The organism is Amycolatopsis sp. WQ 127309, assembly GCF_023023025.1.
In the GTDB taxonomy this organism is placed as follows: domain Bacteria; phylum Actinomycetota; class Actinomycetes; order Mycobacteriales; family Pseudonocardiaceae; genus Amycolatopsis.
The window spans coordinates 4,682,706-4,738,465 of sequence record NZ_CP095481.1 but is presented as its reverse complement, the minus strand read 5'-3'; the positions used below and the strand labels follow the sequence as shown (position 1 = coordinate 4,738,465).

Genomic DNA, 55,760 nt, shown 5'->3' with positions numbered 1-55,760 from the left:
CCGGACAAGTTCAAGGGCAGTCTCACCGCGGTCGAAGCCGCGGAAGCCATCGCGCTCGGCGTGCGGGACGCGCTGCCGGACGCCGAGATCGTCACCTGCCCGGTCGCCGACGGCGGCGAAGGCACCCTCGACGTGCTGGAAGCCGCGGGCGCCCGGATCGTCCGGCTGACCGTCCGCGGCCCGCTCGACGAACCGGTCAAGGCGCGCTACGCCGTGCTCGACGGCACCGCCTACGTCGAGTCGGCGCGCGCGTGCGGCATCGAGTTCGTCGAGCCCGGGCCGGAAACGGCGCTGGCCGCGCACACCTGGGGCGTCGGCGAACTGCTCGGCGACGCGCTCGTGCACGGCGCGACGCGGCTGGTCCTGACGGTCGGCGGCACGGCCAGCACCGACGGCGGCGCCGGCATGCTGAGCGCGCTCGGCGCCGGCGTGCTCGACGCGTTCGGCGCCCCGGTCGGCCTCGGCGGCGGCACGCTGTCGCGGGTCGCGTCGACCGAGCTGACGCCGGTGCGGGAGCGGCTCGAAGGCGTGCGTGTCGCGGTCGCGACGGACGTGACGAACCCGCTGCTCGGCCCGGACGGCGCGGCGGCGGTGTTCGGGCCGCAGAAGGGCGCGGGCCCGGAAGAGGTGGCGGCGCTCGACGCGGCGCTGGGCCGCTGGGCCCACGCGCTGCAGGTGGGCGGCGCCCCGGACGTGTCACGGGTGCCGGGTGCGGGAGCGGGTGGCGGCGTCGCGGCGGGCGCGATCGCGGGCCTCGGCGCGACGGTGGAGTCCGGGTTCGACCTGATCGCCGGGCTGACCGGGGTGGACGCCGCCCTCGACGGCGCGGACCTGGTCATCACGGGCGAGGGATCACTCGACGAGCAGAGTCTCAACGGCAAGGCCCCGGCGGGAATCGCGGCACGCGCCCGGCCGCTCGGGGTGCCGCTGATGGCGCTGGCGGGGCGGATCCAGCTCGACGAGGCCGGGCTGGCGAGCCTGGGCGTCATCGCGAGCAGCGCGTTGATCGACCACGCGGAATCACTGGACCACGCGCGGGCCAACGCGGCCGAGCTGCTGCGCGTGCGGGCCGCGATCCTGGTCAGCGCCTGGCGAAGGCGGTAGAGCGGGCGAACGGGCCTTCCACACCCAAGGAGAAAGGCCCGTCCGCCGCGGTCAGCTCGTGTGCTGCGGCAGCACGGCGAAGGCCACTCCGCCGGCATCGTCCTCTTGGACGTCGAGCACCTTGTCGTCCAGGAGCGCCGCCGCCTGGGGTTCGAGGAACACCTTCGGTCCCTCGTCGGCGCCGAGCACGCTGTCACCCTCCGCGGGTTCCGGCGCCACGGACAAAGCCAGCTGGGCGCTTTCGCCCTCGGCGTTCTGAACCGCCAGGCGGAGCCCGGCGTCCCCGTCGCCCTGGCTGGTCAGTGCGGTGATCGCCTCGGCGGCGGCTTCGGTCACGGTCAGCATCTTCGGCCTTCCCTTCGTCGCGGTCCGGTGCACTGGGGTCCCACGCTAAATGCGCCCGAACGGACGCGCAGCGTGAGCGGATCAGCCCTGTCTCGCCTCGCGGATGGCGTCCGCCACGGAGCCGCCCGCGTAGTCCGCCCGCTCGCCCGGATCCGGGTTCGCGTGCCGGTGGGGCACCTCGTCGTCGGGAACGACCTGCTCGTAGTCCGCCGGCGCGTCCTCGACGGTTTCGTCGAGCTCGGCCGCCGGGGTGGCCGCGAGCGGGCGGTCCGGGATCGGGTCCGGTTCGGTGTCCGGCTCCTCTTCCGCGAGCCGCAGGTCGATCGGCTCGCCCTCGCGGACCTCTTCGGGCGTGGTGCCGTACCGGTCGGCGGCGCTCCAGTGCTCGGGCGGTTCGACGCCCTCTTCGAGCGGGTCGACGCGCAGCTCGTCCTCGTCCAGCGCCTCGCTGGGGCTCAGGCTGTCCGATTCGGCCGAGTCGCGGTCACTCACTGGTTTCTCCCGGCGCGTAGGTAATAGTCATTGCCGGGGACCTACCCGAGGTGCCGGGGCCCGAAACGCCCGCGATGTCACCGGGATCACATTTCTTCAACGGGTTTAACATATTCACAAGTTTGTGAAGGCGGAGTAGCTTCGGATCATGGCCACCACCAGGTGCGCACCCGGACACCGGCTCATCGCCACCGACCCGGACCGCCACCACGAACTCGGGACGCACGCGGCGTGGTACGTCGTGGCCGGTGTCGTGACGACCGGCGTCCAGGCCGCTCTGTTCCTCCTGCTGCGCGACCGGCTCGGCTCCCAGGTGGCGAACCTGGTCGCGATCGCGCTGACGACGGTCGGGAACACCGAGTTCCACCGCCGCGTCACCTTCGCCGGGCGGCAGAGCAACGCCGGGAAGCGGCACCTGCAGGACCTCCTCACCTTCGCCTTCTACGCCGGGTACGGCTCGGCGGTGCTGGCGATCCTCGACGCGGTCGTCGACCGGCCGACGTCGTGGGAGGAGACGGGCACGCTGCTGCTGTCCAGCCTGGTCGGCGGGTTCGTGCGGTTCGCGGTGCTGCGCTGGTGGGTCTTCGCGCACCGCGACGAAGAGGCCGAGGCCGCGCACACCGGCTAGCGTGCGGGCGTGGCCCCGCGCGAAGACATCAAGCCCCACGAGGGCGGCACCGAACCGGACTACCGCTTCACGCTGGCCAACGAGCGCACCTTCCTCGCCTGGCTGCGCACCGCGCTCGGCCTGCTCGCCGGAGGGGTCGCCGTGCACCAGCTCGTGCCCGCCCCGGCCGGGGCCAGCGCCGTGCTCGCCGGGCTGTGCGTGGCCCTGGCGGCCGTGCTCGCCGCGGCGGCGTACCCGCGCTGGCGGCGCGTGCAGATCGCGATGCGGGCCGGTGAGCCGCTACCGCGCAGCCTGATGATCGTGGTGCTGACGGCGGGCCTGTTCCTCCTCATCCTCACCGCGGCCGTCCTGCTGGCGCTGTCGTGACGGCCGCCACACCGTTCGGTCACCGTCCGTGGTGCCCCGAAACCGGCGTCCCGGGCCGGCCCGGCGCCCCCGGACCCGTCCCGGCCGCCGGCTTATTGGCAGTCGGATTATCGGCCGTTCGCGACTACTCCGGTCTCACCGCACCGGTGGCACCGTGACCACCCCCGCCGGTGCGCAGGCGGAGCGGACCGGGCTGGCCTGGCGGCGAACCGCCCTGGCCTCCGCCGCCTGCACCCTTCTGCTGCTCCACTCGGCCGCACTGCGCCACTGGGGCCTCGCACTCCTGCCCGTTCTGCTCTCCGCGGCGACGTCCGCCCTGCTCGCGGGGGTCGGCGCGGCCCGCGAACGGGCGTTGCGTGCCGCCGAACCGGTGGCCATGCCCCGGCTGCTGCCCGCCGTGACGTCGCTCGCCGTGACCTTGACTGCCACGTCCGTGATCGCGCTCCACTGACGGGTGAAGTCGGCACATCCTGAAAGCGATTAATCGCAATGTGAGGCGTCTGGTCGCGGTTGCATCACGGTCGCTCCTGCGAACGGGGTATTGGTGGTTGAAATCTGGACTGATGGGCCAGGAGGTGCTTACGATTACCCAGCGTCGCACGGAGCGCAGGTGGGACCGGATCTCCGGGAGTACCTGCGATCACACCGTTACGGAGAGTTGAACCCCCGGCAGCGACGGTCGAGGGTCGGCCGGGGAGACGACCATGACTGCACCGTCCAGGACCACCGGGGAATCCGCCACGGAGGTTCGCGATTATCGCACTCCGGAATCATTGCCCCGACCTGGTGGGCGACTGACCAAGGAGGACCTCGACCCGCTCGTCAAAGACGCGGGCGAGGGCAATCCCGCCGCCATCCACACCCTGCTCAAGATGATCGAGCCGGTGGTCGTGCGGTACTGCCGCGCCCGGATGGGCGGCCGTGACCTCTCGTACCTCTCGGCGGACGACGTCGCCCAGGAAGTGTGCCTCGCGGTGCTGAAGGCGCTGCCGGACTACCAGGACCGCGGCGGTTCCTTCCTCTACCTCGTGCACGCCATCGCGGCGAACAAGGTCGCCGACGCCTACCGCGCCGTGGCCCGCGACCGCTCCGAGCCCGTTCCCGAGCTCCCGGAGCGGCCGCTGATCGGCAACGAGCCGGAGAACCGCGCCCTGTCGCTCGACCTCGGCGCCCGGCTCGGCCGGCTGCTCGCCACGCTGCCCCGGGTGCAGCAGGAGATCCTCGCGCTGCGCATCGCCGTCGGCCTTTCGGCGCAGGAGACCGCCGAAGCGCTCGGCATCTCGGCGGGCAACGTGCGCGTGACGCAGCACCGCGCGCTCGCCCGGCTGCGCGGCATGATCAGCGACGACGAGTTCTAGGACCAGACCTTCACGCCGCGGGCGTGGGACCTCCTGTACCCCCTGGGGGAGGTCCCGCGCCCGCATCCATGTGTCAGAGGCCGTAGACGTCTCGCGCATTGTGCTCGAAGACGCCAAGGCGTTCCGCGTCCGACAGGGACCCGGTCAGCGAGACCGCCGCGTCCAGGACGACTTCGTAGGACGCCGCCAGTTCGCAGACCGGCCAGTCCGAGCCGAACAGCAGCCGTTCCGGACCGAACGCGTCCAGCACGTGGTCGACGTAGCGGCGCAGGTGCGCCACCTCCCAGCCCGACCAGTCCGCCGCCGTGACCAGGCCGGAGAGCTTGCACACGACGTTCTCGCGCTCGGCGAGCGCGGCGATCGCGCCGGCCCACGGCTCCCACTCCCCCGCCGCGATCGGCGGCTTCGCCGCGTGGTCCAGGACCAGCCGCAACCCCGGCAGCCGCAGCGCGACCTCGCTCGCCGCCGCGAGCTGCGCGGGCCGCACCAGCAGGTCGTAGACCAGGCCGGCGTCCCCGACCGCGCTCAGCCCCGCCACGATCTCCGGGCGCAGCAGCCAGTCGTCGTCCGGCTCGTCCTCCACCTGGTGCCGGATCCCCACCAGCGGCCCCCGCGACCGCAACGCGGCCAGCCGGTCCGTGACGTCCGGGGCGCGCAGGTCGACCCAGCCGACGACGCCCGCGACCACCGGTTCCGCCACGGCCGTCGCGAGGAACTCCTCAGTCTCTTCTTCCGCTGACACCGTCTGGACCAGCACGGTCGCGTGCACCCCGGCCGCCTTGGTCACCGCGCGCAGGTCGTCTGCCGTGTAGGGCCGGCGGATCGGGTCCATCGCGCCCCCCGCCAGCCACGGGTACGCCCGCCGCGACGGGTCCCAGAGGTGGTGGTGCGCGTCGATCATGAGACCCCTTCGGCGATGACGGCGTCGGCGCGCAGCAGTCCCGCGTCGACCAGTTCGGCCCACAGCTCCGGCGGCACGACGGCCCGGGCGCGCCGCGCGTTCACGCTCACCTGCTCCGGATCATGCGCGCCGACGACGACCGACGCCACCGCGGGATGGGCGATCGGCAGGGCCAGCGCGGCCTCCGGCAGCTCGACGCCGTGCCGCGCGCAGATCTTCGCGATCAGCTGCGCTCGCTCGACGAGCTCGGCGGGCGCCTCGGCGTAGTCGTAGACCCGGCCGGGTTCCGCGGTGGCCAGGATGCCGGCGTTGAACACCCCGCCGGCCACCACCGTGACGCCGCGCTCGGCGCACAGCGGCAGCAGCTCGTCCAGCGCGGCCTGGTCGAGCAGCGTGTAGCGCCCGGCCACCAGCACGACGTCCAGGTCGGTCCGGCGGACGAACTCCCCGAGCATCGGCGCCTGGTTCATCCCGGCGCCGAACGCGCCGATCACGCCCTGGTCCCGCAGCTCGCGCAACGCCGGGAAGGCACCGCGCAGGGCCTCCTCGAAGTGGTCGTCCGGGTCATGGACGTAGACGACGTCGACGCGGTCGAGGCCCAGCCGGGTGAGACTGTCCTCGAACGACCGCAGGACGCCGTCGCGGCTGAAGTCCCACCGGCGCTTGTAGGCGGCCGGGACGGCGAAGCCCTCGTCGTCCTTCTCTCCCGCGCCGCCCGGGTTCGGCTCCAGCACGCGGCCGACCTTCGTGGACAGCACGTACTCCTCGCGCGGGAACTCGCGCAGGGCCGCGCCGAGGCGGGCTTCGGACAACCCGAGGCCGTAGTGGGGCGCGGTGTCGAAGTAGCGGACGCCCTCGTCCCACGCGCGCCGCACGGTCGCGGCCGCCGTCTCGTCGGTGATCGCGTGGTACAGGTTGCCCAGCTGCGCGCAGCCGAGCCCGAGCGGGGACAGGGAGAGGTTCACGCGGTCACTCCTTCACCGGCAGTTCCCAGACCAGCCCGATGCCGGTGTCGTCGCCGGAGTAGTCGTCCTCCACGGCCAGCAGCTCGGCCATCCTGGCCTGCCACGGGACGTTCGCGGGGTGCTCCCGCAACGCCGCGCGCATCGCCGCGTAGTCGTCGACTTCGAGGACGTGGAAAAGGTCGAGGCCGTTACGCCAGATCCGCCAGGTGCGGACGCCGGCCGCCCGCAGCGCGACGTCCAGCTCGGGCGGGATCACGGCGTGGACGGACTCGTACTCGGCCTCCTTGCCGGGTTTCAGCTTCGTGTGGAGAGCCACTCTTTGTGGTGCGGGACCGTGGGTCATGACCACTCCTTCGCCGGGACATGGCACGCTGGGGAGTAACACCCAAACATCCGAGGTCTGTTGCAGGGAAGGGCGGACACGATGCCCGTCACCGATGTCGCGATCGACAAGATCAAGGACATGATCATCTCCGGCGAGCTGGCGCCCGGCGACCGGCTGCCGAAGGAGGCCGAGCTGGCCCAGCGGCTCGGGCTTTCGCGCAGCTCCCTGCGGGAGGCCGTGAAGGCGTTGTGCCTGATCCGGGTGCTCGACGTGCGCCAGGGCGACGGCACGTACGTCACCAGCCTCGAGCCGAACCTGCTGCTCGACGCGATGACGTTCGTGGTCGACTTCCACCGCGACGACACCGTGCTCGACTTCCTCGCCGTGCGGCGGATCCTCGAGCCGGCCGCGACCGCGCTGGCCGCGCTGCACATGAGCGACGACGACATCGCGGAGCTGGGCACCCTGCTCGGTGAGCTGGCCGACTCGCCGACCGTCGAGGCGCTCGTCGCCAACGACCTCCAGTTCCACCGCAAGATCGCCGACGGCTCCGGCAACCCCGTGCTCTGCTCGCTGCTCGACAGCCTCTCCGGACCGACCGCGCGGGCCCGGATCTGGCGCGGCCTCACCCAGGAGGGCGCGGTCGCGAAGACCCGGGAACAGCACTCGGCGATCTACGAGGCGATCGCGGCCCGCGAGCCGGAACTGGCGCGCTCGTGGGCGACCGTGCACGTCGCGGGCGTGGAGCAGTGGCTGCGCAACGCACTGGGCACGGCCGACGACCCGACGGTGCCCGACCTGCCCGCCGCGGAAGCTTCCTAGCCGCACACGCACCTCCGGTGAGCCGTGAAGGCCTCCTTCACGGCCTTTAAGGCCGGTAAGGAGGCCTTCACGGCTTTGAACGTCGGATGATCACACAGGGCGGCTCAGGTTTGGGGTTTGCCGCCGGCGTACCGGGCGATGATCAGCGCGACCAGGATGATGGCGCCGTAGATGGCGCCCTGCCACTCCGCCGTGACGTGCGCGTAGTTGAGCAGGCTCGACACCGACGACAGCAGCAGGACGCCGGTCAGCGCGCCGACGAGCGTGCCCTTGCCGCCGTCGAGGGAGACGCCGCCGATCACCGCGGCCGCGAAGACCTGCAGGATCAGCCCCGAGCCCTGGTTCGCGCCCAGCGCGCCGACGTACCCCGTGTACGCGAGCCCGCCGATCGCCGCGAGGATGCCGGCGACGACGAACACCGCCCACGCGATCCGGTCGACGCGCACCCCGGCCGCCCGCGCGGCTTCGCGGTTGCCGCCGATCGCGTACAGCGCGCGGCCGACGCGGTGGTAGCGCAGCACCCAGCCGGCGACCGCGAACAGCACCGCCGCCAGCCACACCGACATCGGCAGCCCGGCGAACGTCGTGGTCGCCAGGTTCGTGAACGAGTCCGGCAGGTTGAACAGCGTCTTGCCCTTGGTCGAGCCGACCTGCACACCCCGCAGCACGGTGAGCATGGCGAGGGTGACGATGAAGGCGTTCAGTTTCAGCTTCACGATCAGGAAGCCGTTGACGAACCCGACGAGCGCGCCGCACAGCGGGATCACCAGCAGGCCGATCGCGGTGGGCAGTTCGACGCCGAAGCCGGCCGACGCCGCCGGGATCACCACCATCGCGCCGAGCGCGGGCGCCAGGCCCATGGTGGATTCCAGCGACAGGTCGAACTTCCCGGTGATCAGCACCAGCGACTCGCCCAGCACGACCAGCGACAGCGCGGCCGACGCGGTCAGGATGCTGACGATGTTGCTCCAGCCGACGAACGTGTCGTCGACCAGGCCACCGATGACGAACACCACGACGAGCGCGGGCAGCAGCGCGAGTTCCCGCAGCCAGAGGGCCTTGCGACGCCGGGGCGGCGCGGGCAGCTCCGGCTGGGGATCGGTCATCACGTCGGTCACGAAAGCTCGACTCCTTCGATGTCGGCCACGAGGTCGCCGTCGGACCACCCGGCCTGGTGCTCGGCGACCACGGCCCCGGCGCGCAGCACCAGGACCCGGTCGCTCAGGCGCAGGTCGTCCAGCTCGTCGCTGACGATCAGCACCGCCTTGCCTTCGGCGCGCACCCGGTCGACGACCGCGAGCAGCGCCTCCTTCGACTTCACGTCCACCCCGGCCGTCGGGTTGATCAGCACGACGACCCGCGGGTCACTGGCCAGCGCCCGGGCGAGGACGACTTTCTGCTGGTTGCCGCCGGACAGGTCCGACACCGGCTGCTCGGCGCTCGCGGCGACGATGCCGTAGTCCGCCAGCGCCTGGGACGCCTTCGTGAACCGCGTCTTCGGCGACGCGATCCCGCCGCGGCCCATCTTGTCCAAAATGGACAGTGTGGCGTTGTCCATGATCGGGTGCTCCAGCACCAGGCCTTCGTGGTGCCGGTCGCGCGGCACGCAGCCGATCCCGGCCTTGAGCGCCGCCGGGATGTCCCCCGGCCGCAACGGCTTGCCCTCGACTCGGACCGTGCCCGCGGCCGGGCGCCGCAGGCCGTAGATCGTCTCGGCGACCTGGTGCTTCCCGCTGGCGTTGCTGCCCGCGAGCCCGACGACCTCGCCCTGGCGGAGCCGGAACGAGACGTCCGAGAAGCCGTCGCCGGACAGGCCGTCGACCTGCAGGATCTCCGGCGCGTCCGCCTCCAGGGCGTCCCGCGTGGCGGCGTCGCGGACGGACAGGCCGCCCGGTTCGCCGGTCATCGCGTCGACCAGCTCGGCCCGGCCGACCTCGGCGACCGGCGCGGTCAGCACGTGCTTCGCGTCGCGCAGCACCGTGACCGCCTGGCACACCTCGTAGACCTCGTGCAGGTGGTGCGAGATGAACAGGAACGTCACGCCGTTCGCCTGCATCTGGCGCATCCGCTCGAAGAGCCGCTCGATGGCCTGTTTGTCCAGCTGCGCGGTCGGTTCGTCGAGCACGATGAACCGGGCGCCGTACGACAGCGCGCGGGCGATCTCGACGAACTGCCGGTCCTCGACCGACAGCTCGCCGGCCGGGGTGTCGACGTCGACGTGCACGTCCCACGACCCGAGCAGCTCGGTGGCCTGCCGCCGCAGCTTCTTCCAGCCGATGGCGAACCCGCCGCCCGCCTGCCGGTTCAGGAACAGGTTCTCGGCCACCGTGAGCTGCGGGACGACCATCGCGTGCTGGTAGACGCACGCCACGCGCGCCTTCCAGTCGTCCTGCTTGGTCAGGGGCGGGGCCGGCTCGCCGCCGAACTCGACGTGCCCGGTGTCCGTGGCGGACAGGCCGGTCAGGATGGAGACGAGCGTCGACTTGCCGGCCCCGTTGCGCCCGACGAGCGCGTGCGACTCGCCCGGGTGCACGTCGAGGCTGACGTCGTGCAGCGCCACGGTCGGGCCGTAGCGCTTCCCGACGCCGCGGGCGCTGACCACCGCGGTGGCGGGCGGCGCGATCACAGGTTGTTCCCCCACAGGGCCTTGTCGTCCACGTTGGCCTTGGTGATGACGGGCGCGGGCAGCTGGTCCTCGAGGATGCCGGGGCTGATCTCGACGATGGTGCTGTCGTGGTCGGTCGGGCCCGGCTTGAACGTCTCGCCGGCCATGGCCTTCTTCAGCCAGTACAGGCCGTACTTCGCGTACGCGTCGGCGGGCTGGGACACCGTGGCGTCCAGCTCGCCGGCCCGGATCGCGGCCAGCTCCTGCGGGATGCCGTCGTTGGACACGAGCACGATGTGCTTCGGGTCGCCGACCGGGAAGAACAGGTTCTTGCGCTTGAGCGCCTGCTCGGTCGGGGCCAGGTAGACACCGCCGGCCTGCATGTAGACGCCCTTGATGTCCGGGTTCGCCGTCAGCATGCTGTCGAGGCCGGAGGACGCCTTGTCGGCCTTCCACTCGGCCGGGATGTCCAGCACCTGGATGCCCGGGTACTTCTGCGCCATGCAGGCCTTGAAGGCCTCCGAGCGGTCGCGGCCGTTGACCGAGGCGAGGTCACCCTGGATCTGCACGACCTTGCCGGACTTGACCTTCTCGCCGATCGCGTCGCACGCCTTGGTGCCGTAGGCCTTGTTGTCGGCCCGCACCACCATCGCGACCTTGCCGCTCTCGGGGGCGACGTCGACCGCGACCACCGGCACGCCCTTGTTCTCCGCCTGCTTGAGCCCGGCGACGATCGCCGCGGAGTCCAGCGGCGTCACGACCAGGCCCTTGACGCCCTGGTTGAGGAACGTGCCGATGTCGGTGATCAGCTTCGCCGGGTCGCTGTCGGCGTTGACCGTCGGGAGGACGTCGACGCCCTCGGTCTTCGCCATCTGCGGCACGTAGTTGTTGTAGGCCTGCCAGAACGGCGAGGTCAGCAGCGGCAGGGTCGCGCCGACCTTGCCGCCGGTGTCGCCCCCGCCCGCGCTCGGCGCGGCCGCATTGTCCTTAGTGGACCCGCAGGCGGCCAGCACCAGGCCGCAGACGGCGGCCGTGGCGGCCACCTGGATCACCCTGTTGTGCACCGCATCCTCCTTGATGACAGCGAAAAAGTCTGTTACTGCTGAACGGGGCCGCGCGGGCGCAGGCCGTACATGCCACCGTCGACCGCGAGCGCGGTGCCGGTGGTCGAAGCGGACAGCGGGCTGGCGAGGTAGACGATCGCGTTCGCGACCTCGTCGGCGGTGACCAGCCGGCCCATCGGCTGGCGCGCGGCGAGCGCCGCGCGTTCGGCCGCCGGGTCGCCGGCGGAGTCGAGCAGCCGGCCCACCCAGGGGGTGTCCGCCGTGCCCGGGCACACGCAGTTGACGCGGATCCGGTCGGGCAGGTGGTCGGTCGCCATGGCCAGGGTCAGCGAGAGCACCGCACCCTTGCTGGCCGAGTAGAGCGCGCGGCTGGGCAGGCCGGCCCAGGCCGCGATGGAGCAGGTGTTGACGATCGCCGCGGACGGCGAGTTCCTGAGGTGCGGCAACGCGGCCCGGGCGAGCCGGACCATGCCGACGACGTTGACGTCGAACACGCGGTGCCACTCGTCGTCGCCGTTGGCGGTGACGTCGCCCTGCGCGCCGATGCCGGCGTTGTTGACGAGGATGTCGAGCCGCCCGAAGCGTTCCACGACGGCGTCGATCGCGGTGCGCACCTCGTCGTCCGAGGAGACGTCACAGCGGAAGCCGTCGTCGCCCGGTTTGAGGTCGAGCACCGCCACCTGGGCGCCGCGTTCGGCCAGCAGGGTCGCCGTCGCCAGGCCGATCCCCGAGGCGCCTCCGGTGACGGCGGCCACCAGGCCCTCGAATTCACTCACTTGCGGTCTCCGTCCACTCGGGACCGTCCGGGAAGCGGAACCGGCGCAGCGTGGCGTCGTGCATGCGCGCGGAGAACCCGGGGGCGGTCGGGGCGAGGTACCGGCCGCGCTGCACGACGGCCGGGTCGGTGAAGTGCTCGTGCAGGTGGTCGACCCACTCGATGGTGCGGTCGGTGTCCGACGCCGACACCGCGACGAAGTCGAACAGCGACAGGTGCCGCACGAGCTCGCAGAGCCCGACGCCGCCGGCGTGCGGGCACACCGGGACACCGAACTTGGCGGCCAGCAACAGGATCGCCAGGTTCTCGTTGAACCCGCCGACGCGGGCGGCGTCCAGTTGGAGCACGGAGATCGCGTTCGCCTGCAGGAGCTGCTTGAACATCACGCGGTTCTGGACGTGCTCGCCGGTGGCGACGCGGATCGGCGCAAGCGCTTTCGCGATGGCGGCGTGGCCGAGGATGTCGTCCGGGGACGTCGGTTCTTCGATCCAGTACGGGTCGTACGGCGCCAGCGCGGTCATCCAGGTGATCGCGGCGGAGACGTCCCAGCGCTGGTTGGCGTCGACGGCGATGCGGATGTCGTCGCCGACCGTCTCGCGGGCGAGTTTCATCCGCCGGACGTCGTCGTCGAGGTTGCCGCCGACCTTGAGCTTGATCATGTCGAAGCCGTCCGCGACGGCCTGTTCGGACAGCCGGACCAGCTTCGCGTCGGCGTACCCGAGCCAGCCGGGAGACGTGCTGTAGGCGCGGTAGCCGGTGGCTTCCAGCTGCGCGACCCGCTCGGCCCGGCCGGGCTCGGCGGCACGCAGGATGTCGAGGGCTTCGGCCTCGGTGAGCGCGTCACTCAGGTACCGGAAGTCGACGAGCGACACCAGCTCTTCGGGCGTCATCCGGGCCGCGAACTTCCAGACCGGGAGGCCGGCGCGGCGCGCGGCGAGGTCCCACGCGGCGTTGACGACCGCGCCGACCGCCATGTGCGCGACGCCCTTTTCCGGGCCCAGCCAGCGGAACTGCGAGTCGCCGACGAGCGTGCGCGACAGGTCGCCGAGCGCGGCCGCGTCCGCCGGGACGTCGCGGCCGACGACGTGCGGCGCGAGCGCGCGGATCGCGGCGGCCTGGACGTCGTTGCCGCGGCCGATGGTGAACGCGAGGCCGTAGCCGTCCGGGCCGCCGTCGGTGTGCAGCACGACGTAGGCCGCGGAGTAGTCCGGGTCGGGGTTCATCGCGTCGGAGCCGTCGAGCTCCCGCGACGTCGGGAACCGGACGTCGAGGACCTCCATGCCGATGATCTTCGCCATGGTCAGGCCTGCCTCGCGGTCTGGCGCTGCCGGCCGAGGCCGTCGATCTCCAGCTCGATCACGTCGCCGTCGCGCAGGTACGGCTTCGGGTCGGGCTGGCCGAGCGCGACGCCTTCGGGCGTGCCGGTGTTGATCAGGTCGCCGGGGCGCAGCACCATCACCTGGCTCAGGTGGTGGATGATCTCGGCCACGGAGAAGATCATGTCCTTGGTCGACGAGTCCTGCTTCTTCTCGCCGTTGACCCACAGCCGCAGGCCGAGGTCCTGCGGATCGGGCACCTGCGCCGCGGGCACGAGTGCCGGGCCGAGCGGGTTGAAGTTCTCGCAGGACTTGCCCTTGTCCCACTGGGCGGTGCTGAACTGCAGCGCACGCTCGGAAACGTCGTTCGAGACGACGTACCCGGCGACGTGGTCCAGGGCCTCCTCGACGCTGTCGAGGTAGCGGGCGGTCGTGCCGATGACGACGCCGAGCTCGACCTCCCAGTCGGTGCTGACCGACCTGCGCGGGATGAGGACGTCGTCGCCGGGGCCGACCACGACGTCCGGCGCCTTCATGAACACGACGGGCTCGGTCGGCGGCGTCGCGCCGGTCTCCTCGGCGTGGCGGCGGTAGTTCATCCCGATGCAGACGACCTTGCCCGGCTGGGCGATCGGCGAGCCGACGCGCAGGCCCGTGACGTCTTCCGCCGGCAGCTCCCCGGCGGCGAGCGCGGCGGCCACCCGGGCGAGGCCGCCGGTGGCGAGGAACCCGCCGTCGACGTCGGCGGTCAGCCCGCTCAGCCCGTAGGTCGTACCGTCGTCGGCGCGGACGTACGGACGCTCGCTTCCCGGCTCTCCGAGGCGTACCAGCTGCACGGATGTTTCCCTTCACCAGCCCGACCAGACATCCGATGTATATCGCAGACGAGGCCTCCGATCCAGAGCCGTCGCACAATCGGCGCGAAAATGGTCGGATCAGTGGCGGTGGGGGCCCGGACGAGCACGGGGTGTCACCAGTCACAGGCGGAATAGGCCCGATGACCGCGTCGCTGCTCCTTTGGGTAACTCGAGGAGGCGCATGACCGACACGGCGGAACCTGCCGCGCCCACCCGGCGCGCGCAGCTGAAGTTCGTCCTGATCCTGGGCGGGCTCTCGGCGTTCGGGCCCCTGTCCATCGACATGTACCTGCCGGCGCTGCCGCAGATGGCGGGCGACCTGCACGCCGCGGACACCACGGTGCAGCTGACGCTCAGCGCGTTCATCGTCGGCCTCGCGGTCGGCCAGCTGGTGCTCGGGCCGCTGTCGGACGCGCTCGGCCGGCGCGGGCCGCTCCTCGTGGGGCTGGTCCTGTACGTCGTGGGCTCGGTGCTGTGCGCGGTCAGCCCGGACGCGTGGCTGCTCGTCGCCGCCCGGGGCATCCAGTCCCTCGGCGCCGCCGCGGGCATCGTGATCGCCCGCGCCGCCGTGCGCGACCTGTACTCCGGCACCGCGATGACGAAGTTCTTCTCGACGCTGATGCTGGTCAGCGGCCTGGCCCCGATCCTCGCCCCGCTGATCGGCGGCCAGCTGCTGAACTGGACGTCGTGGCGCGGGGTGTTCGTCGTGCTGACGGTGTTCGGCGCCGTGTTGCTGGCCGTGGTGGCTTTCGCGCTCCCCGAGCCGCTGCCGGTTTCCCGGCGCTCACCGGCGCGTCTCGGCCGGGTGATGAAGACGTACGGGCGGCTGGCGGTGGACCGGACGTTCGCGGGCTACGCGCTGGCGTCCGGCCTGCTGTTCGCGTCGATGTTCGCCTACATCTCGGGGTCGTCGTTCGCGCTGCAGGGGGTGTACGGGTTGAGCCCACAGGCCTACAGCGTGGTCTTCGGCGCCAACGGCGTCGGCATCGTGCTGGCGGGCCAGCTCAACGGCCGGCTGGTGGGCCGGGTTCCCGAGCGCACGCTGCTGCTCGCCGGTCTCCTCCTCGGCGCACTCGGCGGCGTCCTGGTGCTGGTGTCGGCGCTGGCGCACCTGCCGCTGGCCGCGCTGCTGGTGTCGTTGTTCCTGCTGGTGTCGAGCATCGGCCTGGTGATGCCGAACGCGAGTTCCCTGGCCCTGGCCGAACACGCCCGCTCGGCGGGCGCGGCGTCGGCGTTGCTGGGCGTGCTGCAGTTCGTGGTCGGCGGAGTGGCCACACCGCTGGTGGGCTTGGGCGGCCCGGGAACGGCCGTCCCGATGGCGGCGACCATCGCCGGGTTCGCGCTGCTGGCGCTGGTGGCGTTCCTGACGCTCACCCGGCCGGTGGTCAGGCCGGATCCGGTGTCTTGAGCCGGTTGCCCACCTCTTTCGAGCTGTCGTCGATCGATCCCAGGTCGACGCGCATGGCGTTCGTGAGCAGCTCGAACGCGTCCACGGCGGGGTCCCACACGTCGTCGAAGTTCCGTCCCCGCAGCTTCATGTCCGGCCGGGCGAGCCAGTCCCGCGTCGCCCGGAGCCGGCCACCGAAGCTGCGAGCGGCCGACGTGACGTCCTCGGAAGCGACGATGGCGCACGAGGTGACCAGGTCCTGCAACCTGCGCAGCGCGCCGGCCAGCTCGAGAGCGGTCTCCGCGTTGCCATCGGACTGACCGGAACGAGAGACGGAAAGCGCGGTCACGGCGTCCGCGAACACCTGGGTGATCTTCAGGTAGAGCTCCGACCTCAACCCGAACAGGAGCTTCCGACGTTCCAGCTCACGCTGATGCTCGAGTTCCTGGGCGAACCGCTCCCGTTGCTGCTCCAGCTCGGTCGCGGATCTCTTGTTCGCGCTTCTCGTCGTCAACCACGTGGTGATCGACGCCGTCAGGAGGGCGACCACCGCTGTCATGCCGGCGACAGCGATGGTCAGCCAAGCGGGAGTGTTGTTCATCTGAGCGGGCTTGACCCTCAGCCGAGGTCCGCCAGATCGCCCGTCTCGAGCTGCTCCGCCGTCACCTTCGTGCGGCCGTCGACCAGCGCGCTCAGGGCGTCGCCGTCGTCCCACATGTTCACGTTCATCGCCGCCGCCACTTCGCCATCGCGGAGCCAGAACGCCGTGAACTCCCGCGACGCGAGGTCGCCCCGCACCACCAGCTCGTCCGCCGCCGGATCCGCCAGGCCGCGGTACTCGCAGCCCAGGTCGTACTGGTCGGTGAAGAAGTACGGCGACGCCAGGTAGGGCTCGTTCTCCCCCAGCAGGTTCTGCGCCACGTGCGTGCCCTGGTCCTTCGCGTTCTGCCAGTGCTCCACGCGGATGCGGCGGCCGTAGCGCGGGTGGAAGTGGGCCGCGATGTCGCCGACCGCGTAGACGTCCGGGGCCGCGGTGCGCAGGCCCGCGTCCACCGCGACGCCGCCGTCGTCGGACAGCTCCAGGCCCGCCGCGTGGGCCAGCTCGACCCGCGGGGCCGCGCCGACCGCCACCAGGACCACGTCCGCCGGCAGCTCGTCGCCGTTGCCCAGCTTGACGCCGCGGACGCCGTCCGGGCCGCCCGTGATCTCCGCGACCTGCTCGCCCAGGCGCCAGTGGACGCCGTTTTCCGTGTGCAGGTCCCGGAACACCCCGCCGATCGTCTCGCCGATGACCGTCGAGAGCGGGACCGCGACCGGGTCCACCACCGTGACGTCCGCGTCGTGCGAGCGGGCGGCCGCGGCGGCTTCCGAGCCGATCCAGCCGGCGCCGATCACGACCACGCGCTCCGCCTCGGCGAACGCGGACCGCAGCTTGAGCGCGTCGTCGAGGCTGCGCAGCGTGTAGAGACCCGGCAGGTCGCCGCCGGGGACCGGGAGGGCCTTCGGGCGCGAGCCGGTGGCCAGCACGAGGCGGTCGTAGCGGTGCTCGCCGCCCGCGTCGTCCAGGACCAGCCGCGCGCCCAGCTCGACGCGAGTCGCGGTGACACCGGGGGTGAACCGGATGTCCTTCTCCGCGTAGTACTTCTCTTCGTGCACCCAATCGGGTTCGTCGGTGGTGCCGAGCAGGACGCCCTTCGACAGCGGCGGCAGCTCGTACGGCCGGTGCGGATCGGACCCCATCAGCAGGACTTCGCCGGGGTAACCGCGTTCGCGCAACGCGGCCGCGGCGGACGCACCGCCCAGGCCCGCTCCGACGACGACGATCTTCCGCGGCTCCGACATCCTGACCTCCACCGGCGACAGCAAATCCTGGCGCGAACCTACTCCGGAACCCGCCGCACCACATCCCGGTACGCCGGAACCCCTCGTTCCGCAAGGGAAAACTCGCGAGTAGGCGGATCGGGTGAACCGGCGTCATGGCGCCGTGGCGCGGGTCTCCCACCCCCGCACGAAGCAGAACGTCGAGGGAATCGGAGGCGGCGACCATGAGTCGGGGCGAGTGGTCGGTCACCTGCCGGGATCTGGCCGGCAGGCGCAGGGACGTGACGGTGTTCGTCAGCAACGACAAGGTGGTGCTCGTCGCGCCACCGGGCGAGGCGGCGGTGCTCGGGCCGCTGGACGTGGGACGGCTGCGGGCCGCCCTGCGTGACGCCATCGTGGCGACGGCGGACGACAAGGTGGAAACCTGACAACTACCGTTCCTACTTTCCAGTAGGTTAGAGTCGGCCCGACGACGTCGAGTGCGAGGGGCCGGCCATGACCACCTACTTCGTGACGGGCGCGACGGGTTTCCTCGGGAAACGCCTGGTCGCCCGGCTGCTGCGGCGACCGGAGACGTCCGCGGTGTACGCGCTCGTGCGGGAGACCTCGCGGGAGCGGCTGTCGGTGCTCGCGGAGGGCTGGGCGAACGCCGGCAAGCTGCATCCCGCGGTCGGCGACCTGACCGAGCCGCGACTGGGCGTCGACGCCGACGGGCTGCCGCACCTGGACCACGTCGTCCACCTCGCGGCGGTCTACGACTTCACCGCGGACGAGGAGACCAACCGGCGCGCCAACGTCGAGGGCACCCGGCACCTGCTCGCCTTCGCCGCGACGGCCGGGGCGGGGCTCGTGCACCACGTGTCCTCGATCGCCGTCGCGGGCGATCACGCCGGGCGCTTCACCGAGGCCGACTTCGACCTCGGCCAGCACTTCGGGTCGCCGTACCACGCGACGAAGTTCCAGGCCGAGAAGCTCGTCCGCGAGCAGCCGCTGCCCTACCGCGTCTACCGGCCCTCGGCCGTCGTCGGCGACTCGCGCACCGGCGAGATGGACAAGATCGACGGCCCGTACTACTTCCTGCCCGCGATCTCGCGGCTGGCGGCGCTGCCCCGGCGTCTCCCGCTGGCCGCGCCCGACCTCGGCGCGACCAACCTGGTGCCGGTCGACTACGTCGTCGAGGCGATGGAACACCTGATGCACCGGGACGCGCCGGCCGGGGCGACCTACCACCTCGCCGCCGCGCGCCCGCAGTCGCTGAACTCCGTCTACAACGCCTTCGCGCGCGTCGCGGGCGGGCCGGCGATCCGGGCCGTGCTGCCCGCGAAGCCGTCGAACGTGCTGCGGCGGGCGGGCACCCGGCTCGCGCACGCGGCCGCCGCCGGGGTCGACCGCGTGCCCGGCGGGCGCGCGACGCGGGCCGCCGTCCTCGACGAGCTGGACGTCCCGCTCGAAGTCCTGCCGCACCTGAGCACCGAGGTCGTCTTCGACACCGCGCGCACGACGACGGCGCTGTTCGGCAGCGGCATCCAGCTCCCGGAGCTGCGCGACTACGCCGCGCCGCTCTACCGCTTCTGGCGGGCGCACCTCGACCCCGACCGCGCCCGCCGCACCCACGGCCTGGCCGGACGGACGGTGCTGATCACCGGCTCGTCGTCCGGCATCGGCCGCGCGTCGGCGCTCGCCGTGGCCCGCAAGGGCGCGAAGGTGCTCCTCGTGGCCCGGCGTGCCGACGAACTGGAGGACGTCCGCAGCGAGATCACGGCCGCGGGCGGCATCGCGGCGGCCTACCCGTGCGACCTCACCGACGGCGACGCGGTCGACGCGCTGGTCAAGGACGTGCTGAGCGACCACGGCGCCGTCGACATGCTGGTCAACAACGCCGGCCGATCGATCCGGCGCTCGGTTTCGCTGTCCACGGAACGGTTCCACGACTACGAGCGCACGATGGCGATCAACTACTTCGGCCCCGTGCGGCTCATCCTCGGGCTGCTGCCGTCGATGGCGCGGCGGCACTTCGGCCACGTCGTCAACGTCACCACCATGGGCCTGCAGACCGACACCCCGCGCTTCTCCGCCTACCTGGCCTCGAAAGCGGCCCTGGAGCAGTTCGGCCTGACCGCCGGGCGCGAGACGCTCTCGGACGGCGTCACCTTCACCTCCGTCCGGATGCCGCTGGTGCGGACGCCGATGATCGCGCCGACCGGCTACCGCGGGATCCCGTCGAGCAGCCCGGAACGCGCGGCCGCGCTCGTCGTCAAGGCCCTCGAAGAGCGGCCCGCGATCCTCAGCCTCCCCGAAGGGCGGGCCGCCGAGCTGGCGACGCTCGTCGCGCCGCGGCTCTCCCGCTTCGCCGCGCACCTCGCCCACCGGGCGACGCGGGAGTCGGCGCCGGAGGCCCGCGGGCTGCCGGGCCGGCCCGCGCCGGCGGCCGTCGCGGCGGCGATCACCCGCGTGATCTGGCGCCGTCGTGCGTGATCGGTGCGAATTCCGGCAAAACCCTGGCACTACGGCGACGGTACTTCTACCCTCGCGCGTGCTCCGTTCATCCGGACGGACGTGAACTGGGGAGTTCGAAATGCCGGAACGCAGTACTGGGGAACGCACCGCCTTCGCGGATCAGACCGCCGCGATCGGCACCGCCCGAACCACGACCGGGTGACGTCTTGTGAGTGTTCAGGGCGGTTCCAACCGCCCTGAACACTCACGAGCAGGTGGGGGCGGGTGGTCCGGCCGGTATCCGCGGACGGCCCGGCCGCTACCATCGCTTCCCGGGTGTGATCGGGAGCGGAAGGCGGGCGGCGTGGACGTGGCGAGTCCGGTGCGCGCCACTGCCTCCCCGGAGCCCGCTCCCGCGGCGCGCTCCCGGCCGCTGCTGCGCTGGGGCGTGCACGCCGCCTGGGTCGTGCTGCTCGCGCTGGCCACCGAACTGCGCGTCGGCCGCTTCGGCTTCCACCCGTCCGACCAGGGCTTCATCCTCGCCCAGGCGTGGCGGGTGCTGCACGGCGAAGTGCCGCACGCCGAGATCATCTCCGCGCGCCCGCTCGGTTCGGCGGTGCTGCACGTCGCCGACTTCGCGCTGCCGATGCCGTTGTTCTTCGGCTCGAGCTTCCTGTCCATGGTCGAGATCATCGTGGCGACCATCGGGTTCGCCGCGCTGGTCACCCGCCGCCGGGTGCTGGCCTGGGGGCCGGGCATGACGGCGATGGTCGCGGCGGCCTCGCTCATCAACCTCAACGCGTTCCCGCTGATGGCCTGGCACACGGTCGACGGCATCGCGCTCACCGCGTGCGGCGCCTGGGCCCTGGACGCGGGCCTGCGCGGCGGCCACGCGTTCGCCCGCCGCGGCGGCTTGGCCCTGCTCGGCTGCGCGGTGTTCGTCAAGCAGAGCTTCGCGCTGGCCGCGGTGATCGGCGTCTGCTGGCTGCTGCTGCACCCGTCGACGCGGGCCGGCGCGCTGCGGACGGCGCGCTGGTGGCGCCGGCTGGTCCTCGACCTGCTGTCCCTCGGCGCGCCCGGGCTCGCGTACGTGGCCTGGGTGAGCCTGGGCGGCGGGTTCGCGGAGATGGTCGAGCAGCTCACCGGCGGCGTGCCCGCGTACGGCCAGCGGCTGCTCGGGCTGTGGCTGGAGGACCCGGAGGTGCTGACCCGGGCGCCGGTGCGGGAGCTGAGCTTCTTCGCCGCGATCGCCGTGGTGCTGCTCGCGGTCCGGCTGCCGGGCGACCGGCTCGGCGCGGCCGGCCGGGTGGCGTCCTGGGTGCTGGTGCTGGCCGGCGCGACGGCCGTGGTCCTGACCGTGGTCGACGGCCGGTTCACCGGCTCGTCGCGCTGGGCGGACGTGCTGTGGTGGATCGTCGCGGTGAGCGTGCTGGTCAACGCGGCCGTGACGCGGAAGGTGCCGTGGGCCGGGCTGCTGGTGCTCGCGACCGGGTTCATGACCAGCCTGTCCTGGGGCAACGACACACCGACCCTGCTCACCGGGACGCTCGCGCTGACGGCGTTGCTGTTGCTGAGCGCGGTGGTTCCGCCGCGGCCGCGGCTGGCGCGGCGCTGGGTGACGGCGACGGCGGGGCTGACGGCGGTGGCGGTGTGCGGCTGGGTCGTCGTCGCGCGCCACGACCAGGCGGCCTACCTCGACCTGAGCCACGACAAGCTGACCGAGGACCTCGGCGCGGTGACCCCGGCGATGAGCGGGATCCGCACCAACCCCTCGACGTTCACCTACGTCCGGCAGATCCGCGACTGCCTGGCGGAGTTCCCGGCGGGCCGCACGGCGATCCTGCCGGACAGCTCGTTCGCCTACCCGGCGTTCGGCCTGCGCAACCCGTTCCCGCTGGAGTGGCCGCTGCCGCTGGAGATCGTCGGCGACGCCCCGCAGCGCATGCTCGCGGAGGCCGACGACCTCAACCGCGAGGGCGACTACCTGGTGCTGTTCCAGACGGACTCGATCCGGCAGCTCGCCACCGGCGGCCCGGTGCCGGCGCAGATCCCGCTCGACACCCCGGTGTTCGACTACCTGGGGCTGGAGAAGGCGATCCAGGCGAAGCTCACCGGGCAAGCGGTCACCTGCGGCAGCTTCGTCGGGAAGTACGCGCGCTGAGTCACCCGCCGGCGATCTGCTCCCGGATCCAGCCGGCGACGACGTCCACCCGCGCGATGACCTCGAGCCCGGGCTGGGGGCACGCCGGGCCGTCGTTGACGATGGCCACGAGGGTGCCGGTGCGGTCGTCGTCGGAGGTGAAGAACGGGCCGCCCGAGTCATCCTTGCACGGGCTGTTCTCGACGGTCCGCGTCACGACCGGCGCGGCTTCCAGGGTGGTCTGCCGGATCTTCGCGACGGTGAACTGACCGCGCTTGAGGTGGTCCGAGGGCGCGACGACGGTGGCCGAGACCGAGCCCCAGCCGATGAACCGCAGCGGCTGCCCCTTCGACGGCGGCTCGGTCGCCAGCTTCAGCGGGGTGATGCCGGTGATGGGCGCGCTGAGCTTCACCACGGCGAGGTCGTTGACCGCGGACTGCCGGACGTCGACGACCTGCGCCGACTCGCCGCCGGTGTCGCTGTCCTTGAGCTTCCCGAGCGTCACGGTCATGTCGTAGCGCGGCTTGCCCCCGACCCGGACGTCGTTGACGTCGTGGAAGCAGTGCCCGGCGGTCACGACCCACCGGGCGTCGACGAGCGAGCCGCTGCAGGCACCGCTGCGGACACCGCCGCCGGGGACCGGGATGTCCGTGGAAGTCAGCTTCGCGTTGAACGGCAGGATGGGATCCGGTACCGGACGACTGAGCACCGGAGTCGTCGGGCTACTCCCGGTAGTTCTGCTTTCGGTGACCGCGGTGTGACGCGGAGCGTCGGCGCTCGCGATCAGCGACGCGCCGAAAGTGGTGTAAGCGCAGGCCAGCCCGGCTCCCACGACAGCCGCGACAGCGGCAGCCCCCAGCCTCGGCCCGCGGCGGCCGCGCGATTTCTTCCTCACTCTTATGAGTACGTACGCCAGGCCGAGATGGTTGCGTGATCTAGTCCACGAGCAAGTCGTCGGGCGTGCCGGACGCCAGCTCGGCGAGGACTTTCAGGGCCGCGTCGAGCGTTTCGGGAGGCGGCGCCGACACCGCGATCCGCACCGCGTTCGGCGCGTGCCCGGGCAGCACCGCGAACGCCGACGCCGGGGACAACGCGATCCCGCGACGCGCCGCCGCCGCGACGAACGTCTCCGCGCGCCACCGCTCCGGCAGCACCCACCAGCGGTGGTACGACGCCGGGTCGCCGTGGACGTCGAACCCGGCCAGCCGCCCCGCCAGCACCGCGGCCCGCGAAGCCGCGTCAGCACGCTTCGCCGTCTCCACCTCCGCCAAGGTGCCCGTCGTGATCCACTGCGTCGCCGCCTCGACCGCGAACCGCGGCGCCGCCCAGCCGCCCGAGCGGACCGCCGACGCCAGCCGGGCCGTCCACGCCGGCGGCGGCACCAGGAACCCCGCCGTCAGCCCCGGGGCGACACGCTTGGACAGGCTGTCCACGAACACCGTCCGCTCCGGCGCGAACGCGGCGAACGGGCGGACGCCGGCGCGCAGGAAGGTGTAGATGCCGTCCTCGATCACCGGCAGGTCCAGCCGCGTCACGACCTCGGCGAGGGCCGCGCGCCGGGACGCGGGCATCGTCGTGCCGAGCGGGTTGTGCAGCGTCGGCTGGACGTACAGCGCCCGCACCGGCCCGGCCGCCAGCAGCGCCGCGGGCACCAGGCCGTCGTCGTCCGTCTCGATCGGCACCAGCTCCACGCCGAGCCGCGCGGCGACGCCCTTCACCACCGGATACGTCAGCGACTCGACCGCGAGCCGCTCCCCCACCGGCACGAACGCGGCGATCGCCGCCGCGATGGCCTGCCGGCCGTTGCCGGTGAACAGCAGCGTCGCCGGGTCCGGGCGCCAGTCGCCGCGGGTGAGCAGCGCGGCCGCGGCGTCACGCGCGACCGGGGTGCCGGCGGCGCCGATCGGGTGCAGGGCCGCGGTCAGGACGTCCTGGCGCAGCAACGGTTCCAGCGCGCGGGCGAGGCTCGCGGACTGCCCCGGCAGCACGGCGAAGTTGAGCTCGAGGTCGACGCGGGCGTCGCCGGGCTCGGCGAGCGCGGGTTCCGGCGGCGGCTTCGCGGCCCGGATGAACGTGCCGCGGCCGACCTCGCCGACGGCCAGGCCGCGCCGGACCAGCTCGCCGTAGACGCGGGCGGCCGTGGAGTTCGCGATGCCGCGCTCCCGCGCGAAGCGGCGCTGCGGCGGGAGCCGGTCGCCGGGGCGCAGGCGGCCGGCTTCGACGTCGGCGGCGAGGGTGTCCGCGACGACGCGGTAGTCGTCCATGTCCACCTTCCTCCCCGGCCGTCCCGGCCATGATCCCACCGGCGTGGATCCCGCTAGGTTGGGTCCCATGAGCGACAACACCTGGGCCGCGGTCGACGACTACTTCGCCGCCGCCGTGCTGAGCCCCGATCCGGTGCTCGACGCCGCGCTGGCCGACTCCGCGGCCGCCGGCCTGCCGTCGATCGCCGTCGCCCCGAACCAGGGCAAGCTGCTGAACCTGCTGGCCCGCCTCGCCGGCGCGCGGTCGATCCTGGAGATCGGCACGCTCGGCGGGTACAGCACGATCTGGCTGGCCCGCGCGCTCCCGGCCGGCGGCAAGCTGGTGACCTGCGAGTACGAGCCCAAGCACGCCGACGTCGCGCGGGCGAACCTGGCGCGCGCGGGCTTCGGCGAAGAGGTCGTCGACATCCGGGTCGGCGCCGCGCTGGACACCCTGCCGACGCTCACCGGGCCGTTCGACTTCGTGTTCATCGACGCCGACAAGGCCAACCTCGACAACTACGTCCGCGAGGCCCTGGCGCTGTCCCGGCCGGGCACGACGATCGTCGTCGACAACGTCGTGCGCGGCGGCGCGGTGGTCGACGCCGGCAGCACCGACCCGAACGTCCAGGGCGTGCGGCGGATGGCCGAGCTGATCGCCGCCGAACCGAGGCTGGACGCGACCGCCGTCCAGACGGTCGGCGGCAAGAGCTACGACGGCTTCCTGCTGGCCCTGGTCCGCTGAGCCGTCACCGTCGCGGGCGGATCTCCGGCGGCGGCGCGAGCGCCACGCCCCGCTTCGCGTCGCCGAGCGGCCGGATCGGCTGCCCTTCGTGTGCCGCGGCCATGAACGCGCGCCAGATGCCGGCCGGGACGACGTCGCCGGTGAGCTTGGCGCCGGTCGCGTCCTTGAGCAGCCGGTCGTCGTCGGAGCCGATCCAGACCGCGGTCGCCAGCTGCGGCGTGTAGCCGACGGCCCAGGCGTCCTGGTTGTCCGGGGAGTTGCCGTGCTCGGCCGCGCCGGACCGCAGCGCCGCCGGGCGCCCGTCCGGCAGTGACGTGTCCAGCGTCGCGGTGACGTCCTGCGCGATGCGGCGGCTCGCGTCGCCGTCGTCGTCGAACGCGGGCCGCGCGGTGCCGGTGTGCTCCCAGACGACCGCGCCGCTCTCGTCGCGCACCTTCGCCACGAAGTGCGGGGTGGCGCGCTGCCCGTCGGCGGCGAAAGTCGCGTACGCGCCCGCCATGTCCAGCGGCCGCAACGGGTACCGGCCGATCGCGATGCCCGCGCCGATCAGGAAGCCGTCCTTCTCCCGCATGGTCGGCACGCCGTCGACGGTCTCCGGGATGCCCGCCTGCCGCGCGGCCTCGCTCAGCGCGTCCGGGCCGAGTTTCCTGGCCATGGCGATGAACGGGCCGTCGGCCTGGGACCGCATCGCGGTGCCCGGCGTGCACTTCGGGCCGCAGACGTCGGGATACTGGAAGGTCTCGCCGAGGAACTCCTGTTTCTCCGGCGACGGGATCGGCTGGTCCACGCCGTACCCGCGGCGCAGGGCCGCGGCGAGCGTGAACGGGTAGAACGCCGAGCCGGCCGCGTGCGGGGTGCTCGCGTAGTCGCGGACGCCCTGGTCACCGCCCTGGTAGGCGCGCACGGCGCCGGTCTTCGGGTCGACGGCGACGACGGCGCCGCGGAACTCCTTCGGCTCGCCCTTCAGCTTGTCCTGCAACGCTTTCGTCGCGGCGGCCTGCGCGGTCCGGTCCAGCGTCGTCTCGACCGTCATGTTGCCCTGCTGGAGTCGGCCGAGCGGGAAGCCGTCCTGCTCGAGCTCGGCCAGCACCTGCTGCTTGACGTGGAATTCGTCGTAGGTGACGCGGCCGGCGCGGGTTTCCGACGGTGGCTGGACCTCCGTGCCGGGGTAGGCCATGCTTTCGTCGCTCTTCACGTAACCGCGCTCGACGAGCTTGTCGTGCACGTACTGCCAGCGCCGCGCGGCGTGCGCGTCGCCGGAGGCCGCCGGGTCGTGCACCGACGGCGACTGGATCATCCCGGCCAGGAACGCGGCTTCGCTCCAGGTCATGGAGTCGTCGAGCTTCTTGCCGAAGTAGGCGTTCATCGCCGCGGCGGGCCCGAACGTGCCGCGGCCGAAGGAGATGATGTTGACGTAGCTCTCGAAGATCTGTTCCTTGCTCTGTTCCTGGGTGATCTTCGTGGCCAGCACGAGCTCGGCGAACTTGCGCCCGACCGTGGCGTCGTCGTCGCCGGTGGACTTCTTGATGTACTGCTGGGTGATCCCGGAACCGCCGCCGACGCCGGTGAGGAACGCGCGGCCGATGCCGGTCGGGTCGAAACCCTGGTTGTCCCAGAAGGTCGGGTCCTCGGTGGCGATGATCGCGTCGCGCAGCTTCGAGGGGACCTGCGCGTAGGGCACGAACATCCGGTCGCCGTCGGCCGGAATCACCTTGAGCAGCGGCGATCCGTCGGCGTAGTTCAGCACGACGGTCTTGTCGAGCCCGGCGAGCACCTCCTGCGGGCTGCGCACGTCGAGCACGAGGTAGGCGATCCAGAACGCGATCAGCGGCACACCGACGAGGAGCCCGAAGCTCCAGTAACCGATCCGCCGGATCCGCCGCCACCGCCGGCGCCGCGGGGTGTCGGGCTTCGCTTCGGCGTCATCGGCACCGTCGGGTTCCGTCGTCGTCGAGGTCACGAATGGATGACGTCCGGTTGGGTGAAAAGGTTCTGTGGGGAATTAACGGAGTTGTTCGAATCCTGTCAAGACGGCTCGGCCTCATGCGCCGCGCTCGTCAGGCCAGGAAGGCGCGCAGCAGCGAGGCCGTTCCTTCGATGTGCTCCGCCATCGCGTGGCGGGCCGCGACCGCGTCGCCGGCCAGGATCGCGTCCACTATCGCCTCGTGCTGGGCGTTCGAGTGCTCCAGGTTCGGCTGCAGCAGCGGGATCCGGTCCAGCAGCTGGTTCACCCGGGTGCGCGCGTCGGCCATCGCCGTGGTCAGTGAGCCGGATGCCGTGACCTCGGCGATCGCCAAGTGGAGGCGGGAGTCCTTGCGGCGGTAGTCGTCGAGGTCGGCGCCCGCCGCCTCGGCCAGGGTGCCCGTGAGGTGCTGGCGGTCGGCCGGGCTCAGCGAGCGGGCCGCGGCCATCTCCGCCGCGCCCGTCTCCAGGACGTAGCGCAGGCTCAGCGCGTCCTCCAGCACCACGGAGTCGACGGCGACCGCGTCGGGTGCGTGTTCCGGCGGGCCGGGGAGGGTCTCGTTCACGAACGTGCCGCCGTAGCGACCTCGACGTGACTCGACGTAACCGGCGTCGGAGAGTGCACGGATGGCCTCGCGCAGCGTGACGCGGCTGACCCCGAGCCGTTCGGCGAGCTCACGCTCCGACGGGAGCCGCTCCCCCGCGCCGACCACGCCCAGCCGGATCGCCTGCAGCAGCCGCTCGACGGTCTCCTCGAAAGCGTTGCCCGCGCGGACCGGCCGGAACAGCGCTTCGCCGGCATTCACCACCGAGGTCGACTCCATCCCGCGAGTTTAGGCCGCGGGCCACGGCGGCCGGGTGGTTCACCCGCCGCGCGCGACCCGGGCACGCTGGGTGTCCGTCACGGTACGCCTCGCACCTTCGAAGTGGACCGAGGCTCGCGCGGCGATCACACTGTGTTCGCGGTGTGAAAAACCTGTGGAACCGAACGGGCACAGTCGGCGACGATGGGCCGCACGACACCGATGAGCGACGCAGGGGGCGAGCCGGTGCACTTTCTGATGGCCGAGGATCTGGTACATGAGCGCGAGAACGAGTTGCGCCACGGCGTGCGCAACCGTCCGCCGGGCCGGGCGACACCGCGCCGCCACACCGGGACCCGGCGCCAGCAGTTCGGCTGGACCCTCGTGGAGGTCGGCCTGCGGCTGGCCACCGAGTCCGACGACGAGGCCCGCCGCACCTGAGCCGCACTTTCCCGGTGAAAGTGCCGCCCTATCGCCGCCAGGTCGTATCTTTCCCTATGAAAGATGGCTCTCGACCCCGCCTGGACGTATCTTTCCCTGCGAAAGTGACGCCCTCAGCACTCGATGACGTTCACCGCCAGGCCGCCGCGGGCGGTTTCCTTGTACTTCACGCTCATGTCCGCGCCCGTCTCGCGCATCGTCTTGATCGCCTTGTCCAGCGTCACCACGTGACTGCCGTCGCCGCGCATCGCCATCCGGGCCGCGTGGATGGCCTTCGACGCGCCGACCGCGTTGCGCTCGATGCACGGGATCTGCACCAGGCCGCCCACCGGGTCGCACGTCAGGCCCAAGTGGTGCTCGACGCCGATCTCCGCCGCGTTCTCGACCTGCGCCGGGGAGCCGCCGAGCACCTCGGTGAGCCCGGCCGCCGCCATCGCGGACGCCGAGCCGACCTCGCCCTGGCAGCCGACCTCGGCGCCGGAGATCGAGCCGGTCTGCTTGAGGATCGAGCCGATCGCGGCCGCCGTGAGCATGAACGTGACGATGCCGTCGTCCGACGAGTGCCGGATGAACCGCTGGTAGTAGTGCAGGACCGCGGGGATGATGCCGGCCGCGCCGTTGGTCGGCGCGGTGACGACGCGCCCGCCCGCGGCGTTCTCCTCGTTGACCGCCAGCGCGTAGAGACTGACCCAGTCCATCGCGTACAGCGGGTCGTCCAGGCCGTCCTCGGCCAGCAGCTTCTCGTGCAGCGCGCGAGCCCGGCGCGGCACCTTCAGCCCGCCCGGCAGCACGCCTTCGTGGACGCAGCCGTTGCGGACGCACTCGGCCATGACCGCCCAGATCCGCAGCAGGCCGTCCCGCACCTCTTCGCGCGAACGCCACGACAGCTCGTTCGCCATCATGATCTCGCTGATCGGCAGGCCCGTCGCCGCGCAGTGCCCGAGCAGATCCGCGCCGGTGCGGAACGGGTACGGCACCGGCGTCGCGTCCTCGACGAACACCGCGTCCGTCTCGTACGACTCGTCGCGGACGAAGCCGCCGCCCACCGAGTAGTACGTCCGCTCACGCAGCAGCACGCCGTCCGCGTCGAACGCGCGGAAGATCATGCCGTTCGGGTGCGCCGGCAGGGACTTGCGGCGGTGCATGGTGAGGTCGGTGTCCTCGTCGAACGCGATCTCGTGCGTGCCGCCCACCTTCAGCCGGCCGGACTCGCGGATCTCCGCGACGCGCACCGGCACGGTGTCGGTGTCGATGGCCTCGGGACGCTCACCCGAAAGCCCGAGCAGGACGGCTTTGTCGCTGCCGTGGCCGAAGCCGGTCGCGCCGAGCGAGCCGAACAGCTCGGCCTGCACCCGCGCGGTCCGGCCGAGGTCGTCGCCGAGACCGTCCACAAAGGTCAGTGCCGCGCGCATCGGGCCGACGGTGTGGGAACTCGACGGCCCGATGCCGATGGAAAACAGGTCGAAGACGCTGATCGCCATTGATCCGCCTCTCCTATCTCGCCAGCAGGGAGCTGGCTTCTTGCGCGGCCGGCCCCTGGTCGGTGAGGTGCTGCAGGTTCTCCGGCAGCTCCTCACCACGGTGGGCCTTGGTCTGGGCGTAGAGCCGTCCCGCGCGGTACGACGAGCGCACGAGCGGACCCGCCATGACACCGGCGAAGCCCATCGCCTCGGCGGCGTTCGAGTGCTCCACGAACTCCTCCGGCTTGACCCACCGGTCCACCGGGTGGTGGCGCGGCGAGGGGCGCAGGTACTGCGTGATCGTCAGGATCTCGCAGCCCGCGTCGACCAGGTCCCGCATCGCCGGCGCGACCTCGTCCGGGGTCTCCCCCATGCCGAGGATCAGGTTGGACTTCGTGACCAGGCCGAACTCACGCGCCTTGGTAATGACCTCCAGCGACCGCGCGTAGCGGAAGCCGGGACGGATCCGCTTGAAGATCCGCGGGACCGTTTCGACGTTGTGGGCCAACACTTCCGGCCGCGAGCCGAACACCTCGGCCAGCTGCTCTGGGTCCGCGTTGAAGTCCGGGGTCAGCAGCTCCACGCCGGTGCCCGGGTTGAGCGAGTGGATCTGGCGGACGGTCTCGGCGTACAGCCACGCCCCACCATCGGCCAGGTCGTCACGAGCCACGCCGGTGATCGTCGAGTAGCGCAGCCCCATGGCCTGGACGGACTCCGCGACCTTCCGCGGCTCGGTCCGGTCCAGCTCCGCCGGTTTACCCGTGTCGATCTGACAGAAATCACACCGGCGCGTGCACTGGTCACCACCGATGAGAAACGTGGCTTCGCGGTCTTCCCAGCACTCGTAAATGTTGGGACAGCCCGCTTCTTCACAGACCGTGTGCAGACCCTCGCGGCGCACGAGGCCCTTGAGTTCGGTGAACTCCGGCCCCATCCGCACCCGCGTCTTGATCCACGGCGGCTTCTTCTCAATCGGCGTCTCGCTGTTGCGGACTTCGAGGCGCAGCAGCTTCCGGCCCTCGGGCAGAGCGCTCACCGGGACAGGTCCGCGTACAGCGGGTGCTTCTTGGCCAAGGTCTCGACGCGATCGCGCAGCTTCGCGCGGAGGGCGTCGTCGAAGTCGGGCTTGAGGGCCTCGGCGATGACGTCGGCGACCTCGGTGAAGTCCTCGGCCTGGAAGCCGCGGGTGGCCAGCGCCGGGGTGCCGATGCGCAGGCCGGAGGTGATCATCGGCGGACGCGGGTCGAACGGGACGGCGTTGCGGTTGACCGTGATGCCGACCTCGTGCAGCCGGTCCTCGGCCTGCTGACCGTCCAGAGTGGACTGGACGAGGTCGACGAGCACCAGGTGGACGTCGGTGCCGCCGGTCAGCACGCGCACGCCGGCTGAAGCGCAGTCCTCCTGCGACAGCCGCGACGCCAGGATGCGCGAGCCGTCCAGGGTGCGCTGCTGGCGCTCCTTGAACTCCTCGCTCGCGGCGATCTTCAGCGCGACGGCCTTGGCCGCGATGACGTGCTCCAGCGGCCCGCCCTGCTGGCCGGGGAACACCGCCGAGTTGATCTTCTTCGCCAGCTCCTGGCGGCACAGGATCAAGCCGCCGCGCGGGCCGCCGAGGGTCTTGTGCGTGGTCGTGGTGACGATGTCGGCGTGCGGCACCGGCGACGGGTGCAGCCCGGTCGCGACCAGCCCGGCGAAGTGCGCCATGTCCACCATCAGCTTGGCTTCCACCAGGTCCGCGATGCGGCGGAACTCGGCGAAGTCGAGCTGACGCGGGTACGCCGACCAGCCGGCGATGATCAGCTTCGGCTGGTGCTCGACGGCGAGGCGCTCGATCTCGGCCAGGTCGACGATGCCGGTCTCTTTGTCGACGTGGTAGGCGACGACGTTGTAGAGCTTGCCCGAGAAGTTGATCTTCATCCCGTGCGTCAGGTGGCCGCCGTGCGCCAGGTCGAGGCCGAGGATGGTGTCGCCCGGCTTGAGCACGGCGAACATCGCGGCGGCGTTGGCCTGCGCGCCCGAGTGCGGCTGCACGTTGGCGTGCTCCGCACCGAACAGCGCCTTCGCGCGGTCGATGGCGAGCTGCTCGACGACGTCGACGTGCTCGCAGCCGCCGTAGTAGCGGCGGCCGGGGTAGCCCTCGGCGTACTTGTTGGTCAGCACCGAACCCTGCGCCTCGAGCACGCCCACCGGGGCGAAGTTCTCGGAGGCGATCATCTCCAGGGTCGACTGCTGGCGGGTAAGCTCGTCGGCGACGGCCGCCGCGACCTCGGGGTCGACGTCGGCGAGGTGGGCGTCGAAGGTCGTCATCAGCTCTCCTGGGTGAGTGCGGCGTAGGCGGCGGCGTCGAGCAGCTCGGGCACGTCACCGGAGAGACGCACCTTGAGCAGCCACCCTTCGGCGTACGGGTCCGAGTTGATCACCTCGGGGGTGTCCGACGTGGTGCCGTTGACCTCGACGACCTCGCCGGAGACCGGCGCGTACAGCTCGCTGACGGACTTGGTCGACTCGACCTCGCCGAACACCTCGCCGGAGGTGATCGTGGCGCCGACGTCGGGCAGCTGGACGAACACGATGTCGCCGAGCGACTCGGCGGCGAAGGCGGTGATGCCGACGGTGGCGACGTCACCTTCGACGTTCAGCCACTCGTGTTCCTTGGTGTACTTCAGGTTCTCGGGGATGCTCACGGTGCAAGAGTCCTTTACGCGCGGGAGTAGAAGGGCAGGGCGACGACCTCGACGGGCTCGATCCTGCCCCGGATGTCGACGGAAAGTTCGGTGCCGGGCTCGGTGTACGCCCGATCGACGTACGCCATGGCGATCGGGTGACCCAGCGTGGGCGACAGCGCCCCACTGGTGACCTCGCCGATCTCGACCCCGTCGGCCAGCAGCTTGTAGCCGTGCCGCGGGGCGCGACGGCCCTGGCCCTTGAGCCCGACGCGTACGCGCGGGACGTCGGCCTTGGACCGCTCTTCCAGGGCCGCGCGGCCGACGAAGTCGCCCGGCTTCTCGAACTTGACGACGCGCCCGAGCCCGGCTTCGAACGGGCTCTGGCCGAGGGTGAGTTCGTTGCCGTACAACGGCATCCCGGCTTCGAGCCGCAGCGTGTCGCGGCAGGCCAGCCCGGCCGGGACGAGCCCGTGACCCTCGCCGGCCTCGGACAGGATGCGCCACACCGCCGGGGCCTCGTCGGCCGGGACGAACAGCTCGAAGCCGTCCTCGCCGGTGTAGCCGGTGCGGGCGAGCAGGACCTCGTGGCCCTTCACGACCGCCGGCACGCTGGCGTAGTACTTGAGCGCGTCGAGGTCGGCGTCGGTGACCGCGCCGAGGATCTTGACGGCGTTCGGGCCCTGGACGGCGATCAGCGCGGTCGTCTCGGACCGGTCGTCGACCACCGCGTCGAAGCCCGCGACCCGCTCGGCCAGCGCGTCCGCGACGACCTTCGCGTTGCCGGCGTTGGCGACGACCAGGTAGTGCTCGTCGGCCAGCCGGTAGACGACCAGGTCGTCGAGCACGCCGCCGCCGGCGTCGCAGATCATCGTGTAGCGCGCCCGGCCCGGCTTGACCCCGGTGAGGTTGCCGACCAGCGCGAAGTCCAGGACGTCGGCGGCCTGCGGGCCGGTGACGTGGATTTCGGCCATGTGCGAGAGGTCGAACAGCCCGGCCGCCTCGCGGACGGCCTTGTGCTCGGCCAGCTCGCTGGCGTAGCGGACCGGCATGGACCAGCCGGCGAAGTCGGTGAACAGCGCACCGAGTCCCTTGTGGACTCCGTGCAGGGAGGTCTCTTTCGACACGTGTGAGCTCAGCCTTCGTAAGCGTTGAGGGGCGGGCAGGAGCAGACGAGGTTGCGGTCACCGCGGGCGCCGTCGATGCGGCGGACCGGCGGCCAGTACTTGTTCTTGCGCGACACGCCCGCCGGGAACACGGCCAGCTCGCGGTCGTAGGCCTTGTCCCACTCGCCGACCAGCGTCTCGGCGGTGTGCGGCGCACCGCGCAGCGGCGAGGACTCCGCCGTCCAGGTGCCCTTGGCGACCTCGTCGATCTCGCCGCGGATGGCGATCATCGCGGCGATGAACCGGTCGATCTCGCCCAGGTCCTCCGACTCGGTCGGCTCGACCATCAGCGTGCCGGCGACCGGGAACGACATGGTCGGCGCGTGGAAGCCGTAGTCGATGAGCCGCTTCGCGACGTCGTCGACCGTCACGCCGGTCTCCTTGGTGATCTGGCGCAGGTCGAGGATGCACTCGTGCGCGACCAGGCCGTCCTGACCCGTGTAGAGCACCGGGTAGTGCGGGGCCAGCCGCGACGCGACGTAGTTCGCGGCCAGCACGGCGACCTTCGTCGCGGCGGTGAGGCCGGGCGCGCCCATCATCCGGACGTAGGCCCAGGAGATCGGCAGGATCGACGCCGAGCCGTAGGGCGCGCCGCTGATCGGGCCGACGCCGGTCGCCGGGCCGGCCGCCTCCAGCAGCGGGTGGTTGGGCAGGAACGGCGCGAGGTGCGCGCGCACCGCGACCGGGCCGACACCGGGGCCGCCACCGCCGTGCGGGATGCAGAAGGTCTTGTGCAGGTTCAGGTGCGAGACGTCGCCGCCGAACTCGCCCGGCTTGGCCAGGCCCAGCAGGGCGTTGAGGTTCGCGCCGTCGACGTACACCTGGCCGCCACCGTCGTGGACGATCTTGGCCAGCTCGTCGATCGAGTGCTCGTACACGCCGTGCGTGGACGGGTAGGTGACCATGATCGCGGCGAGCGTGTCCCGGTGGGTGTCCACTTTGGACCGCAGGTCGGCCAGGTCGACGTTGCCCTCGTCGGTGCACTTGACGACGACCACGCGCATCCCGGCGAGCACCGCGGACGCGGCGTTGGTGCCGTGCGCCGACGACGGGATCAGGCAGACGTCACGGGCGTCGTCGCCGTTGGAGCGGTGGTAGGCGCGGATCGCGAGGAGCCCGGCCAGCTCGCCCTGGCTGCCCGCGTTCGGCTGCAGCGACACCTGGTCGTAGCCGGTGACCTCGGCCAGCCACTCGGCCAGCTGCGCGACGAGGACGTGGTAGCCCTCGGCGTCCTCGGCCGGCGCGAAGGGGTGGATGCCGGCGAACTCGCGCCAGCTGATCGGCTCCATCTCGGTGGTGGCGTTGAGCTTCATCGTGCAGGAGCCGAGCGGGATCATGCCGCGGTCGAGCGCGTAGTCCTGGTCGGACAGCCGGCGCAGGTAGCGCAGCATCGCCGTCTCGGAGCGGTGGCTGCCGAAGACCTCGTGACCCATGAAGCCGCTCTCGCGGGCGAGGCCGTTCGGGAGCGCGACGCCGTCCCGCGCGTCCTCTTCGACGCCGAAGGCCTTGAGGACCTTCGCGGTGATCGCGGGGGTGCTGACCTCGTCGAAGGCGACGCGCACGTGGTCGGCGTCGACGTGGCCGAGGTTGACGCCCGCCGCGCGGGCGGCGGCGTGGACGTCGGCGGCCTGGCCCGGGACGTGCGCGACGACCGTGTCGAAGAAGGACTCGTGCACGACCTCGACGCCGGTCTTGCGCAGCGCGTCGGCGAAGCCCGCGGCCAGGCCGTGGACGCGCCGGGCGATCCGCTTGAGGCCGTCCGGGCCGTGGTAGACCGCGTACATCGCGGCCAGCACGGCCGGCAGGACCTGCGCGGTGCAGATGTTGGACGTCGCCTTCTCGCGGCGGATGTGCTGCTCACGCGTCTGCAGCGCGAGGCGGTAGGCCGGGTTGCCGTCGGCGTCGACCGAGACGCCGACCAGGCGCCCGGGCAGCGAGCGCTCGAGCCCGGCGCGGACCGACATGAACCCGGCGTGCGGGCCGCCGTAGCCGAGCGGGACGCCGAAGCGCTGCGTCGACCCCGCGGCGACGTCGGCGCCGAACTCGCCGGGCGAGGTGATGAGCGTCAGCGAGAGGAGGTCGGCGGCGACGGTGAACAGCGCGCCCGCGGCCTTCGCCGACTCGGAGATCGCGTGGTAGAAACCGCGCCCGCGCAGCACGCCGGACGCGCCCGGGTACTGGACGACGACGCCGAAGAAGTCCTCGGGCAGCCCGGTGAGCAGGTCGCGGACCTCGACCTCGATGCCCAGCGCCTCGACGCGGGTGCGCACGACGGCGATGGTCTGCGGCAGGCACTCGGCGTCGAGCACGACCTTGTTGGACTTCGACTTGGACGCGCGGCGCATCAGCGTGACGGCCTCGGCGACGGCGGTCGACTCGTCGAGCAGGGACGCGTTCGCGGTGGCCAGCCCGGTGAGATCGGCGACCATCGTCTGGAAGTTGAGCAGCGCTTCGAGGCGGCCCTGGGAGATTTCCGGCTGGTACGGCGTGTAGGCCGTGTACCAGGCCGGGTTTTCGAGGACGTTGCGCCGGATCACGCCGGGGGTGACGGTGTCGGAGTAGCCGAGCCCGATCATCTGCGTCATCGGCCGGTTACGCGCGGCGAGCGCGCGCAGCTCCGCGGTGGCGTCCTCTTCGGACGCGGCGGGCGGCAGGACCAGGTCGCGAGTGACGCGGATCGCACTCGGCACGGCCGCTTCGAGCAGCGCGTCGAGGGATCCGTAGCCGCACTCGGCGAGCATCTTGGCGCGTTCGGCCTCGGAGGGGCCGATGTGGCGGGCGTCGAACTGCGTAGAGGTGATCGGGAGCTCCTCGGGCCGGGCACCGGACACAACGGTGCGCTGGGAACTCCCCCTCTGTCATGGCACCTGAGAGTTTCACCGTGTGAGACACGGCTTTCACCTTGGGTGAGGCGCGGGTGCGCCTGCTTTCCAGAGTGGCCTCGCACGAAGCGGTAGCAGGTACCTGAGAGATTCCGGGGAGTTTGCTCCTTCGGTGCCCCACTGACTTCGTGAGGGCTCTCCCGCCTCGGCTCGACGGCCCGATCTGCAGTTATGGCGGCTACCGTACCTGCCGGGTTCAACCCCCGTCTACTTCACCCGGCCAACACCACACCGACCCTCGAGCCCGCCTCGACCGGCCCCGCACCGAGCGCCCCAATGTGGCGTTGGGTGCATCTGACGCACCGAACGCCACATTGGGTGCGTTGAACGCACCCAACGCCACATTGGGGCGTAGGGGACCTGCGGGGTCAGCGGTCGGTGAACCGGCGGGTGACCGCGCTCGCCAGCGCAGGTGGGCGGCGGACCCGGCCCGAGGGCAGCACCAGCCGTTTCAACGGCCCGCCCAGCGGGACCGGCGGAAGGCCCGCGCCCAGCAGGACGTGCTCCACCACCTGCTCCGCGAGCCACGCCACCGAGTCGTTGAGCCGGTCCAGGGACGGCCGGTCGCCGTCGAAGACGTCCGTGTCGTCGAGGGTCACCTCGAAGTACTCGCCCGGCAGCCGGGCGACCACCGCGTCGACGGCCGTCTCGATCGCCTGGGCGCCGTCCGCCGGGTCGGTGAAACCCGCCTCGAGCAGCGGCTCGCGGTAGATCCGGGCGGCGCGGGCGCGCATCCGCGGGCCGTAGCGGACCACGACCGGGAGCCGGCCGGTCAGGTCCGGCACCTCGAGGCCGTGCAGCAGCATGATCGGCGGCACCGCGTGCACCAGCCGCGGCGCCGGCTCGGCCAGCTCGCGCGCGGTGATCCGGAGCCGGCCGGCCATCGCGTCCGGCAGGCCGAAGTAGCGGAAGTCGACGTTGCCGAACCCGAGGCCGTCCGCGACCAGCGACGCGAGCAGCTCGCCGTAGCCCCAGATCGGCGACAGCACCACGATCGGCGGTGCCGTCACGAACGGCGGCGACGGCGACGGCGGGCGGGACGCCTCCTGCTCGGGCACCTGGATCACGAGGCGCGGCGGGTCGTCCCAGTCGTGCGGCTCGGCGACCCGCCAGTACAGCCCGAGCGGCTGCCAGAGGCCGCCGAGGATCTCGCGTTCGATGATCCGCCGCGCCTCGGCGTCGGAGTGCGGGAAGTCGCGGGGCGGCACGATCCCGACGTAGTGGTGGTAGGTGACGCGGATCTCGTCGCCGCGGGTGGCCGAGCGGATCCGCATCTCCCAGTCGATCGGCGACGCGGCGATCGCGTTCGCCACCTGCGTGCCGGGCGAGGAGTAGACGAGCGCGGTGGCCTGCCGCAGGAAGTCCCCGGCCCGCTCGATGCCTTCCCGCAGCGACTTCGCGGCCTGCGCGACGTGCACCGGCGTGGCCAGCGACTCGGGCAGCACGCCGGCGACGCGCAGCAGCTCGGCCTCGCCGAGCCCGGTGACCTCGGCGAGCTGGGCCCAGTGGTCGAAGACGGTCACCTTCGGCGCGTGCCGGTGCTCGACCCAGCTGCGCAGGGTGGACGTCGGCACGCCGATCCGCCGCGCGGCTTCGTCGAAGGAGAGCCCGCGGGCCCGGATCCCGGCCCGGACCGCTTCCGCCCACTCGTCGGCGCGCCAGTGCGTCACCTCACAAAGCTAACGAAACCCGCTAGCTTTGCGCAGGGACAAACCGCCCACACGGCGCCGACGCTGGTGAGCATGACCACCACTGTCGTCACCCTGACCCTGATCGTCGGCGTGCTCACCTTCGCCGCCGGCGCGTTCCTCGCCGCCGAGGTCGCCACGCGGATCCTGCGGCGGCGGGAACGGGAGATCTCCGAAGAGCGCAAGAAGCTCAACGCCGCGTGGAAGTACCTGAGGGAGGTCTACGGCGTCAAGAAACCGACGCGCCGTTAGATCGGGGTGACGTAAGCGCCGGAGATGCCGCCGTCCACCAGGAACTGGGACGCCGTGATGAAGCTGGCGTCGTCGCTGGCCAGGAACGCGACGGCCGCCGCGATCTCGTCGGGCTCGGCGAACCGGCCGACCGGGACGTGGACCAGGCGCCGCGCCGCGCGTTCCGGGTCCTTCGCGAACAGCTCCTTGAGCAGCGGCGTGTTCACCGGCCCCGGGCACAGCGCGTTGACGCGGATGTTCTCCCGCGCGAACTGCACGCCGAGCTCGCGGCTCATGGCGAGCACGCCGCCCTTCGACGCGGTGTAGGAGATCTGCGACGTCGCCGCGCCCATCACCGCCACGAACGACGCCGTGTTGACGATCGAGCCCTTGCCCTGGCGCTGCATGTAGGGCAGGACCGCCTTGCAGCACAGGTAGACCGACGTCAGGTTGACGCGCTGGACCCGTTCCCAGGCCTCGATCCCGGTGGTCAGGATCGAGTCGTCCTCGGGCGGCGAGATGCCGGCGTTGTTGAACGCGACGTCGATCGAGCCGAACTGCTCGGCCGTGGTCCGGTAGAGGGCTTCCACCTGCTCGGCGTCGGTGACGTCGGCCTGCACGAACAGGCCGTCGACCTCGTCGGCGGCGGCTTTGCCGGATTCCGGCGTCAGGTCGGCGATGACGACCTTCGCGCCTTCGCTCGCCAGACGGCGGGCCGAGGCGAGGCCGATGCCGCTCGCGCCGCCCGTGATCACCGCGACGCGGCCTTCGAAACGCTGGACCATTACTCCTCCGTGCTGATGAAAACGTTCTTGGTCTCGGTGAACGCCGTCGGGGCGTCGGGGCCCAGCTCGCGGCCGAGGCCGGACTGCTTGAAGCCGCCGAAGGGCGTCCAGTAGCGCACCGACGAGTGCGAGTTGACCGACAGGTTGCCGGCCTCGACGGCGCGCGCCACGCGGAACGCGCGGCCGGTGTCGCGGGTCCAGATCGAGCCGGACAGGCCGTACTCGGTGGTGTTGGCCTGCCGCACCGCGTCCGCTTCGTCGGTGAACGGCACGACGGCCACGACCGGGCCGAAGACCTCGTCGGCCGCGGCCGGGTGCCGCAGGTCCGGCGGGGTCAGGACGGTCGGCGGGAACCAGAAGCCGGGCCCGGCGGGTGCGGTGCCGCGGAACGCGACGGGCGCGTCGTCCGGCACGTAGGACGCGACCTTCTCCCGGTGCGCCGCGGAGATCAGCGGCCCCATCTCCGTCTTTTCCTCGGCGGGATCGCCGACGACGACGCCGTGGACGGCGGGTTCCAGCAGCTCCATGAACCGGTCGTAGACGCTCGCCTGCACCAGGATCAGCGACCGGGCGCAGCAGTCCTGGCCGGCGTTGTCGAAGACGCCGTAGGGCGCGGTCGCCGCGGCTTTCTCCAGGTCGGCGTCGGCGAAGACGACGTTCGCGTTCTTGCCGCCCAGCTCCAGCGTCACGCGCTTCACCCGCGCCGCGCAGCCGGCCATGATCTGCTTGCCGACCTCGGTGGAGCCGGTGAAGACGACCTTGCGCACCGCCGGATGGTCCACGAACCGTTGTCCGACAACGGATCCCTTGCCGGGCAGCACCTGGAAGACGTCTTCCGGGATGCCGGCCTCGCGCGCCAGCTCGCCGAGCCGGATCGCGGTGAGCGGGGTCAGTTCGGCGGGCTTGAGCACGACGGTGTTGCCGGCGGCGAGCGCGGGCGCGAACCCCCAGCCGGCGATCGGCATCGGGAAGTTCCACGGCACGATCACGCCGACCACGCCGAGCGGCTCGTGGAAGGTGACGTTGACCCCGCCCGGCGCCGGGATCTGCTGTCCGATCAGGCGTTCCGGCGCGGCGGAGTAGTAGTTGAGCACGTCGCGGACGTTGCCCGCCTCCCAGCGCGCGTTGCCGATGGTGTGCCCGGAGTTCTCGACCTCCAGCCGCGCGAGGTGCTCGATGTCGGCCTCGACGGCGTCGGCGAAGCGGCGCAGCAGCCGCGCGCGGTCGCCGGGGGCGACGTCGCGCCAGGCCGGGAACGCCGCCTGGGCGCGGGCGATCGCCGCGTCGGTCTCGTCGGCGCTGGTCAGCGCGACCGACCGCACCACCTGCTCGGTGGCGGGGTTGATCACCTCGAAGCTGGTCATGCCCTCTCCTTGCTTGCCGCGACCAGGGCCTGGAACAGCCGGACGTCGTCGGTGTGCTGCTCGGGGTGCCACTGGACGCCGAGCAGGAAGTCCTCACCCGGCGCCTCGGCGGCTTCGATGGTGCCGTCGGCGGACCAGCCGACCGGGTCGAGGCCCTCGCCGAGCCGGTCGATCGCCTGGTGGTGGTAGCACAGGGTCTTGGTCTCCGGCCCCAGGATCCGCGCGGCGCGGCTGCCGTCGGCCAGGGTGACGACGCCCTGGCCGAACGTCGCCGGCGCGGGCTGGTGCTCGGTGGATTCACGGGCCTCGGGCAGGTGCTGGACCAGGGTGCCGCCGAGGGCGACGCTGATCACCTGCAGGCCGCGGCACACGCCGAGCACGGGCTTCTGGTGGCGACGCGCCGCTTCGAACAGGCCGAACTCGAACGCGTCGCGCTGCGGGCGGACGTAGGTCTTGGGGTGCTGCTCCTGGCCGTAGCGCTGCGGCTCGACGTCGGCGCCGCCGGTCAGCACCAGGCCGTCCACTGTGGACATCAGCCGATCGTACGCGTCACTCATCGGTGGCAGCAGCACCGGAATGCCGCCCGCGGCGACGACGCACTCGACGTAGACGCGGTGCAGCAGCGCGACTTCCGTGTCCCACACGAGGAACTTCGCGGGCTCGAGGTAGGTGGTCAGCCCGATGACCGGCCGGTCGTCAGAGGCGCTCGAAGCCACGAACCCGCTCCCAGTCGGTGACGGCGGCGTTGTACGCGTCCACCTCGATCTTCGCCGCGTTCAGGTAGTGCTCGACGACGTCCTCGCCGAAGGCCGCGCGGGCCAGCTCGCTGCCCGCGAGCGCGGCGGCGGCTTCGGGCAGGGTGGTCGGCACCGTGTCGCGGCCGGAGTTGTAGGCGTTGCCGGTGAAGGGTTCTTCCAGCTCCAGCTCGTTCTCGATGCCGTGCAGACCGGCTGCGATCAGCGCGGCGACGGCGAGGTACGGGTTGACGTCCCCGCCCGGCACGCGGTTCTCGACGCGCAGCGACTCGCCGTGCCCGACGACGCGCAGCGCGCAGGTGCGGTTGTCGGTGCCCCAGGCGATGGCCGTCGGCGCGAAGCTGCCGGGCACGAACCGCTTGTAGGAGTTGATGTTCGGCGCGAGGAAGTAGGTCAGCTCGTGCAGCGCGGCCAGCTGCCCGGCGAGGAAGTGCTCCATCAGTTTCGAGAAGCCGTGCTCACGGTCGCCGGCGAGCACCGCGCCGCCTTCGGTGGCGCGCAGGCTGATGTGGATGTGGCAGGAGTTGCCCTCACGCTCGTTGTACTTCGCCATGAAGGTGAGGCTCTTGCCCTCCTGCGCGGCGATCTCCTTGGCGCCGTTCTTGTAGACGCTGTGGTTGTCGCAGGTGGCGAGCGCGTCGGTGAAGCGGAAGGCGATCTCCTGCTGGCCGGGGTTGCACTCGCCCTTGGCGGACTCGGGGTAGAGCCCGGCACCGGCCATGTCGTTGCGGATGCGGCGCAGCAGCGGCTCGAGGCGCGCGGTGCCGAGCATCGAGTAGTCGACGTTGTACTGGTTGGCCGGCTTGAGGCCGTGGTAGCGCTTGTCCCAGGCGGCTTCGTAGGTGTCGTCGAAGACGATGAACTCGAGCTCGGTCCCGACGAAGGCGCCGAGCCCGCGCTCGGCGAGCCGTTCGAGCTGGCGGCGCAGGATCTGGCGCGGCGACACCGACACGGGCCCGCCCTGCACGCGCTCGACGTCGGCCAGCACCAGGGCGGTGCCCTCCTGCCACGGCACCAGCCGCAGGGTTTCGAAGTCGGGCCGCAGCACGAAGTCGCCGTACCCGCTGTCCCACGACGAGAGCGCGTAGCCGTCGACGGTGTTCATGTCGACGTCCACCGCGAGCAGGTAGTTGCAGGCCTCGGTCGCGTGCCCGACGACCTCGTCGAGGAAGTACTCCGCCGCGCAGCGCTTGCCCTGGAGCCTGCCCTGCATGTCCGTGATCGCGACGAGCACGGTGTCGATCGTGCCCGCCTCGACGAGCTCCCGGAGTTCGTCGAGGGTGAGCATGCCTCGCCTGCGTGCCATCAGCTACCCCAAAGGTTTGATGCGAATCCTTTGCCGGTCCTTCCTACCCTGGTGGCGCGCGACGGGTCAACCCTCGAAAAGGTATTTTCTTGACCCATTGCAGTGACGTTGTCGCGGCGTGGTGGAATGTCCGGGATGCCCGGCTGAGAAGAGTCTGTGAATCCCGTCCGACCGGGAGGAATCCGGGGTACTCCCACGTTGTACGGGGCAAGAGAGGTGAGATCGATGACCACAGCATTCACGCAGAGCACGATCGGGCAACAGCAGCAGGCCCGGCCTCAGCTGCCGACCCTGCCCACGGGCTGGCCGATCGGTTCGTACGAGTCCTACGAGCAGGCACAGCGCGCGGTCGACCACCTCGCGGGCACGGACTTCCCGGTCACCGACGTCACGATCGTGGGCGTCGAGCCGCTGCTCGTCGAGCGCATCGCGGGCAAGATGTCGTGGAGCAAGGTCCTGAGCAGCGCGGCGATGTCCGGCGCGATGTTCGGTCTGTTCCTCGGTCTGGTGCTGAGCCTGCTCAACCCGGGAGCCGGCCTGGTCCCGATCGCGATCGGCCTGATCGCCGGCCTGGGGTTCAACCTGCTGTTCGGCGCTCTGGGTTACGCGACGAACCGCAACAAGCGCGGGTTCATCTCGCAGAGCCAGCTGGTCGCCCGCAGGTACGACGTCCTGTCCCAGCCACGCAACGCGGAGAAGGGACGTGCGCTGCTGGCCGACCTGGCCGCCCGAAGCGCGTTCGGCCACTGACGGGTTTCCTCTCGAAGGCCACTTCCCAGCTAGGGAGGTGGCCTTCGGTGTGTCCCCGATCGAGGTGGCCTTCGGCGTTCCCTCGGCAGGCGGCCTTCGGCGCGTCCCCGGGGCCGCTTCCGCGCGGAACTGTCGGTGCCCGCCGGTAACGTGGGAATTCAGGGGGTGCTCGATCAGCTCACCCGTCCCCCACCAGCACGCCGGCCCCGACCGGTGCCGCGTTCGACCGTTCGCACCCCGCTTGAACGGCCGCCGAGCGCGTCGGCGGGCTCGCGCCAACGGTGGATTCCGGCCCCCGGCGGCGCACCCATCAGCTCCGCAGCCGCGGTCGTGCGCACTCGCCCAGCGACTCCGGCCGCAAGTCGCGAGATCGCGCCAACGGCGACTTCCAACCCCAGGCGGCGGCATGCGCGCCACTGGCGCAGCCGTCAGCTCCACGCCCCGAGGGTCGTGCGCACTCGCCCAGCGACTTCCAGTCCCAGGCGGCGGTCTCGCACCAACGGCGACTTCCGGACCTCAGCGGCGACACGCGCGCCAGCGGTGCGCCCATCAGCTCCGCGGTCCGCAGATCGTGCACGCTCGCTTAGCGACTTCCGGTCCAGGCCGCGGGCTCGCGCCAACGGTGACTTCCGGACGCAAACGTCGCCAAACCGCCAGGACTCGACCGCGACCACCCGGAACCGTCGGTGCCCGCCGGTAGCGTGGAAACGGGGGCTGCTCAGGTGCCCGACGAGACCGTCGGGGTGCCGGGAGCGTCCTCCGGGTTCGGCAGGTCCGCCGGGCGGCCCGAGCGCAGCAGGTCACCCCAGCGGGAGCGGTCGTGGTGCGCCGCCGGGGTCGTCGTCAGGAACTCGCGCAGGATCTCCAGGAACCGCTTCGGGTCGGAGCGGTGTGGGAAGTGCCCGGCGCCCTCGAACAGCACCAGCTTGCTGCCCGGCATCGCCTGGTGGGCGCGCAGCGCGTGGCCGCTCGGCACGACGACGTCGTCCGTGCCCCACACCAGCAGCGTCGGGATGCCCTCGGTCAGGTAGCACCGGTCGAGCATGTTGACGACCTGGCCGCGCCAGTCGACGACCGAGCGGAGCGTCCGCAGGAACGCCGTGCGGCTGCTCGGCTGGAGCAGGCGGACGTAGCGCGTCAGCACGTAGTCGAGGTCCGGGCCGAGCCCGAGTCCTTCGGAGATCCGCAGCAGCTCGGCGAACCCGCGCATCGCGGCCAGCGCCGGTTTGGTCCCCAGCAACGGCATCACCAGCCCCGCGCCGGGCGCCGCCGCCAGGCGCAGCAGCGGGTGGACGCTTGCGCCGACCCCGCCCGAGCCCACCAGCACCAGGCGTTCGCAGCGCTCCGGGAACTGGTACGCGAACTGCATCGCGACACCGCCGCCGAGCGAGTGCCCGACCACCGTCACGCGGTCGACGTCCAAAGTCGTCAGCAGGTCCCGCATGCCGCACGCGTAGGCGGCGACCGAGTAGTCCGCGCGCGGCTTGGCCGACGCGCCGTGGCCGAGCAGGTCAGGCGCGATCACCGTGTAGTCGCCGGACAGCGACGCCAGCAGGTCCAGCCAGGTCGACGAGTCGTCGCCGATGCCGTGCAGGAACAGCAGGGCAGGCCCGCGCCCGGCCATCCGGTAGGCGCGTTCGTACCCGTGGACCACCCGTATCCGTGGGGCGAAGGTGTCCGCCCCGATCCCCGTGAGTGCCGGCACCCACCCAGATCACCACGCCGGCGTTCGCGGCACGTTTCGGGCAGGTTCGGATCGGGTGAACGCCAGGAGCGGCCCCGACCTCCGCTCCTGGCGTCCGTTCCCCCCTACCTCGTCGGCGTCGTCGTGGGTGCCACCGTGGGCGTCGACGTCGACGAAGGAGCACTGGGTGAAGGTGGCGTCGTAGGCGACGCCGTGGGTGGCGTCGTCACCTTCGGGATCGCCGCGCTGAACGGCACGTTCGGGTCTTCGCGGCAGGCGGAGCGGTAACCGTTGTAGCCGTCGAAGTTGCCCTGGTCGTCGGTGACGCCCTGCTGGATCCGCGGCCGCGGGAACCGGTTGTCCGACCCGATCTTCTCCTTGGTGCCGGACGAGCGTTCACAGGCGTAGCGGGTCAGCGTGATCGGCCGGCCCTCCTCGTCGTAGAGGTAGACCTCGGTCAGCGGCTTGCCCTCGGCGTCGAAGGCGTAGACGTTGCCGATCGACTGACCGCCGTAGGACAGCTGGTCGTTGCCGTACTGGTCGGACGACGACGGGTAGTACGACGACGCGCTCTGGTAGGCGTTGCGGTTCGAGATGAGGTCGACCGCGGCACCGAACCCGCCCAGTGACCCGCCGATGACGAACGCCGACACCGGCACGGCCACCCACAGCAGCCGCCGGTCGGCCCGCACCCGCGGCCCGGCCCACACGATCGCGACGCCCGCGAGGAGCAGGAACGGCAGGAGCAGCACCGCGTCCCGGTCGCGCAGCATGAGCAGCACCCCGAAGGCGAGCAGCGCGAGGGCGCACAGCACCCACCACGCCGGCTTGAGCGAACCGAGGTAACCCAGGAACTTCCCGCCGTCCTCCTGCTCGCGCACCTTCGTCAGCGAGCCGCGCAGCCAGGCGAGCTCCGGCAGTGCCAGCACCGGTTCGACGCCGCCACGCAGCAGCAGTACCAGGCTGATCAGGAACACCGGGGCCACCACCAGCAGGCCGGCGAGGACGTCGGGATTGACGCTGACGGCGGCGCCGAAGGCCAGCAGGGCGAGCGCCACCGCGCAGAGGATGAGCCCCCACAACGCGATCCGCGGCTTCACCCGGCTCGGTGACGCCGGCGCCGCGGTCAGCACGGTCGTCGCCCCCTCCGCGGCCGGCGGATAACCGCCGGACGCCCGCAGTTCGGCCGCGTAGCTCTCGGGAGTGCCGAGCCGTTCGATGAGGGCCTCGACGCGCGCGCCCTGCCCCAGCTCGGCTTCCAGTTCCGTCAGGTGCGGGCGGACGTCTTCGAGGATTTCTTCGATCTCGCTCGCGGGCAGGTCGGCGAGCGCGGTCCGGACCCGCGCCAGATACACCCGCACGGCGGTCGGCTTGTCGCTCATGCTGCCTCTCCCAAAAGCACGTTCATCGTCGAAGCGAAGCTGTGCCAGGTCTTGCCCGACTCCGCCAGGCGGAGCCGGCCCGGCTCGTTCAGGCTGTAGTACTTGCGGTGCGGCCCCTCTTCACTGGGCACCACGTACGAGGTGAGCAGGCCGGCCTTGTAGAGCCTGCGCAACGTCCCGTACACCGACGCGTCCCCCACCTCTTCGAGGCCCGACGCCCTGAGTCTTCGCAGGACGTCGTACCCGTAACCGTCGTCTTCGCGGAGCACCGCGAGGACGGCGAGGTCGAGCACACCCTTGAGCAGCTGACTGATCTCCACTGCACCCTCCAGTCGTACGCTTAGGAAGGTACCATGCATTGCGCAGTAGTGTGCACGGCGGAGGGGTGCCGCGAGGTCAACCGGGGTCGACCGGCCGCTCGAAGAAGGACTCCAGCACGACGATCGTCTGCGTCCCGGTGACGCCGTCGATCGTGAACAGCCGCTGCAGCGCCGCCTGCAGCTCCTCGGTCGACGCCGTCCGCACCTTCACCAGCAGCGACGCCGGACCCGCGACGACGTGCGCCTCGATGACCTCGGGCAGCGCTTCGAGCGCGGTCTTCACCGAGCTGTCCCCCATCCAGGCGTTGGCTTCGACGAGGACGAACGCCGCGACCCCGCGGCCGACGGTGGCCGGGTCGACCTCCACGGTGGTCCGCCGGATCACGCCCTGTTCGCGCAGCTTGCGCACGCGCTCGTGGGCCGCGCCGGCCGAGAGCCCGACCGCGCGGCCGAGCGCGGTGTACACCTGAGCCGCGTCCCGCTGGAGTTCCGCCAGCAATTTCCGATCCACGTCATCCACCTCTTGACCATACCAGGTTCGGTGTACCATGATCGAAGCAGGATGACATTCGGACCCGGGAGGTGAAAGATGGATCTGGTCAAGGCGGACTTCCAGGTGCTCGATGAGCGGTTCACCCGCGTCAACGGCGACGAGTGGATGCAGCGCCTGCACACCGGCTGCCGCTGGACCGAGGGACCGGCGTACTTCCCGGCCGGGCGCTACCTGGTGTTCAGCGACATCCCGAACGACCGCACGCTGCGCTGGGACGAGACAACGGGCCAGGTCGGCGTCTTCCGGCAGCCGTCGGGCTACGCGAACGGGCACACGGTCGACCGGCAAGGCAGGCTGATCAGCTGCGAGCAAGGTCCCCGGCGGGTGACACGCACCGACCACGACGGGTCGGTCACCGTGCTCGCGTCACACTTTCAGGGGAAGAAACTGAACAGCCCCAACGACGTCGTCGAGCACTCCGACGGCTCGATCTGGTTCACCGACCCGAGTTACGGCATCGACAGCGACTACGAGGGCTACCGCGCGGAGAGCGAGATCGGCGCGTGCCACGTGTACCGCGTAGACCCGGCGGACGGCGAGGTGCGCATCGTCGCCGACGACTTCTCCCGGCCGAACGGGCTCGCCTTCTCGGCCGACGAGTCACTGCTGTACATCGCCGACACGCGCCAGGAACCCAGTCACATCAGGGTGTTCGACGTCCGCACCGACGGCACGCTGACCGGCGGCGACATCTTCGGAACCTGCGACAGCGGCGGCTTCGACGGCGTACGGGTCGACAGCGAGGGCAACGTCTGGGCGGCGGCGCACGACGGCCTGCACTGCTTCGCCCCGGACGGCACCCGCATCGGCAAGCTCCGGATGCCGGAGGTCTGCTCGAACTTCACGTTCGGCGGCGAGAGGAGGAACGAACTGTTCATCACCGCGTCGAGCTCGCTGTACACGCTGCGGGTCACGGTGAACGGCGCCCGCTACCCATGAGTCCTGGCGGCTATTCTGGCTCGGCGGCAGGCGCGGCTGGAGCAGGGCACGTGAACGCCGCGGTTCGGAGTTGGGTTCGGCAGCACCCCATAACCAGGGCCGAAGCCGACACCCGCGGGCGGGCGGCCGAGCGCGCGGCAGCCCGAACCTCGTTCGGCGGCACCCGTAGCTGAGACCGAGTCGACACCGCGCGTGGTGGGGTCAGTTGAGCGCGGCTGACCGAACCTGGTTCAGCGGAGGCCGACGTGGCGGGAGCCGACAGGAGGCGGGTCGGCTGAGCGGCGCGGTCCGGACCGGTTCGGCGGGAGCTGGCGTGGCTGGAGCCGACGAGCGGCAGGTCAGCTGAGTGCTGCGGCTCGGACCGGGTTCGGCCGGAACCGGCGCACGAAGCTGGCTGGCAACAGGCAGCGGGACAGCTGAGCACCGCGGCCTGAACCTCGTTCGGCTGGAACCGGCGACTACAGCTGGTGAGCGACGGGCAGCGGGCCAGCCGAGTACCGCAGCTTGAAGCGGGTTCAGGTGGAGCCAGCGGCTGGAACCGGCGGGCGACACGCGGCGGGTCAGCTGAGCACCTCGACCCGAACGTGGTCCGGTCGGAACCAGCTACCGAAACCGGCGGGCTACAGGCAGCGGGACAGCTGAGTGCCGCTGTCCGAACCGAGTTCGGCTGGAACCGGCAACTCGGGCCACTGGGCGACACGAGGCGGAGTCAGCTGAGTGCCGCGACCCGAAGCGGGTTCGGTCGGAACCCGCGACCGGAGCCGGCGGGCTACAGGCAGCGGGTCAGCTGAGGGCTGCTGTCCGGACCTCGTTCAGCAGCGCGTTGCGGCGCCAGGCGCGGCTCACCCGGACCAGCCAGGCTGCCTCGGCTTGGACGTCTGCGTCCGCGTCGGCGATGTGCTTCGGCTCCTCGTCGGACGGGGCGAACTTGTGGCCTTTGCGCTCTGCCTCGATCGCCGCGGCCAGGGTGACCGCTTCCACCGTTGCCGCCAGGTCGGCTTCGGGGACTCCCGCGCGGCGGGCTTCCTCTTCCGCGCGGGCTGGGAGCTGTGGGTCGAAGTGGGCGCGTAGGGCCAGGTGGCCGTCGCGGATTTCGATGACCCTGCGGTACAGCGCGAACTCGGGGCCGCTCGTCAGCTCGTGGCCCGGGTTGAGCGCGATGCCCGGGACTGCCGCGTGCAAGGCCGTCCACAGTGGCTCGATGCGGCGGTACGCCCGGTACGCGCGCACCCGCCCTAGCACCGATGACACCGCCGGAGACCAAGCGCTCAGCGTCGCGCCGGCGGTGAGGAAGCTGACCGTCGTCGCCGCGAGGACCGAGGACAGCACGTCCTCGCGGGCGCCGATCCTCGCGGTCCGGAGCAGCTGGCGGACGTCGTCGACGTCCCAGAACGTCCAGGCGAACGCGGCGCCCACCCCGACCACCAGCAGCCAGAGCCCGGCGCGCAGCGGGCCCGGCTCCGCGTGCCACGCGCTGCGGACGAACACCGTGATCAGCAGGCCGAGGCTGATCAGGCCGTAGGCCAGGAACACGCCCTGGTTGGCGAGCGCGAACGGCAGAACGGCTCGGGAAACGACCATGTCGTCACCGTCGCGTTCCGGCCCGGACAGCGCGTAACACACCGCGAGCAGCACCATCGCCGCGCCGGTGAACAGCGCGTGCGGGGCGAGCCGGGCGCCTTCGCCGCGCCACACCGACTGGCTGAAGGCGACCGCGAAGCCGATCGCGGCGAACTTCAGCTCGTCACCCGCCAGTGGCGCGACCCAGTCGAACACCGGGCCCTGGCCGACGAGGGCCTCCATCGCCGGGGTCAGCACAACGATCCCGGCGGCGATGCAGATGCCGAACCCGGCGAGGAACCACATGGTGCGCACCGGCTGGCTGCGCCGCGCCTCGACGAGCTTGTACCCGAACCCGGCGAATCCCACCAGGCACAGGTGATAGGCCAGCGTCTCGATCACGGCGTACGGCGGGGGCCGAACAGCGAATCGAAGCGTCGGACGCCGTCCGGGACGTCGGCCGCCGGCTCGCGCGGCTCTTCGGGCCGCACGACGCGCTGGGCGAGCAACGTCGCGACCAGTTCGGCCTCGCGCTCCTCGACCTCGGTGTAGGTGGTGCGGCCCAGGACCCGCCGGACCAGCTCGGGCGAGAGGTTCGGCATCAGCTGCCGGCCCGCGGCGGCGTCGATGGCCGCGCCGTCGGCGCCGGCGCCGGAACCCGTGTGCCCGCACAGCAGGTGCCCGACCTCGTGCAGCAGGATGTGCCGCCGGTGCAGGGCGGTCGTGTTGGTCGGGTAGAGGATGTAGTCGGCGCGTTCGGTGCTCATCAGCAGCCCGCACGGCGCGCCTTCGGGGGCGCTGACCGGCATCAGCTCGATCGGGCGCCCGCGCACGGCGGCCAGGCCGCCGACGAACGCCTCGGCATCGAACGGTTCCGGCAGGCTGACGGCGTCGGCGACCTCACGGGCCCGCCGCCACAACGCGCGGCCCGGTCGCCGCGCGGAGAGCCGCGATGGTCGTTCCGCCACGTCAGCCCTCCTCGCACCACGCCGCCACGGCCGGATTCGTCACGGCAGGCGATGGCGCGAGCCCGCTCCGGAATCCGGTTTTCGTCCGCACCGCCATGCCGACCCCGCGAACCTACCGCGCCAACGGGCGCCTCGGGGCAACCACGTCAGTTCTCACCTCACCGCGAGGCCCGAAGTGTGCCCGCGCGGCTCCGAACGACGACGCGTTGGCTCTCCCTCGCGACGCCTCGAGCAGTCCGCCGCCGAGTCGACGCCGCGCCAGGTCCCCGACACGACGCCCGCAGTGCGCGCGGCCCCAAGCAATGACGCAGTGACACTCCCGCGCAACGCCTCGAATGGTCCGCGGCCGAACTGACACCGCGCCAGCTCCCCGACACAACACCTGGTGTGCACCCACGCAGCCCCAAGCGATGAGACATTGGCTCTCCCCCGCGACACCTCAAGTACCCCGCGGCCGAGTCGACACCGCGCCAGGTCCCCGACACAACGCCCGACGCGGCCCCGAACGATGACGCATCGGCTCTCCCTCACGACGCCTCAAGCGGCCCGCGGTCGAACTGACGCCGCGCCAGATCACCGACGCAACCCCGCCGACGGGTGACCACGCAGCCTTGAACGAAAACGCAGTGGCTCTCCCCCGTGAGGCCCTGAGTGGTCCGCGGCCGAGTTGGCGCCGCGTCAGATCACCGACACAAGGGCCCGACGTATACCCATGCGGCCCGAGAAGTGACGTAGTGGTTCTCCTGGGCCGCCCAGGTTGCGACGCCGTCGCGACGCCTGGAGGTCGCTGTTCAAGGCAGCGACGCAGCACCGCACCCGAAGTGTGCCCGGCGGCTTGTTCCCCACGTGACGCTTGGGGTGCTTCCGTCGCGACGTCGAAGTGTGGTCGCGCGGTGGGCTAGCTGTCCTTCTTCGGGCCGCGGCTTGCTTCTCTGCGGGCTATTGCGTCGATCATGTCGCTGATCGTGTCCAGGCCGTCCGCTGACAGTGTCACCGCTCGCAGGGCCAGGTCGCGGACGCCCGCGTCGCGTAGGGCGCCCAGTAGGGCCAGCTCGTCGGCTATCTTGCGGCTCTGCTCGTCGTCGAAGAAGTAGGCCGGGGGGACTCCGAAGAACTGGGCCAGGGCTTCCAGGTGGCGTTTGGTCGGGTTGGTGCGCCGGCCGGTGCGCAGCTGCCACAGGTACGTCGTCGAGAAGCTCTCGCCCGTGGCCTCGCGGCAAGCCGTCGCGACCTCCTCGTTGCTGTACGGCTCCCGATCGGCCCTGCGGACCACGTGGAACAGCTGGTCGACCTTGTCGGCCAGCGTCGACTTGCCGGGCTCCTTGACCACGTTGCACTCCCTCAGCTACCAGGCGTATTCATCCTAGCTGAAAGGCGAACACCTTTTATCAACGCGAGTTCGCCCTCGGCCGGGGCTGGCACCGCGGGCACGAGAACGACGACCGGTTCATGAACGGCTCCCGCCGGATCGGCGAGCCGCAGCGGTGGCACGGCAGGCCCTCCTGGCCGTACGCGTCGAGCGAACGGTCGAAGTAACCCGACTGCCCGTTGACGTTGACGTACAGCGCGTCGAACGAGGTGCCGCCCTGGCCCAGGGCCGCGTTCATCACGTCCGACGCCGCGGACAGCAGCTCGCGGCACTTCGCGACGGTGAGCTTCTCCGTCGGCCGCGCCCAGTGCAGCTTCGCGCGCCACAAGGCTTCGTCGGCGTAGATGTTGCCGATGCCCGAAACCAGGGTCTGGTCCAGCAAGGCGCGCTTGATCTCGGTGCGGCGGGACCGCAACGCCTTGACGGCCGTGTCGAGGTCGAACGCCGGGTCCATCGGGTCGCGCGCGATGTGCGCGATCGTGCCGGGCAGCAGCACGCGCTCGCCGATGTCGGTCAGGTCGTCGAGCACCAGGCCGCCGAACGTGCGCTGGTCGACGAAACGCAGCTCCGGACCGTCGTCGTCGAAGCGCAGCCGGACGCGCAGGTGCTTCTCGTCCGGCGCGTCTTCGGGCTGGACGAGCATCTGCCCGCTCATCCCGAGGTGGGCGACGACGGCTTCCTTGTCGGACAGCTCCAGCCACAGGTACTTGCCCCGCCGCCGCGCGGCTTCGACGCGGACGCCCTTGAGCCGCCGGGTGAAGTCGTCCGCACCCGGCACGTGCCGGCGGATCGCCCGCGGGTGCAGGACCTCGGCCTCGCGCACCGTCCGGCCGGCGACGTGCGCTTGCAGGCCCACGCGGACGACTTCGACCTCGGGAAGTTCGGGCATGACGCCATTGTGCCCGGGGGGTACGACACTTTTCGCAGGGGCAGTCGCGGGGGCGGGGCCGAGGCAAAAGAAATCCGCCTGTCTCCCGGAGGATTCGTGGCGGATGACCACGAACGCCTCTGGGCTACAGGCGGATCAGGGGAACGCGAGCTTCAGGCGTCCCCGGTGTCCTTCTTCTCGGCCTCGAGCTCGGCCGACAGCGAGCGCCAAGCCGTCTCGGCGGCCTTCTGCTCGGCTTCCTTCTTCGTCGAACCCGAACCCGTGCCGAGGGGACGGCCGCCGATGAGGACGGTGGCCGTGAACTCCTTGCGGTGGTCCGGGCCCGTGTCCTCGACGCGGTACTCGGGCACACCGAGACCGGCCGACGCCGTCAGCTCCTGCAGGCTGGTCTTCCAGTCGAGACCGGCACCGCGCAGCGGAGCTTCGGCGAGCAGCCCGTCGAAGAGGTGGTGCACGAGCTTGCGGGCGATCTCGATGCCGTGCGCGAGGTAGACGGCACCGATCACCGCCTCCAAGCCGTCGGCGAGGATGCTCGCCTTGTCCCGGCCGCCGGTGAGCTCTTCGCCCTTGCCCAGCAACAGGTGCGCCCCGAGCCCGCCCTCGCCCAGCCCGCGCGCGACCCGGGCCAGCGCGTGCATGTTGACGACGCTGGCACGGAGTTTTGCGAGCTGACCTTCGGGCAGGTCGGGGTGTGTGTTGTACAGGTGATCGGTGACGACCAGGCCGAGCACGGCGTCACCGAGGAACTCCAGCCGCTCGTTCGGCGGCAGGCCCCCGTTTTCGTACGCGTACGAACGGTGGGTCAGCGACAGAACGAGTAGCTCGGGGCCGAGTGTGACCCCGAGCGCTTCGAGCAACGCCGCCGAATCGGCTGGTGGTCCCCCGGGCGTCTTGCCCCCCATATCGGCTACCCGATCAGGCGGGCTCGACGACCTGGCGGCCGTTGTGCTGGCCGCACGACGGGCACGCGATGTGCTGGAGCTTCGGCTGCTTGCAGGCGCGGTTGGAGCAGGGCACCAGCTGAACCGGAGCCGCCTTCCACTGGCTGCGGCGGGCGCGCGTGTTGGATCGCGACATCTTCCGCTTCGGGACGGCCACGAGTAGATCTCCTTAAGACGGTCTGCTCGCGGTGCGAGCGAACTTTCCTCACCGACGAGCTGGACGCTCGTCAGGCTTGCTCTTGCTCAGCGGGGTCCTGCGCAGGCTTTTCGCCCGCATTCTCGTCGAAGCGCTCGACCAGTGCGGCCCACCGAGGGTCTATCTTCTCATGCCCGTGTCCGGGCTCGAGATCGGCCCACTTGACGCCGCAGCCGATGCAGAGCCCGGCGCAGTCTTCGGTGCACAGCGGCGCCAAGGGCAGCGCCAGGACGACGGCGTCGCGGACGGTCGGCTCGAGGTCGATGCGGTCGTCGACCAGCCGCGGGATCTCGTCCTCGTCGGTGGTCTCCTCGGTGACCGACCCCGGGTAGGCGAACAGCTCCTGGACCTCGACCTCGACCTCCTCGACGAGCGGGTCGAGGCAGCGCGCGCAGTTGCCCTTCGCGGTCGCCGTCGCGGTGCCGCTGACGAGCACACCTTCGACGACGGACTCGAGCAGCAGGTCGAGCCGGAGCTCGGAGCCGGCGTCGATGGTGATGACATCGGGGACGCCCAGGGGCGTCTCCACCGGCACGCTGCGCTGCAGAGCGCGGCTGAGACCGGCGTGACGGCCGAGCTCACGGGTGTCGATCACCCACGGGCTGCGGCCATCGAGCTGGGGGGTCTTGTTCTCGGACATCCAGTCCAGAGTACGCACGGGGTGCCGGCCCGTTCGAGCTGGCACCCACGCGCGTCACCAAGCGGCCGAGAGGCTCGTCACACCTGATAGTCGTAGAGCGTCGGGCGGCCGCCGCTGTTGGGCAGGTTCGCCGGGGAACGCAGGTGGTTGCGGCCCGAGTCGACGGTGCGCAGCGTCGTCGCCAGCAGCTCCGAGAACTCCGCCAGCTTGCCGTCGACGTACGCGTCGCAGTCGCCGCGCTGGCGATCCGCTTCCGCGTGCGCCTCGTCGACGATGCGGGCCGATTCGGCGTGCGCCGCCTGGACGACCTCCGTCTGCGCGACCAGCCGGGACTGCTCGAGACGGCCGTCTTCGATGGCGCGGTCGTAGGCGTCGCGGCCGGCCTGGATCATCCGCTCCGACTCGCCGCGGGAGCGGTCGGTGAGGTTCTGGTACTCGGCCTGGCCCGCCGCGACCGTGCGGTCGGCCTGGTCGTGGGCGTCGGCGAGCATCTGCTCCGCCCGCGCCCGGGCGTCGGCCAGGATGCGCTCGGCCTCGTCGGTGGCCTCGGCGATCGCGCGCTCGGCCTCGGAGTTCGCCCCCGCGACCGTCTCGCCCGCCTCCTTGCGGGCGGCGTGGATCAGGTCGTCGCGCTTGTCCAGCACGTCCTGGGCGTCGTCGACCTCCGCCGGCAGTGCGTCGCGGACGTCGTCCAGGAGTTCGAGGACGTCGCCGCGGGGCACCACGCAGCTGGACGTCATCGGGACGCCGCGCGCCTCCTCGACGATGGTGACGAGCTCGTCGAGCGCCTCGAAAACCCGGTACACGGCAACTCCAATCCCCTGTCGCTAGGACCAGTCTGCCCTCATCCGGCGCCGAAGCGGTGAAGGCGCACGGCGCCGGGCGTGTCCGCGTCCCACGACCGGGTGAACGCCGGATCGGTGATCACCTTGACGAGCTGGTCGTGGGTCGCGCCGGGTCTCCCCCGTCCGTGTCCCGAATGGCCACGGACGAGGGAGTCACCGCGTTCAGGAGTTCAGGTCGACGGCCTTGAAGGTGACGTAGCGGTCGGGGGTGTAGGCCAGCTCGCCGGCCTTGCCGGAGATCACGCGGTCGTTCGTGCCGACGGCGAAGAGCTTGTAGTAGCCCGCCGCGCAGGCCGGGAGCACACCTTCGCGGTTCTCGTAGGTCGTGCCGGTGGACGCGCCGCCGCGGACGTTGTCCACCACGGTCTTCGCCGCCGCCGAGAGCTGCGAGTAGCCGATCTTCGCCAGGCCGGACAGGTTGCCGCACTGCGACGGCGTGCCGCCACCGCCGATGTCGACGACCTGGAAGGTGGCGTAGTGGTCGCCGGTGTAGAAGTACTCGCCGCCGCTGCCGGTCACGATG

At 71.5% G+C, this 55,760-nt stretch carries 56 protein-coding genes and 1 riboswitch (2 of these 57 cut by a window edge); of the genes, 15 read left to right on the top strand and 41 right to left on the bottom strand.

The features are described from left to right. A protein-coding gene (locus MUY22_RS22350; RefSeq protein ID WP_247062238.1) for a glycerate kinase crosses the window boundary here: on the top strand, nt 1-1,104 show its 3' portion. The gene continues 21 nt to the left of window position 1, outside the view; only the last 1,104 of its 1,125 coding nucleotides appear in the window; its start codon lies off the left edge, out of view; its stop codon occupies nt 1,102-1,104. A 51-nt stretch (nt 1,105-1,155) separates the two neighbouring features. Here the strand turns inward: MUY22_RS22350 and MUY22_RS22345 are convergent, their stop codons facing one another. Next, nucleotides 1,156-1,449, bottom strand: coding sequence for an iron-sulfur cluster biosynthesis family protein (locus MUY22_RS22345; RefSeq protein WP_247062237.1), 294 nt, complete (start codon nt 1,447-1,449; stop codon nt 1,156-1,158). Between the two features lie 81 nt (nt 1,450-1,530). Further along, nucleotides 1,531-1,941: a hypothetical protein gene (locus tag MUY22_RS22340; RefSeq protein ID WP_247062236.1), complete on the bottom strand. Its 411-nt coding sequence runs from the start codon at nt 1,939-1,941 to the stop codon at nt 1,531-1,533. Nucleotides 1,942-2,089: 148 nt separating this feature from the next. On the opposite strand from MUY22_RS22340, the gene MUY22_RS22335 reads away from it, so the two are divergent. From MUY22_RS22335 to shbA, 4 genes are all read left to right on the top strand, one after another. Beyond that, nucleotides 2,090-2,569, top strand: a complete 480-nt coding sequence (locus tag MUY22_RS22335) for a GtrA family protein (RefSeq protein ID WP_247062234.1) — start codon at nt 2,090-2,092, stop codon at nt 2,567-2,569. A gap of 9 nt (nt 2,570-2,578) precedes the next feature. Continuing rightward, nucleotides 2,579-2,935, top strand: a complete 357-nt coding sequence (locus tag MUY22_RS22330) for a YidH family protein (RefSeq protein WP_247062232.1) — start codon at nt 2,579-2,581, stop codon at nt 2,933-2,935. 154 nt (nt 2,936-3,089) lie between these two features. Further along, entirely contained in the window at nt 3,090-3,386 is a 297-nt protein-coding gene (locus MUY22_RS22325; protein ID WP_247062230.1) for a DUF202 domain-containing protein, read from the top strand. A gap of 253 nt (nt 3,387-3,639) precedes the next feature. Continuing rightward, entirely contained in the window at nt 3,640-4,293 is a 654-nt protein-coding gene (gene shbA, locus MUY22_RS22320) for an RNA polymerase sigma factor ShbA (protein WP_247062228.1), read from the top strand. 73 nt (nt 4,294-4,366) lie between these two features. Here the strand turns inward: shbA and MUY22_RS22315 are convergent, their stop codons facing one another. The 3 genes from MUY22_RS22315 to MUY22_RS22305 are packed head-to-tail and all read right to left on the bottom strand — an operon-like array spanning nt 4,367 to nt 6,502. Then, nucleotides 4,367-5,194 (bottom strand): amidohydrolase, encoded by an 828-nt coding sequence (locus MUY22_RS22315; protein WP_247062226.1) that lies wholly within the window; start codon nt 5,192-5,194, stop codon nt 4,367-4,369. Next, complete coding sequence (locus MUY22_RS22310; RefSeq protein ID WP_247062224.1) at nt 5,191-6,159, bottom strand: aldo/keto reductase; 969 nt, start codon at nt 6,157-6,159, stop codon at nt 5,191-5,193. The genes MUY22_RS22315 and MUY22_RS22310 overlap by 4 nt, the downstream gene beginning before the upstream one ends. Before the next feature lie 4 nt (nt 6,160-6,163). Further along, the gene (locus MUY22_RS22305; protein WP_247062222.1) at nt 6,164-6,502 is read right to left on the bottom strand and encodes an L-rhamnose mutarotase; all 339 of its coding nucleotides are present in this window, start codon (nt 6,500-6,502) and stop codon (nt 6,164-6,166) included. 81 nt (nt 6,503-6,583) lie between these two features. Here MUY22_RS22305 and MUY22_RS22300 point away from each other — a divergent pair, with 81 nt between their 5' ends. Next, on the top strand, nt 6,584-7,306 hold the full coding sequence (locus MUY22_RS22300; protein ID WP_247062220.1) for a FadR/GntR family transcriptional regulator: 723 nt from the start codon (nt 6,584-6,586) through the stop codon (nt 7,304-7,306). 104 nt (nt 7,307-7,410) lie between these two features. On the opposite strand, the gene MUY22_RS22295 is transcribed toward MUY22_RS22300, so the two are convergent. From MUY22_RS22295 to MUY22_RS22270, 6 genes are read right to left on the bottom strand one after another with little or no spacing between them, the layout of a single operon-like run. Further along, entirely contained in the window at nt 7,411-8,424 is a 1,014-nt protein-coding gene (locus MUY22_RS22295; protein ID WP_247062219.1) for an ABC transporter permease, read from the bottom strand. Further along, nucleotides 8,421-9,932, bottom strand: a complete 1,512-nt coding sequence (locus tag MUY22_RS22290; protein WP_247062218.1) for a sugar ABC transporter ATP-binding protein — start codon at nt 9,930-9,932, stop codon at nt 8,421-8,423. The genes MUY22_RS22295 and MUY22_RS22290 overlap by 4 nt, the downstream gene beginning before the upstream one ends. Next, nucleotides 9,929-10,963: a sugar ABC transporter substrate-binding protein gene (locus MUY22_RS22285; protein ID WP_247064049.1), complete on the bottom strand. Its 1,035-nt coding sequence runs from the start codon at nt 10,961-10,963 to the stop codon at nt 9,929-9,931. The genes MUY22_RS22290 and MUY22_RS22285 overlap by 4 nt, the downstream gene beginning before the upstream one ends. A gap of 44 nt (nt 10,964-11,007) precedes the next feature. Further along, nucleotides 11,008-11,751, bottom strand: a complete 744-nt coding sequence (locus tag MUY22_RS22280) for an SDR family NAD(P)-dependent oxidoreductase (RefSeq protein ID WP_247062217.1) — start codon at nt 11,749-11,751, stop codon at nt 11,008-11,010. Continuing rightward, on the bottom strand, nt 11,744-13,048 hold the full coding sequence (locus MUY22_RS22275; protein ID WP_247062216.1) for an enolase C-terminal domain-like protein: 1,305 nt from the start codon (nt 13,046-13,048) through the stop codon (nt 11,744-11,746). Before MUY22_RS22275 ends, MUY22_RS22280 begins: the two co-directional genes overlap by 8 nt. Before the next feature lie 2 nt (nt 13,049-13,050). Then, nucleotides 13,051-13,902: a fumarylacetoacetate hydrolase family protein gene (locus MUY22_RS22270; RefSeq protein ID WP_247062215.1), complete on the bottom strand. Its 852-nt coding sequence runs from the start codon at nt 13,900-13,902 to the stop codon at nt 13,051-13,053. Nucleotides 13,903-14,104: 202 nt separating this feature from the next. Here MUY22_RS22270 and MUY22_RS22265 point away from each other — a divergent pair, with 202 nt between their 5' ends. After that, nucleotides 14,105-15,331 carry a multidrug effflux MFS transporter gene (locus MUY22_RS22265; RefSeq protein ID WP_247062214.1) on the top strand — a complete coding sequence of 409 codons (1,227 nt, stop codon included), beginning with the start codon at nt 14,105-14,107 and terminating at the stop codon, nt 15,329-15,331. Here the strand turns inward: MUY22_RS22265 and MUY22_RS22260 are convergent. Together MUY22_RS22260 and MUY22_RS22255 are read right to left on the bottom strand one after the other, a co-directional pair. After that, nucleotides 15,309-15,911 (bottom strand): hypothetical protein, encoded by a 603-nt coding sequence (locus MUY22_RS22260; protein ID WP_247062212.1) that lies wholly within the window; start codon nt 15,909-15,911, stop codon nt 15,309-15,311. The two genes, MUY22_RS22265 and MUY22_RS22260, sit on opposite strands and share 23 nt — an antisense overlap. Before the next feature lie 17 nt (nt 15,912-15,928). Then, nucleotides 15,929-17,152 (bottom strand): NAD(P)/FAD-dependent oxidoreductase, encoded by a 1,224-nt coding sequence (locus MUY22_RS22255; RefSeq protein WP_247062210.1) that lies wholly within the window; start codon nt 17,150-17,152, stop codon nt 15,929-15,931. 203 nt (nt 17,153-17,355) lie between these two features. Here MUY22_RS22255 and MUY22_RS22250 point away from each other — a divergent pair, with 203 nt between their 5' ends. The 3 genes from MUY22_RS22250 to MUY22_RS22240 all read left to right on the top strand — a co-directional run bounded on the left by MUY22_RS22250 (nt 17,356) and on the right by MUY22_RS22240 (nt 21,728). Next, a complete protein-coding gene (locus MUY22_RS22250) occupies nt 17,356-17,559 on the top strand; it encodes a hypothetical protein (RefSeq protein WP_247062208.1) in 204 nt (67 codons plus the stop codon). Between the two features lie 67 nt (nt 17,560-17,626). Continuing rightward, nucleotides 17,627-19,606 carry an SDR family oxidoreductase gene (locus tag MUY22_RS22245; protein WP_247062206.1) on the top strand — a complete coding sequence of 660 codons (1,980 nt, stop codon included), beginning with the start codon at nt 17,627-17,629 and terminating at the stop codon, nt 19,604-19,606. Between the two features lie 325 nt (nt 19,607-19,931). Further along, nucleotides 19,932-21,728 carry a hypothetical protein gene (locus MUY22_RS22240; RefSeq protein ID WP_247062204.1) on the top strand — a complete coding sequence of 599 codons (1,797 nt, stop codon included), beginning with the start codon at nt 19,932-19,934 and terminating at the stop codon, nt 21,726-21,728. A 1-nt stretch (nt 21,729) separates the two neighbouring features. Here MUY22_RS22240 and MUY22_RS22235 read toward each other — a convergent pair whose 3' ends face one another. Both MUY22_RS22235 and MUY22_RS22230 read right to left on the bottom strand, forming a co-directional pair. After that, a complete protein-coding gene (locus MUY22_RS22235) occupies nt 21,730-22,416 on the bottom strand; it encodes a trypsin-like serine protease (protein ID WP_247062202.1) in 687 nt (228 codons plus the stop codon). A gap of 226 nt (nt 22,417-22,642) precedes the next feature. Continuing rightward, the gene (locus tag MUY22_RS22230; RefSeq protein ID WP_247062200.1) at nt 22,643-23,971 is read right to left on the bottom strand and encodes a PLP-dependent aminotransferase family protein; all 1,329 of its coding nucleotides are present in this window, start codon (nt 23,969-23,971) and stop codon (nt 22,643-22,645) included. A gap of 67 nt (nt 23,972-24,038) precedes the next feature. Between MUY22_RS22230 and MUY22_RS22225 the strand changes: the two genes are divergently transcribed. Beyond that, the gene (locus MUY22_RS22225) at nt 24,039-24,695 is read left to right on the top strand and encodes an O-methyltransferase (RefSeq protein WP_247062198.1); all 657 of its coding nucleotides are present in this window, start codon (nt 24,039-24,041) and stop codon (nt 24,693-24,695) included. Between the two features lie 4 nt (nt 24,696-24,699). Here the strand turns inward: MUY22_RS22225 and MUY22_RS22220 are convergent, their stop codons facing one another. After that, a complete protein-coding gene (locus tag MUY22_RS22220; protein ID WP_371827633.1) occupies nt 24,700-26,655 on the bottom strand; it encodes a transglycosylase domain-containing protein in 1,956 nt (651 codons plus the stop codon). A 97-nt stretch (nt 26,656-26,752) separates the two neighbouring features. Continuing rightward, nucleotides 26,753-27,481: a FadR/GntR family transcriptional regulator gene (locus tag MUY22_RS22215; RefSeq protein WP_247062196.1), complete on the bottom strand. Its 729-nt coding sequence runs from the start codon at nt 27,479-27,481 to the stop codon at nt 26,753-26,755. 183 nt (nt 27,482-27,664) lie between these two features. On the opposite strand from MUY22_RS22215, the gene MUY22_RS22210 reads away from it, so the two are divergent. Further along, the gene (locus tag MUY22_RS22210; RefSeq protein ID WP_247062194.1) at nt 27,665-27,901 is read left to right on the top strand and encodes a hypothetical protein; all 237 of its coding nucleotides are present in this window, start codon (nt 27,665-27,667) and stop codon (nt 27,899-27,901) included. Nucleotides 27,902-28,014: 113 nt separating this feature from the next. Here the strand turns inward: MUY22_RS22210 and MUY22_RS22205 are convergent, their stop codons facing one another. The 7 genes from MUY22_RS22205 to MUY22_RS22175 form a co-directional block, all read right to left on the bottom strand. Then, nucleotides 28,015-29,382 carry an L-serine ammonia-lyase gene (locus MUY22_RS22205; RefSeq protein WP_247062192.1) on the bottom strand — a complete coding sequence of 456 codons (1,368 nt, stop codon included), beginning with the start codon at nt 29,380-29,382 and terminating at the stop codon, nt 28,015-28,017. 13 nt (nt 29,383-29,395) lie between these two features. Then, nucleotides 29,396-30,397, bottom strand: a complete 1,002-nt coding sequence (gene lipA / locus MUY22_RS22200) for a lipoyl synthase (protein WP_247062191.1) — start codon at nt 30,395-30,397, stop codon at nt 29,396-29,398. Next, nucleotides 30,394-31,668 (bottom strand): serine hydroxymethyltransferase, encoded by a 1,275-nt coding sequence (glyA, locus tag MUY22_RS22195; protein WP_247062189.1) that lies wholly within the window; start codon nt 31,666-31,668, stop codon nt 30,394-30,396. The genes lipA and glyA overlap by 4 nt, the downstream gene beginning before the upstream one ends. Further along, complete coding sequence (gcvH, locus tag MUY22_RS22190; protein ID WP_247062187.1) at nt 31,668-32,045, bottom strand: glycine cleavage system protein GcvH; 378 nt, start codon at nt 32,043-32,045, stop codon at nt 31,668-31,670. Before gcvH ends, glyA begins: the two co-directional genes overlap by 1 nt. Before the next feature lie 14 nt (nt 32,046-32,059). Continuing rightward, the gene (gene gcvT / locus MUY22_RS22185) at nt 32,060-33,151 is read right to left on the bottom strand and encodes a glycine cleavage system aminomethyltransferase GcvT (protein ID WP_247062184.1); all 1,092 of its coding nucleotides are present in this window, start codon (nt 33,149-33,151) and stop codon (nt 32,060-32,062) included. Between the two features lie 8 nt (nt 33,152-33,159). Beyond that, nucleotides 33,160-35,991: an aminomethyl-transferring glycine dehydrogenase gene (gcvP, locus tag MUY22_RS22180; protein WP_247064045.1), complete on the bottom strand. Its 2,832-nt coding sequence runs from the start codon at nt 35,989-35,991 to the stop codon at nt 33,160-33,162. Nucleotides 35,992-36,035: 44 nt separating this feature from the next. Further along, a riboswitch (glycine riboswitch) is annotated at nt 36,036-36,134 on the bottom strand. Between the two features lie 306 nt (nt 36,135-36,440). Next, on the bottom strand, nt 36,441-37,742 hold the full coding sequence (locus MUY22_RS22175) for a helix-turn-helix transcriptional regulator (protein WP_247062182.1): 1,302 nt from the start codon (nt 37,740-37,742) through the stop codon (nt 36,441-36,443). A gap of 72 nt (nt 37,743-37,814) precedes the next feature. Between MUY22_RS22175 and MUY22_RS22170 the strand changes: the two genes are divergently transcribed. Beyond that, entirely contained in the window at nt 37,815-38,012 is a 198-nt protein-coding gene (locus MUY22_RS22170; protein ID WP_247062180.1) for a hypothetical protein, read from the top strand. On the opposite strand, the gene MUY22_RS22165 is transcribed toward MUY22_RS22170, so the two are convergent. From MUY22_RS22165 to MUY22_RS22150, 4 genes are read right to left on the bottom strand one after another with little or no spacing between them, the layout of a single operon-like run. Further along, nucleotides 38,009-38,776: a 3-oxoacyl-ACP reductase gene (locus tag MUY22_RS22165; protein ID WP_247062178.1), complete on the bottom strand. Its 768-nt coding sequence runs from the start codon at nt 38,774-38,776 to the stop codon at nt 38,009-38,011. The genes MUY22_RS22170 and MUY22_RS22165 overlap by 4 nt on opposite strands. Next, nucleotides 38,776-40,140 carry an aldehyde dehydrogenase gene (locus MUY22_RS22160; protein ID WP_247062176.1) on the bottom strand — a complete coding sequence of 455 codons (1,365 nt, stop codon included), beginning with the start codon at nt 40,138-40,140 and terminating at the stop codon, nt 38,776-38,778. Before MUY22_RS22160 ends, MUY22_RS22165 begins: the two co-directional genes overlap by 1 nt. Beyond that, on the bottom strand, nt 40,137-40,856 hold the full coding sequence (locus MUY22_RS22155; RefSeq protein WP_247062174.1) for a gamma-glutamyl-gamma-aminobutyrate hydrolase family protein: 720 nt from the start codon (nt 40,854-40,856) through the stop codon (nt 40,137-40,139). The genes MUY22_RS22160 and MUY22_RS22155 overlap by 4 nt, the downstream gene beginning before the upstream one ends. Next, nucleotides 40,837-42,201: a glutamine synthetase family protein gene (locus MUY22_RS22150; protein ID WP_247062172.1), complete on the bottom strand. Its 1,365-nt coding sequence runs from the start codon at nt 42,199-42,201 to the stop codon at nt 40,837-40,839. Before MUY22_RS22150 ends, MUY22_RS22155 begins: the two co-directional genes overlap by 20 nt. Nucleotides 42,202-42,426: 225 nt before the next feature. Here MUY22_RS22150 and MUY22_RS22145 point away from each other — a divergent pair, with 225 nt between their 5' ends. Further along, nucleotides 42,427-42,951, top strand: coding sequence for a general stress protein (locus tag MUY22_RS22145; protein WP_247062170.1), 525 nt, complete (start codon nt 42,427-42,429; stop codon nt 42,949-42,951). Nucleotides 42,952-43,669: 718 nt separating this feature from the next. Here the strand turns inward: MUY22_RS22145 and MUY22_RS22140 are convergent. The 4 genes from MUY22_RS22140 to MUY22_RS22125 all read right to left on the bottom strand — a co-directional run bounded on the left by MUY22_RS22140 (nt 43,670) and on the right by MUY22_RS22125 (nt 46,848). Next, nucleotides 43,670-44,575, bottom strand: a complete 906-nt coding sequence (locus MUY22_RS22140) for an alpha/beta fold hydrolase (protein WP_371827679.1) — start codon at nt 44,573-44,575, stop codon at nt 43,670-43,672. Nucleotides 44,576-44,760: 185 nt separating this feature from the next. After that, nucleotides 44,761-46,017 (bottom strand): DUF1700 domain-containing protein, encoded by a 1,257-nt coding sequence (locus MUY22_RS22135; protein ID WP_247062168.1) that lies wholly within the window; start codon nt 46,015-46,017, stop codon nt 44,761-44,763. Beyond that, nucleotides 46,014-46,337, bottom strand: a complete 324-nt coding sequence (locus MUY22_RS22130) for a PadR family transcriptional regulator (RefSeq protein ID WP_247062167.1) — start codon at nt 46,335-46,337, stop codon at nt 46,014-46,016. The genes MUY22_RS22135 and MUY22_RS22130 overlap by 4 nt, the downstream gene beginning before the upstream one ends. Nucleotides 46,338-46,413: 76 nt before the next feature. Beyond that, nucleotides 46,414-46,848, bottom strand: coding sequence for an Lrp/AsnC family transcriptional regulator (locus MUY22_RS22125; protein ID WP_247062166.1), 435 nt, complete (start codon nt 46,846-46,848; stop codon nt 46,414-46,416). A 78-nt stretch (nt 46,849-46,926) separates the two neighbouring features. On the opposite strand from MUY22_RS22125, the gene MUY22_RS22120 reads away from it, so the two are divergent. Further along, nucleotides 46,927-47,829 (top strand): SMP-30/gluconolactonase/LRE family protein, encoded by a 903-nt coding sequence (locus MUY22_RS22120; RefSeq protein WP_247062165.1) that lies wholly within the window; start codon nt 46,927-46,929, stop codon nt 47,827-47,829. Nucleotides 47,830-48,612: 783 nt separating this feature from the next. On the opposite strand, the gene MUY22_RS22115 is transcribed toward MUY22_RS22120, so the two are convergent. The 9 genes from MUY22_RS22115 to MUY22_RS22075 all read right to left on the bottom strand — a co-directional run. Further along, nucleotides 48,613-49,791, bottom strand: coding sequence for an MAB_1171c family putative transporter (locus tag MUY22_RS22115; RefSeq protein ID WP_247062164.1), 1,179 nt, complete (start codon nt 49,789-49,791; stop codon nt 48,613-48,615). Beyond that, the gene (locus tag MUY22_RS22110) at nt 49,788-50,309 is read right to left on the bottom strand and encodes a hypothetical protein (RefSeq protein WP_247064043.1); all 522 of its coding nucleotides are present in this window, start codon (nt 50,307-50,309) and stop codon (nt 49,788-49,790) included. Before MUY22_RS22110 ends, MUY22_RS22115 begins: the two co-directional genes overlap by 4 nt. Before the next feature lie 946 nt (nt 50,310-51,255). After that, nucleotides 51,256-51,687 carry a helix-turn-helix domain-containing protein gene (locus MUY22_RS22105; RefSeq protein WP_247062163.1) on the bottom strand — a complete coding sequence of 144 codons (432 nt, stop codon included), beginning with the start codon at nt 51,685-51,687 and terminating at the stop codon, nt 51,256-51,258. 58 nt (nt 51,688-51,745) lie between these two features. Beyond that, nucleotides 51,746-52,615 carry a bifunctional DNA-formamidopyrimidine glycosylase/DNA-(apurinic or apyrimidinic site) lyase gene (mutM, locus tag MUY22_RS22100; RefSeq protein WP_247062162.1) on the bottom strand — a complete coding sequence of 290 codons (870 nt, stop codon included), beginning with the start codon at nt 52,613-52,615 and terminating at the stop codon, nt 51,746-51,748. Between the two features lie 152 nt (nt 52,616-52,767). Beyond that, nucleotides 52,768-53,517, bottom strand: a complete 750-nt coding sequence (gene rnc, locus MUY22_RS22095; RefSeq protein ID WP_247062160.1) for a ribonuclease III — start codon at nt 53,515-53,517, stop codon at nt 52,768-52,770. 13 nt (nt 53,518-53,530) lie between these two features. Beyond that, complete coding sequence (gene rpmF / locus MUY22_RS22090; protein ID WP_247062158.1) at nt 53,531-53,713, bottom strand: 50S ribosomal protein L32; 183 nt, start codon at nt 53,711-53,713, stop codon at nt 53,531-53,533. Between the two features lie 70 nt (nt 53,714-53,783). Further along, entirely contained in the window at nt 53,784-54,392 is a 609-nt protein-coding gene (locus MUY22_RS22085; protein WP_247062155.1) for a DUF177 domain-containing protein, read from the bottom strand. Between the two features lie 77 nt (nt 54,393-54,469). Next, nucleotides 54,470-55,198 (bottom strand): DivIVA domain-containing protein, encoded by a 729-nt coding sequence (locus MUY22_RS22080; RefSeq protein ID WP_247062153.1) that lies wholly within the window; start codon nt 55,196-55,198, stop codon nt 54,470-54,472. 201 nt (nt 55,199-55,399) lie between these two features. Then, nucleotides 55,400-55,760 carry the 3' portion of a ribonuclease domain-containing protein gene (locus MUY22_RS22075; RefSeq protein WP_247062152.1) on the bottom strand. The gene runs 341 nt beyond the window's last position, so only the last 361 of its 702 coding nucleotides appear in the window; its start codon lies beyond the right edge, outside the window — the gene reads right to left on this strand; its stop codon occupies nt 55,400-55,402.

What these genes read in the sequence shown, in the direction of transcription:
- MUY22_RS22345 (WP_247062237.1), bottom strand. Translation starts at nt 1,449, where the DNA reads ATGCTGACCGTGACCGAAGCCGCCGCCGAGGCGATCACCGCACTGACC.
- MUY22_RS22335 (WP_247062234.1), top strand. Translation starts at nt 2,090, where the DNA reads ATGGCCACCACCAGGTGCGCACCCGGACACCGGCTCATCGCCACCGAC.
- shbA (WP_247062228.1), top strand. Translation starts at nt 3,640, where the DNA reads ATGACTGCACCGTCCAGGACCACCGGGGAATCCGCCACGGAGGTTCGC.
- MUY22_RS22315 (WP_247062226.1), bottom strand. Translation starts at nt 5,194, where the DNA reads ATGATCGACGCGCACCACCACCTCTGGGACCCGTCGCGGCGGGCGTAC.
- MUY22_RS22305 (WP_247062222.1), bottom strand. Translation starts at nt 6,502, where the DNA reads ATGACCCACGGTCCCGCACCACAAAGAGTGGCTCTCCACACGAAGCTG.
- MUY22_RS22300 (WP_247062220.1), top strand. Translation starts at nt 6,584, where the DNA reads ATGCCCGTCACCGATGTCGCGATCGACAAGATCAAGGACATGATCATC.
- MUY22_RS22275 (WP_247062216.1), bottom strand. Translation starts at nt 13,048, where the DNA reads ATGGCGAAGATCATCGGCATGGAGGTCCTCGACGTCCGGTTCCCGACG.
- MUY22_RS22265 (WP_247062214.1), top strand. Translation starts at nt 14,105, where the DNA reads ATGACCGACACGGCGGAACCTGCCGCGCCCACCCGGCGCGCGCAGCTG.
- MUY22_RS22260 (WP_247062212.1), bottom strand. Translation starts at nt 15,911, where the DNA reads ATGAACAACACTCCCGCTTGGCTGACCATCGCTGTCGCCGGCATGACA.
- MUY22_RS22255 (WP_247062210.1), bottom strand. Translation starts at nt 17,152, where the DNA reads ATGTCGGAGCCGCGGAAGATCGTCGTCGTCGGAGCGGGCCTGGGCGGT.
- MUY22_RS22250 (WP_247062208.1), top strand. Translation starts at nt 17,356, where the DNA reads ATGAGTCGGGGCGAGTGGTCGGTCACCTGCCGGGATCTGGCCGGCAGG.
- MUY22_RS22245 (WP_247062206.1), top strand. Translation starts at nt 17,627, where the DNA reads ATGACCACCTACTTCGTGACGGGCGCGACGGGTTTCCTCGGGAAACGC.
- MUY22_RS22230 (WP_247062200.1), bottom strand. Translation starts at nt 23,971, where the DNA reads ATGGACGACTACCGCGTCGTCGCGGACACCCTCGCCGCCGACGTCGAA.
- MUY22_RS22225 (WP_247062198.1), top strand. Translation starts at nt 24,039, where the DNA reads ATGAGCGACAACACCTGGGCCGCGGTCGACGACTACTTCGCCGCCGCC.
- MUY22_RS22215 (WP_247062196.1), bottom strand. Translation starts at nt 27,481, where the DNA reads ATGGAGTCGACCTCGGTGGTGAATGCCGGCGAAGCGCTGTTCCGGCCG.
- MUY22_RS22210 (WP_247062194.1), top strand. Translation starts at nt 27,665, where the DNA reads ATGGGCCGCACGACACCGATGAGCGACGCAGGGGGCGAGCCGGTGCAC.
- MUY22_RS22205 (WP_247062192.1), bottom strand. Translation starts at nt 29,382, where the DNA reads ATGGCGATCAGCGTCTTCGACCTGTTTTCCATCGGCATCGGGCCGTCG.
- glyA (WP_247062189.1), bottom strand. Translation starts at nt 31,668, where the DNA reads ATGACGACCTTCGACGCCCACCTCGCCGACGTCGACCCCGAGGTCGCG.
- MUY22_RS22170 (WP_247062180.1), top strand. Translation starts at nt 37,815, where the DNA reads ATGACCACCACTGTCGTCACCCTGACCCTGATCGTCGGCGTGCTCACC.
- MUY22_RS22165 (WP_247062178.1), bottom strand. Translation starts at nt 38,776, where the DNA reads ATGGTCCAGCGTTTCGAAGGCCGCGTCGCGGTGATCACGGGCGGCGCG.
- MUY22_RS22160 (WP_247062176.1), bottom strand. Translation starts at nt 40,140, where the DNA reads ATGACCAGCTTCGAGGTGATCAACCCCGCCACCGAGCAGGTGGTGCGG.
- MUY22_RS22150 (WP_247062172.1), bottom strand. Translation starts at nt 42,201, where the DNA reads ATGGCACGCAGGCGAGGCATGCTCACCCTCGACGAACTCCGGGAGCTC.
- MUY22_RS22145 (WP_247062170.1), top strand. Translation starts at nt 42,427, where the DNA reads ATGACCACAGCATTCACGCAGAGCACGATCGGGCAACAGCAGCAGGCC.
- MUY22_RS22140 (WP_371827679.1), bottom strand. Translation starts at nt 44,575, where the DNA reads ATGGCCGGGCGCGGGCCTGCCCTGCTGTTCCTGCACGGCATCGGCGAC.
- MUY22_RS22135 (WP_247062168.1), bottom strand. Translation starts at nt 46,017, where the DNA reads ATGAGCGACAAGCCGACCGCCGTGCGGGTGTATCTGGCGCGGGTCCGG.
- MUY22_RS22120 (WP_247062165.1), top strand. Translation starts at nt 46,927, where the DNA reads ATGGATCTGGTCAAGGCGGACTTCCAGGTGCTCGATGAGCGGTTCACC.
- mutM (WP_247062162.1), bottom strand. Translation starts at nt 52,615, where the DNA reads ATGCCCGAACTTCCCGAGGTCGAAGTCGTCCGCGTGGGCCTGCAAGCG.
- rnc (WP_247062160.1), bottom strand. Translation starts at nt 53,517, where the DNA reads ATGGGGGGCAAGACGCCCGGGGGACCACCAGCCGATTCGGCGGCGTTG.
- MUY22_RS22085 (WP_247062155.1), bottom strand. Translation starts at nt 54,392, where the DNA reads ATGTCCGAGAACAAGACCCCCCAGCTCGATGGCCGCAGCCCGTGGGTG.